47 protein-coding genes and 1 tRNA gene (1 of these 48 running past the window's edge) are annotated in these 57671 nt (G+C 62.9%); 32 read left to right on the top strand and 16 right to left on the bottom strand.

Going from position 1 to position 57671, the window contains the following annotated elements; translation table 11 throughout:
* Positions 1 to 1975, top strand: partial view of a tetratricopeptide repeat protein gene (locus OCK01_RS06375; protein WP_263823400.1) — the 3' portion only. It extends 3041 nt beyond the left edge of the window; the window shows 1975 of its 5016 coding nt (coding positions 3042-5016); its start codon lies off the left edge, out of view; the stop codon is at positions 1973 to 1975.
* Positions 1976 to 1985: 10 nt separating this feature from the next.
* Positions 1986 to 3512: a tetratricopeptide repeat-containing glycosyltransferase family protein gene (locus OCK01_RS06370; protein WP_263823399.1), complete on the top strand. Its 1527-nt coding sequence runs from the start codon at positions 1986 to 1988 to the stop codon at positions 3510 to 3512.
* Here OCK01_RS06370 and OCK01_RS06365 read toward each other — a convergent pair.
* From OCK01_RS06365 to OCK01_RS06355, 3 genes are all read right to left on the bottom strand, one after another.
* Positions 3499 to 3936, bottom strand: coding sequence for a YqaA family protein (locus OCK01_RS06365; protein ID WP_263823398.1), 438 nt, complete (start codon positions 3934 to 3936; stop codon positions 3499 to 3501). The genes OCK01_RS06370 and OCK01_RS06365 overlap by 14 nt on opposite strands.
* A 9-nt stretch (positions 3937 to 3945) precedes the next feature.
* The gene (locus tag OCK01_RS06360; RefSeq protein ID WP_263823397.1) at positions 3946 to 5139 is read right to left on the bottom strand and encodes a glycosyltransferase family 4 protein; all 1194 of its coding nucleotides are present in this window, start codon (positions 5137 to 5139) and stop codon (positions 3946 to 3948) included.
* A gap of 75 nt (positions 5140 to 5214) precedes the next feature.
* Positions 5215 to 6297 carry a DUF2865 domain-containing protein gene (locus OCK01_RS06355; RefSeq protein WP_263823396.1) on the bottom strand — a complete coding sequence of 361 codons (1083 nt, stop codon included), beginning with the start codon at positions 6295 to 6297 and terminating at the stop codon, positions 5215 to 5217.
* Positions 6298 to 6462: 165 nt separating this feature from the next.
* Here OCK01_RS06355 and OCK01_RS06350 point away from each other — a divergent pair, with 165 nt between their 5' ends.
* The 4 genes from OCK01_RS06350 to OCK01_RS06335 all read left to right on the top strand — a co-directional run bounded on the left by OCK01_RS06350 (position 6463) and on the right by OCK01_RS06335 (position 8761).
* Positions 6463 to 7317: a UDP-2,3-diacylglucosamine diphosphatase gene (locus OCK01_RS06350; protein WP_263823395.1), complete on the top strand. Its 855-nt coding sequence runs from the start codon at positions 6463 to 6465 to the stop codon at positions 7315 to 7317.
* A 179-nt stretch (positions 7318 to 7496) separates the two neighbouring features.
* Entirely contained in the window at positions 7497 to 8135 is a 639-nt protein-coding gene (locus OCK01_RS06345) for a TetR/AcrR family transcriptional regulator (protein ID WP_263823394.1), read from the top strand.
* 120 nt (positions 8136 to 8255) lie between these two features.
* A complete protein-coding gene (locus OCK01_RS06340) occupies positions 8256 to 8429 on the top strand; it encodes a hypothetical protein (RefSeq protein ID WP_263823393.1) in 174 nt (57 codons plus the stop codon).
* The gene (locus tag OCK01_RS06335) at positions 8426 to 8761 is read left to right on the top strand and encodes a DUF6105 family protein (protein ID WP_263823392.1); all 336 of its coding nucleotides are present in this window, start codon (positions 8426 to 8428) and stop codon (positions 8759 to 8761) included. The genes OCK01_RS06340 and OCK01_RS06335 overlap by 4 nt, the downstream gene beginning before the upstream one ends.
* Here OCK01_RS06335 and ruvX read toward each other — a convergent pair.
* Positions 8707 to 9192 (bottom strand): Holliday junction resolvase RuvX, encoded by a 486-nt coding sequence (ruvX, locus tag OCK01_RS06330; protein WP_263823391.1) that lies wholly within the window; start codon positions 9190 to 9192, stop codon positions 8707 to 8709. The genes OCK01_RS06335 and ruvX overlap by 55 nt on opposite strands.
* 112 nt (positions 9193 to 9304) lie before the next feature.
* Here ruvX and OCK01_RS06325 point away from each other — a divergent pair, with 112 nt between their 5' ends.
* The 5 genes from OCK01_RS06325 to OCK01_RS06305 all read left to right on the top strand — a co-directional run bounded on the left by OCK01_RS06325 (position 9305) and on the right by OCK01_RS06305 (position 13039).
* Complete coding sequence (locus OCK01_RS06325) at positions 9305 to 10009, top strand: metal-dependent hydrolase (RefSeq protein WP_263823390.1); 705 nt, start codon at positions 9305 to 9307, stop codon at positions 10007 to 10009.
* Positions 10010 to 10103: 94 nt separating this feature from the next.
* The gene (gene gatC, locus OCK01_RS06320) at positions 10104 to 10391 is read left to right on the top strand and encodes an Asp-tRNA(Asn)/Glu-tRNA(Gln) amidotransferase subunit GatC (protein ID WP_263823389.1); all 288 of its coding nucleotides are present in this window, start codon (positions 10104 to 10106) and stop codon (positions 10389 to 10391) included.
* 82 nt (positions 10392 to 10473) lie between these two features.
* The gene (gatA, locus tag OCK01_RS06315; RefSeq protein WP_263823388.1) at positions 10474 to 11955 is read left to right on the top strand and encodes an Asp-tRNA(Asn)/Glu-tRNA(Gln) amidotransferase subunit GatA; all 1482 of its coding nucleotides are present in this window, start codon (positions 10474 to 10476) and stop codon (positions 11953 to 11955) included.
* A gap of 293 nt (positions 11956 to 12248) precedes the next feature.
* Complete coding sequence (locus tag OCK01_RS06310) at positions 12249 to 12461, top strand: hypothetical protein (RefSeq protein ID WP_263823387.1); 213 nt, start codon at positions 12249 to 12251, stop codon at positions 12459 to 12461.
* The gene (locus tag OCK01_RS06305; protein ID WP_263823386.1) at positions 12461 to 13039 is read left to right on the top strand and encodes a Fic/DOC family protein; all 579 of its coding nucleotides are present in this window, start codon (positions 12461 to 12463) and stop codon (positions 13037 to 13039) included. The genes OCK01_RS06310 and OCK01_RS06305 overlap by 1 nt, the downstream gene beginning before the upstream one ends.
* Before the next feature lie 181 nt (positions 13040 to 13220).
* Here the strand turns inward: OCK01_RS06305 and OCK01_RS06300 are convergent, their stop codons facing one another.
* Positions 13221 to 13475 carry a YjhX family toxin gene (locus OCK01_RS06300; protein WP_263823528.1) on the bottom strand — a complete coding sequence of 85 codons (255 nt, stop codon included), beginning with the start codon at positions 13473 to 13475 and terminating at the stop codon, positions 13221 to 13223.
* Positions 13476 to 13745: 270 nt separating this feature from the next.
* On the opposite strand from OCK01_RS06300, the gene OCK01_RS06295 reads away from it, so the two are divergent.
* On the top strand, positions 13746 to 14255 hold the full coding sequence (locus OCK01_RS06295; protein ID WP_263823385.1) for a GNAT family N-acetyltransferase: 510 nt from the start codon (positions 13746 to 13748) through the stop codon (positions 14253 to 14255).
* A gap of 3 nt (positions 14256 to 14258) precedes the next feature.
* On the opposite strand, the gene OCK01_RS06290 is transcribed toward OCK01_RS06295, so the two are convergent.
* Entirely contained in the window at positions 14259 to 19958 is a 5700-nt protein-coding gene (locus OCK01_RS06290) for a translocation/assembly module TamB domain-containing protein (protein ID WP_263823527.1), read from the bottom strand.
* Positions 19959 to 19977: 19 nt separating this feature from the next.
* Complete coding sequence (locus OCK01_RS06285) at positions 19978 to 21864, bottom strand: autotransporter assembly complex protein TamA (protein ID WP_263823384.1); 1887 nt, start codon at positions 21862 to 21864, stop codon at positions 19978 to 19980.
* A gap of 220 nt (positions 21865 to 22084) precedes the next feature.
* Here OCK01_RS06285 and gatB point away from each other — a divergent pair, with 220 nt between their 5' ends.
* Both gatB and OCK01_RS06275 read left to right on the top strand, forming a co-directional pair.
* Positions 22085 to 23587 carry an Asp-tRNA(Asn)/Glu-tRNA(Gln) amidotransferase subunit GatB gene (gatB, locus tag OCK01_RS06280; protein ID WP_182826494.1) on the top strand — a complete coding sequence of 501 codons (1503 nt, stop codon included), beginning with the start codon at positions 22085 to 22087 and terminating at the stop codon, positions 23585 to 23587.
* 6 nt (positions 23588 to 23593) lie between these two features.
* Complete coding sequence (locus OCK01_RS06275; protein WP_263823383.1) at positions 23594 to 24094, top strand: GNAT family N-acetyltransferase; 501 nt, start codon at positions 23594 to 23596, stop codon at positions 24092 to 24094.
* Here the strand turns inward: OCK01_RS06275 and OCK01_RS06270 are convergent, their stop codons facing one another.
* Together OCK01_RS06270 and OCK01_RS06265 are read right to left on the bottom strand one after the other, a co-directional pair.
* Positions 24095 to 24655 carry an SIS domain-containing protein gene (locus OCK01_RS06270; RefSeq protein WP_182826492.1) on the bottom strand — a complete coding sequence of 187 codons (561 nt, stop codon included), beginning with the start codon at positions 24653 to 24655 and terminating at the stop codon, positions 24095 to 24097.
* A gap of 2 nt (positions 24656 to 24657) precedes the next feature.
* Entirely contained in the window at positions 24658 to 25080 is a 423-nt protein-coding gene (locus OCK01_RS06265) for a hypothetical protein (RefSeq protein ID WP_263823382.1), read from the bottom strand.
* Between the two features lie 185 nt (positions 25081 to 25265).
* On the opposite strand from OCK01_RS06265, the gene OCK01_RS06260 reads away from it, so the two are divergent.
* Positions 25266 to 25661, top strand: a complete 396-nt coding sequence (locus OCK01_RS06260) for an NADH:ubiquinone oxidoreductase subunit NDUFA12 (RefSeq protein ID WP_263823381.1) — start codon at positions 25266 to 25268, stop codon at positions 25659 to 25661.
* A gap of 130 nt (positions 25662 to 25791) precedes the next feature.
* Positions 25792 to 26361, top strand: coding sequence for a DUF2155 domain-containing protein (locus OCK01_RS06255; RefSeq protein ID WP_263823380.1), 570 nt, complete (start codon positions 25792 to 25794; stop codon positions 26359 to 26361).
* A 15-nt stretch (positions 26362 to 26376) separates the two neighbouring features.
* Here OCK01_RS06255 and aat read toward each other — a convergent pair whose 3' ends face one another.
* The 6 genes from aat to OCK01_RS06225 all read right to left on the bottom strand — a co-directional run bounded on the left by aat (position 26377) and on the right by OCK01_RS06225 (position 33344).
* The gene (gene aat / locus OCK01_RS06250; RefSeq protein ID WP_263823379.1) at positions 26377 to 26988 is read right to left on the bottom strand and encodes a leucyl/phenylalanyl-tRNA--protein transferase; all 612 of its coding nucleotides are present in this window, start codon (positions 26986 to 26988) and stop codon (positions 26377 to 26379) included.
* Between the two features lie 12 nt (positions 26989 to 27000).
* On the bottom strand, positions 27001 to 28341 hold the full coding sequence (gene accC, locus OCK01_RS06245; RefSeq protein WP_182826488.1) for an acetyl-CoA carboxylase biotin carboxylase subunit: 1341 nt from the start codon (positions 28339 to 28341) through the stop codon (positions 27001 to 27003).
* 10 nt (positions 28342 to 28351) lie between these two features.
* On the bottom strand, positions 28352 to 28834 hold the full coding sequence (gene accB, locus OCK01_RS06240) for an acetyl-CoA carboxylase biotin carboxyl carrier protein (protein ID WP_263823378.1): 483 nt from the start codon (positions 28832 to 28834) through the stop codon (positions 28352 to 28354).
* A gap of 20 nt (positions 28835 to 28854) precedes the next feature.
* Positions 28855 to 29292, bottom strand: a complete 438-nt coding sequence (gene aroQ / locus OCK01_RS06235; RefSeq protein WP_263823377.1) for a type II 3-dehydroquinate dehydratase — start codon at positions 29290 to 29292, stop codon at positions 28855 to 28857.
* A gap of 141 nt (positions 29293 to 29433) precedes the next feature.
* Positions 29434 to 30189 (bottom strand): DsbA family protein, encoded by a 756-nt coding sequence (locus OCK01_RS06230; RefSeq protein ID WP_182826485.1) that lies wholly within the window; start codon positions 30187 to 30189, stop codon positions 29434 to 29436.
* Positions 30190 to 30383: 194 nt separating this feature from the next.
* Complete coding sequence (locus tag OCK01_RS06225; RefSeq protein ID WP_263823376.1) at positions 30384 to 33344, bottom strand: Rne/Rng family ribonuclease; 2961 nt, start codon at positions 33342 to 33344, stop codon at positions 30384 to 30386.
* 665 nt (positions 33345 to 34009) lie between these two features.
* Here OCK01_RS06225 and OCK01_RS06220 point away from each other — a divergent pair.
* The 13 genes from OCK01_RS06220 (at position 34010) to OCK01_RS06160 (ending at position 53579) form a co-directional block, all read left to right on the top strand.
* Entirely contained in the window at positions 34010 to 35233 is a 1224-nt protein-coding gene (locus tag OCK01_RS06220; RefSeq protein ID WP_412178984.1) for an N-acetylmuramoyl-L-alanine amidase, read from the top strand.
* A gap of 183 nt (positions 35234 to 35416) precedes the next feature.
* Positions 35417 to 37870: a penicillin-binding protein 1A gene (locus OCK01_RS06215; RefSeq protein WP_263823375.1), complete on the top strand. Its 2454-nt coding sequence runs from the start codon at positions 35417 to 35419 to the stop codon at positions 37868 to 37870.
* Positions 37871 to 37969: 99 nt separating this feature from the next.
* Positions 37970 to 39101 (top strand): peptide chain release factor 2 gene (gene prfB / locus OCK01_RS06210; RefSeq protein WP_182826483.1). Its coding sequence is split into 2 segments (ribosomal slippage): positions 37970 to 38038 and positions 38040 to 39101, totalling 1131 coding nucleotides; the frame shifts between segments, so codons are not numbered across the junction.
* A 220-nt stretch (positions 39102 to 39321) separates the two neighbouring features.
* Positions 39322 to 39397, top strand: a tRNA-Trp gene (locus tag OCK01_RS06205).
* A gap of 164 nt (positions 39398 to 39561) precedes the next feature.
* Positions 39562 to 39753, top strand: coding sequence for a preprotein translocase subunit SecE (secE, locus tag OCK01_RS06200; protein ID WP_182829253.1), 192 nt, complete (start codon positions 39562 to 39564; stop codon positions 39751 to 39753).
* A gap of 19 nt (positions 39754 to 39772) precedes the next feature.
* Positions 39773 to 40303, top strand: a complete 531-nt coding sequence (gene nusG, locus OCK01_RS06195) for a transcription termination/antitermination protein NusG (RefSeq protein WP_182826482.1) — start codon at positions 39773 to 39775, stop codon at positions 40301 to 40303.
* Between the two features lie 184 nt (positions 40304 to 40487).
* Complete coding sequence (gene rplK / locus OCK01_RS06190) at positions 40488 to 40916, top strand: 50S ribosomal protein L11 (protein ID WP_182826481.1); 429 nt, start codon at positions 40488 to 40490, stop codon at positions 40914 to 40916.
* Between the two features lie 3 nt (positions 40917 to 40919).
* Complete coding sequence (gene rplA / locus OCK01_RS06185) at positions 40920 to 41615, top strand: 50S ribosomal protein L1 (protein WP_182826480.1); 696 nt, start codon at positions 40920 to 40922, stop codon at positions 41613 to 41615.
* A 326-nt stretch (positions 41616 to 41941) separates the two neighbouring features.
* Entirely contained in the window at positions 41942 to 42460 is a 519-nt protein-coding gene (gene rplJ / locus OCK01_RS06180; protein ID WP_137153694.1) for a 50S ribosomal protein L10, read from the top strand.
* A gap of 59 nt (positions 42461 to 42519) precedes the next feature.
* Positions 42520 to 42891: a 50S ribosomal protein L7/L12 gene (gene rplL / locus OCK01_RS06175; protein WP_182826479.1), complete on the top strand. Its 372-nt coding sequence runs from the start codon at positions 42520 to 42522 to the stop codon at positions 42889 to 42891.
* A 194-nt stretch (positions 42892 to 43085) separates the two neighbouring features.
* Positions 43086 to 47222 (top strand): DNA-directed RNA polymerase subunit beta, encoded by a 4137-nt coding sequence (gene rpoB / locus OCK01_RS06170; protein ID WP_182826478.1) that lies wholly within the window; start codon positions 43086 to 43088, stop codon positions 47220 to 47222.
* A gap of 198 nt (positions 47223 to 47420) precedes the next feature.
* Complete coding sequence (rpoC, locus tag OCK01_RS06165) at positions 47421 to 51629, top strand: DNA-directed RNA polymerase subunit beta' (RefSeq protein WP_263823374.1); 4209 nt, start codon at positions 47421 to 47423, stop codon at positions 51627 to 51629.
* Between the two features lie 471 nt (positions 51630 to 52100).
* On the top strand, positions 52101 to 53579 hold the full coding sequence (locus tag OCK01_RS06160) for a calcium-binding protein (RefSeq protein ID WP_263823373.1): 1479 nt from the start codon (positions 52101 to 52103) through the stop codon (positions 53577 to 53579).
* A 59-nt stretch (positions 53580 to 53638) separates the two neighbouring features.
* Here the strand turns inward: OCK01_RS06160 and OCK01_RS06155 are convergent, their stop codons facing one another.
* The gene (locus OCK01_RS06155; RefSeq protein WP_182826475.1) at positions 53639 to 53929 is read right to left on the bottom strand and encodes a transcriptional regulator; all 291 of its coding nucleotides are present in this window, start codon (positions 53927 to 53929) and stop codon (positions 53639 to 53641) included.
* A 577-nt stretch (positions 53930 to 54506) separates the two neighbouring features.
* Between OCK01_RS06155 and rpsL the strand changes: the two genes are divergently transcribed.
* The 3 genes from rpsL (at position 54507) to fusA (ending at position 57534) form a co-directional block, all read left to right on the top strand.
* A complete protein-coding gene (gene rpsL, locus OCK01_RS06150) occupies positions 54507 to 54878 on the top strand; it encodes a 30S ribosomal protein S12 (RefSeq protein ID WP_137153564.1) in 372 nt (123 codons plus the stop codon).
* Positions 54879 to 54939: 61 nt separating this feature from the next.
* Positions 54940 to 55410 carry a 30S ribosomal protein S7 gene (rpsG, locus tag OCK01_RS06145; RefSeq protein ID WP_137153565.1) on the top strand — a complete coding sequence of 157 codons (471 nt, stop codon included), beginning with the start codon at positions 54940 to 54942 and terminating at the stop codon, positions 55408 to 55410.
* 24 nt (positions 55411 to 55434) lie between these two features.
* The gene (gene fusA / locus OCK01_RS06140; protein WP_263823372.1) at positions 55435 to 57534 is read left to right on the top strand and encodes an elongation factor G; all 2100 of its coding nucleotides are present in this window, start codon (positions 55435 to 55437) and stop codon (positions 57532 to 57534) included.
* Positions 57535 to 57671: the final 137 nt, after the last annotated feature.

The following is a 57671-nucleotide window of genomic DNA, read 5'->3' as shown; positions in this document are numbered from 1 at the left end:
CGGCATCGTCTGGCAGGGCAATCCCGATCCCAAGGTGGACAAGGGTCGATCCTATCCGCTCACCGCGCTCGAACCGCTGGCGCAAGTGCCGGGCGTGCGGCTGATCGCTCTCCAGAAGGGCAAGGGCGAGGAGCAGATCGATGCGCTCGACGGCCTGTTCGAGGTGGAGCGCCCCGGCCCTGACTACGATGCGGGCAAGCAGGCTTTCGCCGACACCGCCGCGATGATGATGAATCTCGATCTCATCGTCACCTCCGACACCGCCGTCGCCCATCTCGCGGGCGCGCTCGGCCGTCCTTGCTGGGTCGTGCTGAAGGCGCATCCGGAATGGCGCTGGCTGCGGGACCGTTCCGACAGCCCCTGGTATCCCGAAACGCGGCTGTTCCGCCGCTTCGCGGGAGAGGTGGAGCTCAAGCCTTTCGCCGCCGTGATGGGACGCATCGCGGCCGCGCTGCAGAAACTGGTCGACGGCGACCTGTCGCAGCATCGTGTCGCCGCGCCGTCGACGCCGGGAGAGATCAAGCCCTTCGATCCCTTAGCGGCCTACAACGCCGCGCATGAAGCCCAGCGCAGAAACGACTTCGCAGCCGCCCAGCAGGGTTTCTCCAGCGTGCTCGGCTACAAGAAACTGCGCCCGAGCGCGCTGCATATGCTGGGGGTCAGCGCTCTGCATCTCGACCGCAACGCCCAGGCCGCCATGCTCTTCCGCGAGGCCGAGCGTGAAGGCGAAAACTCGCCGGAATTTCTGACCAACTATTCCATCGCGCTCCGGCGCCTGAACCGGCAGCAGCAGGCGATGAGCCTGTTGTCGCGCGCCATCGCCATCAAGCCGACGGCCGAGGCGCATCTGTCCTACGGCAACATCCTTCGGGACGCGACCCGCTTCGAGGAGGCGGTGGAGCAATACCGCGCCGCAATCCGGCTGAAGCCGAAACTGTCCAAGGCCCATCGCGGCCTGGGCAACGCCATGCGCGATCTCCATCGTCCGGCCGAATCGCTCGCGGCCTTCGACATCGCCCGGTCGCTCGACGGCGAGGATCTCGATCTGATCCTCGATCACGCCCACGCCAAATTGTTCGCCGGCGATTTTCCCGGCGGCTTCCTGGATTACGAAGCGCGCTGGGGCAGCAAGGAAATGCGCAAGCGCGACTTCAGCGTGCCGCGCTGGGATGGCTCGCCGGCGCCCGGTCGGGTCTTGCTGGTTCACGGCGAACAGGGCTTCGGCGACAATATCCAGTTCATCCGGTTCGTCTCGGAAGCGGCGCGCCGCGTGGGCAAGGTCTTGCTGGAAATGCGCGGACCTCTGCTCAACCTGTTCGGCTCCATCGATTTCGGGCCGAACGTGGTGTTGATCGAGCAGGGCCGCAATCGCCCGCAGATGGACCTCGAAGTGCCTATCCTCAGCCTGCCACTGGTTTTCGGCGTCACGGTCGACACGGTGCCGCCGCCGCCGATCTTCAACATCGATCCCGCCCGCGTGGCTGCCTGGAAGAGCCGTTTCGCCGGCGACGCCTTGAATGTCGGCCTGATCTGGCAGGGCAATCCCAAGGCTCGCGCCGACGCCGGCCGGTCGCCGCCGCTGTCGGCGCTGGAGCCGCTGTTTGCTGTTCCAGGCGTCCGTTTCGTCAGTCTGCAGAAGACGGACGGGCTCGAACAGATCGCCGCCTGCGACTTCGCCCGCTCCATGCTGGTTCCGGGCGAGGACCTCGGCGATTTCGCCGAGACGGCCGCCGCCATCCTGGCGCTCGACCTCGTCGTGTCGTCCTGCACCGCGACCCTTCATTTGGCGGCCAGCCTGGGCGTGCCGACTTTCGGCCTGTTGAAATATCACGCCGACTGGCGCTGGCTCAACGAGCGGTCGGACAGCCCCTGGTATCCCGCGCTGACGCTGTTCCGGCAGACTTCCGTCGGAGACTGGGCGGGGGCGGTCGCGCCGGCCGCCGAACGCCTGGCGGCGATCGTGGCGGCCCGGTGAGGAGGCTGTGATGACGGCGCAACCGCGGCAAACCATGAACGAACAGGACGTGCAGGCGCGGCTCGCCCGCGCCGTGGACCTCCACAAGCGCAAGGATTATGCCGGAGCCATCGCCATCTATCGCGAAGTCCTCGCCTCAAATCGCGGTCATTTCGACGCTCAGTCGCTGATGGCTTCGGCCCTGAGGCAATCGGGTCGCCTCGACCAGGCCTTGCAGATCTTCGACGATCTCGCCGCGATGCAGCCGGCGCGTCCGGAGTTCTGGTTCAATCGCGGCAACGCGCTGACCGACGCCGGACGCTTCGAGGAGGCGATCTCTTCCTATCGCAATGCGATGCGGCTTGCGCCGCCATCCGCGCAGACGCTTTGCAACCTCGCGATCGCCTTGGCCAAGAACGGCGAGCTCGGCGAGGCGGAAGACGTCTATCGTCGGACTCTCGAGCTGGAGCCAGCTCACAAGGTCGCATTGCACAATCTCGGCAATCTCCTCGTCGACAGCGGCCGTTCGCATGAGGGGATCGCGCTTCTGCGCCGCGCGACCGCGCTTTGGCCCGATGCCGCCGAAGGCCACTACAATCTCGGCCTCGCGCTGATGCGGCTGGGCGATTTCGCCAACGGCTTCCGTGAATATGAATGGCGCTGGCAGACCTCCGATTTCAAGGAGCGTCCGAGCTATCGCAACATTCCGGAATGGCAGGGCGAGCCGCTCGCGGGAAAACGCCTCATCGTGCATGGCGAGCAGGGGCTCGGCGACACGATCCAGTTCGCGCGCCTGTTGGGATTGGTTGCGTCACTGGGTGGTGATGTCGTGTTCCACGTGCCGGAAAAGCTGGCCGCGCTGATGTCGTCGCTGCCGTTCCCGGTCAAGGTGACGGGGACCCATGGCGCATCGGACGGCGATTTTCACACGGCGCTGCTCAGCCTGCCGCACCGGCTGAAGCTGACGCTGGGGGCGGTCCCTTCGATGTCCGCCCATCTCACCGCGCCGGTCGAGGCAGTGTCGGCCTGGAAGAGCCGTCTCGGTGACGACGGACGCCGGATGATCGGCCTGGTCTGGAAAGGCAATCCCAATTCGCCGGCCGAGAAGGGCAGGAGCCTTTCGTCGCCCGATGAATTGGCTCCGTTCGCGGCGATCCCCGACGCCAGGCTGATCGCTCTGCAGAAGCTCGATCGCGACGAGCTCGAGCCGACCGATTTCGGAACCGGCTGGCGCGTCAGGAGCGTGAGTTATCTTCTGGAGCATCCCGGTCCCGATGCGGATTCGGGTCCGGACGCTTTTGTCGATACGGCGGCGATCATGACCAATCTCGACCTCGTCGTCTCGGTCTGCACCGCGCCGCTGCATCTCGCCGGCGCGCTCGGCCGACCCACGATCGCGCTGTTGCGCGCCGTCCCGGACTGGCGCTGGCAGACCTCGGGCGATGCGACGCCCTGGTATCCGACGATGCGGCTCGAGCGTCAGTCGGCGGGCGAGACCTATCAGCCGGTGATCGCCCGGGCCGCAGCCCGCGCTGAAGCGATGCTCAGGCCCAATTGAGCGCCACCGCCGCCACCACCAGATAGCGGCCGATCTTGGCGATCGACACCAGGATCACGAAGGGCAGGAGAGGTTCGCGCAGCACGCCGGCGATCAGCGTGATCGGGTCGCCGATGATCGGCGCCCAGCTCAGCAGCAGGCTGTAGCGCCCGTATTTCTGATACCAGCGTGAGGCGCGGTCGAGTTGCGCCGGACTGGCCGGAAACCAGCGGCGGCCTCCAAAGCGTTCGATGCTGCGGCCGAGCGCCCAATTGATGACGGATCCGATGATATTGCCGAGGCTGGCCGCCGCGATCAGCAGCGGAATGGAATGGTCCCCGGCGATCAGCAGGCCGGCGAGCAGGGCTTCCGATTGCATGGGAAGGATCGACGCGGCGCCGAAGGCGGCGAAGAACAGGCCGCCATAGACCGCGATGTCCATCACGCTTGCGCCTCAGGCCCGGTTGGCGAGCACGATCTTGCGCATCTGCTCTGCCGTACGCGACCAGGAATAGCCGCCGAGCTTGGCCGCGCCGCGCTCGCCGCGGCGACGCGCGTCGTTGCGGTCGCGCCAGGCGCGCTCCAGCGTATCCTCGATTTCGTCGACGCTGCTTTCGCCCCAGCCGGAGACCGAGCCGACGCCCGCGCCTTCGCCCGAAACGCCTGCTTGCGTTTCCAGCGCATAGCAGTTCTTGCCGTCGATCAGGTCGAGATGACCTGTATTGGCCGACAGGATGGTCGGCACGCCGCAGGCCATCGCTTCCATCGCCACGAGATTGGTGCCGCCTTCGGAGCGGTTGGGGAACAGCGCCACATCCATTTCGCGCAGGATCGGCGGCATCAAAGCGTTGGGGACGGCGCCGAGATCGAGGAACTGCGTTTCCGCAAGTCCGTTGGCGCGGGCCCAGGCGGCGAGGTCGGGCTTGTTGTCGGCGCCGAAGGGCAGGGGCGCGGCCTTGCCGGAGCGATCAAGCGTGCGGGCGAATTGCGGCCAGGGGCTATGCCAGGCGCTGACCAGTAGGGCTTCGGGATGGCGCTTGGCGAAACGGGCAAATCCCGCCATCACCAGATCCTGGCCCTTGCGCAGTTCCAGCTTGCCGCCGGAGAACACCATGAAGCGATCCGACAGCACGCCCTGGCGCTGGGCCGGATGGAAGAGCGTGGGGTCGATGCCCTGGATCACCGTGGTGACATTGGTCAGCCCGTAGGCCCGCAGGATGTCTTCGTTCCAGGTCGAGCCACAGACGATCAGCGGAAAGCGCTGGGCCCGGGCAAGCGTCTCGGCGGACAGTTGCGGGATCTCGAAGAACACCACGCCGATGGTCGGCTTGCCGTGAATCTCGGTGTTGTGCGGCCCTTTGCTCATCGAGAAGTCGTTGCCGAGCGCCGAGAGCAGCGTCGCCTCGACATTCGCCGCCTTGCCTTCGAAAGGCTTCAACTGCGACACGAACTGGCGGGAGTTATATTCAAAACCCCGCAGCGCCAGCCGGCGCAGCGGATCGACCACCACCTGATCGGGATTGTAGGGGAAGGACGTGCGGGCTTCGATGCCGGAATCCCCCGCCCAATTCAGCGCGAGGTTGAGGCCGTAGACGCCCCAGCCGAAAAAGCTCGAAATTCCCCAATGAATGATGACCTGATGATTCATGCCCGTTCCGCCCCAGCGATTCTCTGTCGCGACTGTAGTGGAGGAGCAAGCTGGATAGAACCTTGACCGACGGCGTTATCCGGCGTCTTTTTCGCTCGCGACGGGCTTGCGGAAATCGATCGCATGGTCGTCCGGCAGGAATATCGGCCCGATGACGCGGATCTTCGGATCGGGCTGATAGGGCCTTTCGGCCACGGCGGCGTTCTCGGTCGCGGTCTCGGGCAGTCCGCCCCGCAATTGCGGCTTGACCCAGACGATCGACCCCGCCGGCTTCTTCGGCTGCGCCTTGCCGGACACCACAGCCTCACGCCGCAGCATTTCACTGTAGTAGAGCGAAAAATTGCAGCCGCATTGCGCGTCTTTCCCCTGGGTGCGAAAGCGCCAGGCATAGGATTGCGCCGCATAGGCCTGCCCCGATGTCGACGAGCGCATCTCCGTGCTTTCGCTCATGATGCTGTGATAGAACAGCTCCGTCTCATGGCCCGGACACATCATCGAACAGACCTGGGCGTCGCGGCGAAAATTGAAGCTGGAGGCGCGCGACGAAATCGGGAAGTAGGCGCCGTCGCAGGTGCGCACGCACATCGTCACCAGGCCGCCATTGGCGCCTGCGCCGCCGAGATCGACGAAACCGTGGCTGGCGGGCCCGTCTTCCATCTCGGGCGCGCGGATGATTTCCATGCCGCCGGGCGCATCCCGCACCAAGGGCGTTTCGGTCACGCCCGGCGCGCTGACGAGTTGCGGCGCGGCCGTGCAGGCCTGCGCGTCGAGCGCCTGTTGGAGCCGACGCCGTTGCCGCGCCTGATCGTCCGCAGTCGACAGCAACGAGAGGCGCTTTCGTTCCAGAATGGAGAGATTGCGCCGCATGCGCGCCTGCTTGTCCTCGAGGTCGGAACAGGCCGCGTCGGTGTCGGCGCCGACGGCGAGGATGCTTCCCGATGAGCAGCCCTTTTCCTTCAGGGCGACATTCAGTTCGCGCAGCGATGATTTCTGGTCGTTGATCGCGCGGGCGTATTTCAGGCCTTGTGCGATCGGGCTTTCGCGCGTCGTCAGCGTGGCGAGATCGAAGCGCAGCCGGTCGCAAATCTCCGAGGCCGCGGCCACGCCGGGGAGCGTGAGGCCGGCCAGCATGACAGGCAGGATCAGGCGATTTGTCATGACCGCGCGTGGAGCCTTCTTTTGTGGATTTCATGTCCCAAAATCGGATCATTCCTAGAAAAACATGAATCCGCGCTTAACGGCGCGGCCCGTCATGCCGCTTGTCACATTGGTGAAACAGGAGTCTGCTTTTCCAAGGACACGTAAAAATCGTGAGGCGATGTCATGTCCCAAGATGTAGATAGTTTGAATACCCGCCGGGTGCGCACCCTGTTCGTCTCCGATATCCATCTCGGCTCCAAGGCCGCCAAGGCGGATTTTCTTCTCGACTTCCTGCGTGTCCACGACGCCCAGACCATCGTGCTCGTCGGCGACATCGTCGATGGCTGGCGTCTGAAGCGCAACTGGCACTGGCCGCAGAATTGCAACGACGTCGTCCAGAAACTACTGCGCAAGGCCCGCAAGGGAACCCGCATCGTCTACATCCCCGGCAATCACGACTCCTTCATGCGCGATTATCCCGGCATCCATTTCGGCGGCATCGAGGTGGAGAAGAGCATTATCCACGAAGCCGCCGACGGCAAGCGCTATCTCGTTCTGCATGGCGACGAATTCGACGTGGTGGTGCGCAACGCCAAATTCATCGCCCATCTCGGCGACTGGGCCTATGACATGGCGATCGCGCTCAATGTGTTGATCGCCAAGGTGCGCCGGCGCCTGGGCCTGCCTTACTGGTCCTTTTCCGCCTGGGCCAAGCTGCAGGTCAAGCGCGCCGTCAATTTCATCGGCGAGTTCCAGAATGTCGTCGCCGAAGAGGCTCGCCGCAATCAGGTCGACGGCGTCATCTGCGGCCATATCCACCACGCGGTGATCGAGAATATCGGCGGCGTCAAATACATCAACACCGGCGATTGGGTCGAAAGCTGCACGGCCATCATCGAGAATTTCGACGGTTCGATGGAGCTGGTGCGCTGGAACAAGGTGGAAATGCCGAATTCCGAGGCGAGCCCGCTCGTGCCGATCAAGCTCCTGACCGCGCCCAAGCCCAAGATGGAAGTCGCGGCGCGGGCGGCTGTATGAGCCGACGCAAGCAAAATCCGCTCTCGCCGCATGGCGACGCGGCCAGGTGGGCGCGCAGGCGCACCCCAAATCCCGCCATCACCACCGGGTGACTTATCCCCTGAAACTTTCGTTAACCAATTTGCCTCCGTCACGGCGCCTCGCTATCACCGGAAGACCAACGCGTTTTCGGGGGCGTCATGCTGGATAGGACGGAAATGATGGGTGGCGGCGAGCTTCCCATGCGGGACAGGGCGGCGACGACTGCGCGGATCCTGAAAGCCGCCTCCGAACTGCTCGCCGAGGGCGGCTTCCAGAAATTCGGCGTCAACGCGGTGGCCCGCCGGGCCGGCTGCGACAAGCAGCTGATCTATCGCTATTACGGCGGCATGGACGGGCTGGTGGAGGCGATCGGCCGCGAGCTCGCAGGCTGGGTCGAGGAGAAGATGCCCGACAATGGCGGCGGCGGATTTCTGCTGACCTATGGCGACCTCGTCGAACGGTTGCTGCTGCTGTTCATGGAGGCCCTGCGCAGCGACCCGCTGATGAAGAGGATCATCGCCTGGGAAATGTCGGAAAACAGCCCGCAGGTGCGCAAGCTGGCCGACGCCCGGGCCCGCGCGCTCGGCGACTGGATCGCCCGGGTGAGGGCGGGCATGGCCCCGCCCAAGGGCGTCGACACCGGCCTGATGAACGTGATTCTGCTCGGCGCGGTGCAGCAGATCGTATTGTCCGCCGAAGCCGGCGGGCGCCTCGGCTCGACGGTTCTGAAAACCGAGAAGGACTGGAAGAAGGTGGAGCAGGCGGTGCAGAAGCTGGTGCGCGGCGTCTATCCGTGACCCCGGATCGGGGCGTCGTCCACAGGCGGACGGGCCGAAATTAACCTTAACAAATGGTTTACGTTGCGCCTCAAATGTTAACCTGTGACAGTCGGGACAGGGTTAACAGGCGTGAGTGTCATGCGTAGACGCGCTCGAAACATCGGAACGGCCATCGCCATCGGAGGCGTGCTGTGCTTGATCGCGCAGGATCTGACCGCGCCGTTGATCGGTATCTGCGTGATGGGGCTGTTCGATCGGCTTTTCGGCTCCATGCTGTCGACCCGCTTTCCGGGACTGGAGGCGGCGCGATGAAATGGATCCTGATCCTCTGGGCCCTGCCGCTGACGCTGCTCGGCTCCTGGTACTGGCTGTCCTATTACGACATCAATTTCGGCTATCTGATCCTGACGCGGCAGCTTCATGATCTCGTTTTCGAGATCTACGGCAACGTGCTCGGCATACCGCCGCAGGATATTCCGCCGCTGGTTCTGAAGGCTGTCATCATCGACAGCCTGGCGCTCTTCTCCATCCTGGCCTTCCGCCGCCGCAAGAAGATCGCCGCCGCCTATCGGCGCTGGAAGGGCAGGGATCAGTCGGCCGAGGCCGCTCTTTCGATCGACGACAATCTGTCGAGAGCGCCCTGAAGAATGAAGGTCGCGGCGGCGGAATCGATCCGCTCCGCCCGCTTCTTGCGCGACACGTCCATTTCCAGCAAAGCCCGTTCGGCGGCCACCGTCGACAGCCGTTCGTCCCAGAAGGTGAAGGGAATGTCGGTCTTCTCCCCCATGGTGCGCACGAAGGCGCGCGTCGCCTGGGCGCGCGGGCCGGAGCTGCCGTCCATATTGATCGGCAGGCCGATCACGAAGGCCTTCACCTGTTCCTTATCGGCGAAAGCCAAGAGCACCTGCGCGTCGAGGGTGAATTTCTTGCGATTGATCACCGGCCGGGGATTGGCGAAGCTGCGGCCCTTGTCGGAGACCGACAGGCCGATGGTCGTGGTGCCGAGATCGAGCCCCGCGACGATGTCGCCGGGCGCGAGGAACGTGGACAGGTCTTCGATGCTCAAAATGCTCATCTTGCCGGACTAGCGCCATCCACATAAAAAAGCCATAGCTTCACACGGCTGACGAACCTTTGCGCTTGTGTTGCGTAACAGTTTGCGAGTCATTTTTCAGAAAGGTCGACATATGAAACTCACCTGGCTTGGCCATGCCGCCTTCCGCCTCGAAACGGCGTCCGCCACGATCCTGATCGATCCGTTCCTCAGCCACAATCCCGCTTTTGCCGGCCAGGATCTCAAGGATGTCACCAAGGGCGTCACCCATATCCTGCTCACCCATGGCCATATGGACCATGTCGGCGATACGATCGCGCTGGCCGGCGAACTCGACGCGACAGTGCTGGCCAACGCCGATCTCGCCGCCTGGCTCGGCCATCGCGGCGTCAAGAAGGTCGAGCAGGGCAATACCGGCGGCACGATCGCCTTCAACGGTTTCTCCGCCACCTTCACCAATGCGCTGCACTCGTCGGCCCATGTCACCGAAGACGGCGTGTCGCATGCGCTCGGCAACGCCAACGGCCTGATGCTGCATTTCGACGATGCGCCGTCCGTCCTCGCCATGGGCGACACCGACATCTTCTCCGACATGGCGCTGATCAATGAGTTGCACCAGCCACAGATCGGTCTCGTGCCGATCGGCGACCGCTTCACCATGGGTGGGGCGGTGGCCGCGCTCGCCTGCCAGCGTTTCTTCTCCTTCGAAACCGCCGTTCCCTGCCACTACGCCACCTTCGGTCTGCTCGATCCGACGGCGGAGAAATTCGTGGCCGGCATGGAGGGTCACAAGACGAAAGTCGCGGCGCCCAAGGTTGGCGAAGTCCTGACCTTCTGATCTGTCGATCGCCTCGTCCGTCGGGGAAAAAGCCGTTGCGCGCCGTGGCGGGCGGCTTTATAGCGGGCGAGGCGAATGATATTTGGAGTAGGACATGTCTGTTGATGTGGCGACGGTGAAGCGTGTGGCGCGGCTTGCGCGTCTGGCTGTGACCGAGGAAGAAGCCGAGAAGACCACCGGCGAACTCAACGCCATTCTGGGCTTTGTCGAACAGCTGTCGGAAGTCGATGTTGACGGCGTCGAGCCGATGACATCTGTGACGCCGATGGCGATGAAGAAGCGCGCCGATGTGGTGACCGACGGCAATATCGCCGAGCGTGTCGTGGCCAATGCGCCGCTGACCGACAGCAATTTCTTCCAGGTTCCGAAAGTGGTCGAATAAGGTCGAGGCGGCCCGCCGCCTCCCGCTTTCGACATTTCCCTTTTGACGCGCGGTGACCCGCCAGACATGAAGTGACCGACCGATGAGCGACTTGACACGCCTCACCATTGCCGAAGCCCGCGGAAAACTTGCCGCCAAGGAAATTTCCGCCGTCGAACTGACCGACGCCTATATCAGCGCCATCGAAGCGGCAAATCCCGCCATCAACGCCTATGTGACGGTGACGCCCGAACTGGCCCGCACACAGGCCAAGGCGTCGGACGCCCGCATCGCCGCCGGCAATGCCGGCGCGCTCGAAGGCATTCCGCTGGGCATCAAGGATCTATTCGCCACCAAGGGCGTGCACACCCAGGCCTGCAGCCATATCCTCGACGGCTTCAAGCCGGAATATGAATCGACCGTCACCCAGAACCTCTTCAACGACGGCGCGGTGATGCTGGGCAAGCTCAATATGGACGAGTTCGCCATGGGCTCGTCCAACGAAACCTCCTATTACGGCCCGGTCAAGAACCCCTGGAAGGCGAAGAACTCCAACGCCGAACTCGTGCCCGGCGGCTCCTCGGGCGGCTCTGCGGCCGCCGTCGCCGCTCAGCTCTGCGCCGGCGCGACCGCCACCGACACCGGCGGCTCGATCCGCCAGCCGGCCGCTTTCACCGGCACCGTCGGTATCAAGCCGACCTATGGCCGCTGCTCGCGCTGGGGCATCGTCGCCTTCGCCTCGTCGCTCGACCAGGCCGGCCCGATCGCCCGCGACGTGCGCGACGCCGCGATCCTGCTGAAATCCATGGCCAGCGTCGATCCCAAGGACACGACCTCGGTCGACCTGCCGGTTCCGGATTACGAAGCGGCGCTCGGCCAGTCGATGAAGGGCGTCAAGATCGGCATTCCGCGCGAATATCGCGTCGAGGGCATGCCGGAAGAAATCGATGCGTCCTGGCAGCAGGGCATCGCCTGGCTGAAGGACGCCGGCGCCGAGATCGTCGATATCTCGCTGCCGCACACCAAATATGCTTTGCCGGCTTACTATATCGTGGCGCCGGCTGAAGCCTCGTCGAACCTCGCCCGCTACGACGGCGTGCGCTACGGCTTGCGCGTCGAGGGCAAGGACATTCTCGACATGTATGAGAAGACCCGCGCCGCAGGCTTCGGTAAAGAAGTCAAGCGCCGCATTCTGATCGGCACCTATGTGCTGTCGGCCGGCTATTACGACGCCTATTACATCCGCGCCCAGAAGGTGCGGACGCTGATCAAGCGCGATTTCGAACTGGCCTTCAACGCCGGCGTCGACGCGATTCTCACGCCCGCCACCCCGTCCTCCGCCTTCGGCATCGCCGACGAGGAATTGGCCAACGACCCGGTCAAGATGTATCTCAACGACATTTTCACGGTGACGGTCAACATGGCCGGTCTCCCCGGCATCGCCGTGCCCGCCGGCCTCGACCAGAAGGGTCTGCCGCTCGGCCTGCAGCTGATCGGCAAGCCGTTCGACGAGGAAACCCTGTTTAAGACCGCTCATGTCATCGAACAGGCGGCAGGAAAGTTCGAACCGACCAAGTGGTGGTAAGCCGACGAAATAAGTCTTGAAAAAAGCCCGCCGAGCGCTGCGCCGGCGGGCTTTTTTCTTATGTTTTCCACCTCCGCCGTCCTCCTTGGGCTTGTCCCAAGGATCTGCCGTGGGTCCGGTCAGGATGCGGGTGTCGCGGCGTGCGCAGATGCTCGCCACAAGGGCGAGCATGACGGAGGAGATCCTTCTCGCCGCGTAAACGGGGCCTGAACGCGACAGAGCCAAACTCACTGCCCCATCGTCATTAACGGGTGGAATTGCCGATTTGCTGGCCCTGTGCTAGCCTTGCTCGCATGACCAAGCAGATGACGCGCGACGCCCGAAAAGGCAAAATCACTATGACCGGCGGCAAGCTTACAAGCGAGCGCGGCGAGAAGATCAGCGCCGTCGAGGGGCTGCGCCTTACTCCCCGCATGGAGGCTGTGTTGCTGGAGACGAGAGGTCGCCCCGGTGACGAGCGCCGAGCGGCCATCAAGGCCCACTTCCGGAGCAAGATCGTTTCCTAGTGGTTTACACGGCTGAGCCAGACCCACTGTGTTACACCGGAACGACCGTTCTCAAAAACAAGATGGGGTTGCGTCGGCAGGACGACCTCGACGAATTTGAACTCGCGATGTTCTTGACCCGCGCGGATGAAGATTGGCCGTCCGGGGACCTCGATTACGGGCATTACAAAGCGCTCCATCGCCATCTTTTTCAGGACGTCTACCAATGGGCGGGAAAACCTAGGACGATACGGATCGGCAAGGGTGGTAACTGGTTTTGTTATCCCGAATATATCGATCGCGAAATGCTGCGCATATTTTCAGCCTTGGCCGCGTCCGATCATCTCGTGGGTCTGGCGCCGCAGGAGTTTGCTGAGAAGGCGCCGCATGTGCTTGCGGAGATCAATGCGGTCCACCCGTTCCGAGAAGGCAATGGCCGTACCCAACTGGCGTTTCTATCTCTGTTGGCTGAAAATGCAGGCATGTCCTTCGACGACGATGTCCTTGTTCAGGATCGCGTCATCCAGGCCATGATCGATAGCTTTTCGGGTGATGAGAAGCCTCTCGCCAAGCTCATTCGGGCGATCGTCGGAGGCTGACGTTCGGCCGTTCGGATATTCCGCCGTCTTCAATTGCGTCGTCTTCCTTGGGCTCGTCCCAAGGATCTGCCGTGGGTCCGGTGAGGATGCGGGTGTCGCGACGTGGGCAGATGCTCGCCACAAGGGCGAGCATGACGAATGAGATGGTTACGCCATAGGCAGCGGCGCAACCAACCCAATCCTACTGATTGTCCAACTGCGCCCGCACCAGCATCAACCCGCGTTCGGTGATGCGGTAGGGCTGGCCTGATTTCGACGAGATCGCTCTCAGCCGCTTCAGTTTGCGGAAGAGGTTGATGTCGAGGCCGGGATAGAGCCAGCCGTCGCGGGTGAAGCAGCGGACGGAGGCGATCTTGCTGGCGCGGCGGTCGCGTTCGATGAAGCCGCCCTGGGCGAGCAAGTGGAGGATGCGCTGTTCGGCGCGGGTGATGTCCATGATGGTCGGAACCCTGAAGGCTCGATAGACGAGCAAGAAAAAACGGCCCGAGCCTCCTCTGCGAGGCGGGCAATGATTTCACTCCTGCGCGGACAAAAACCGGGCAGGACGGTTCAGACAAGCTCCGACGAGTTCGACATCCAGTCTCCTATGACCCGGTTTTCATAAAACATGCTTAAAAACGCGTCAACAGGGCAGCCTTCCCAAACGCTTGCTTGACCAAAGCCCGAATCCGTATTTCGATTGCAGGTGAACAGGATAGGAGGACGGATGGCCAGCATCCGGAATGCGCGGGAAGACGAAGCGATGGCTCTGGCCGCGATCGGCATTCGCGCCTGGGAAAGCGCGGTCGCCGGCTGGATCGATATCGGGCTTCTGCGCCGCAACGCCGAACGCGCCTTCCTCGCCTTCACCGTCAACAATTTCCTGACCATCGACGTCGCCGAACAGGGCGGTCAGGCAGCCGCCTGGGCGGCGCGGGAGCGGCTCGACAATCACATCAGCGATCTCTGGGTCGATCCGATCTGGCAGTCCCAAGGCTTCGGCAAACTGCTGCTCGCCCGTCTGGAAAGCGAAATCGAGGGGCAGGGTTATGAGGTCGCCACGATCGAGACGCATTCGCAGAACGAGAAGGCGATCGAATTCCTGCGCCACCACGGCTATGAAATCAGCTGGATGACCGCCTCCTGGTCGCCGCAGCTCGACCGCGACGTCGATACGGTGGGTCTCGTCAAGCGGCTGCAGCCACAGGAGACCCAGCGGGTCTACGGCGAATTCTAATCGTCAATATTCCTTCTCGTAGAACACGCCGGCGCCGGTGGAGCCATCCGCGCCGGCCGAGCCCTTCAGCTTCACGCCCTTGCCGACATCGAGATTGATGATCGCTCGCGTCGAACTCGAATCCGAGCCCTGCTGGAACTGCAGATAGGTGCGCTTGTTGATGTATTTGCCGACAGACAGCGCCGTATTGCCGTTCTCGTCGGTGCCGAGATCGAGGTCGTCGACCCCCAGCCCCTGGCGCAATTTGTCGAACAGCGACGACGACTGGCCGCCGGCCAGCGACGCCACCGCATCCGCCAGCTGCGCGATCTGAACCGCCGAAAGGCTGGAAGCCGACCGGCCGAAGATCAGCTGCGCGAGGATCTCGTCCTGCGGCAGCGAAGGCGACGACGAGAACGTCACTTTGGGATCGCTCGCCGGGCCGGCCACGCTGACGGTCGCCGTCGTCGAACTCAGGGTCGACGTCGCCACCAGATCCAGCGCCGGCATCATGCCGCCGGTAAACGAGATCGAGCCCGACGTGAAATCGAGCCGACGTCCGACGATCGAAAGGCGTCCGCGCCGCATATTGAACGCGCCGATGACGCGGGGATTGGCCGCCGTGCCCGCTACGCGCACGCGGCCGCCGAGTTCGGCGTCGAGGCCGCGGCCGCGCACGAAGATCTGGCGCGGGGCCGAAATCGTCAGGTTCAGCTTGAAGCCGGCGTCGTCGGCGCCCGTGTCGCCCTGATCGGCGCTCGCCTTCTTGGAGCCGATCGCCTTGGCTTGCGCCGCGACATCGGCGGGCGGATCGACATGGCGGATGTTCAGTTTGCCGAGCGAGCCCGGCAGACTCTGCGGCACGGTGATGTCGGCGCGGGCGATGCGGATTTCGCCGCCGAGCTGGGGACCGGCGACCAGCGGGCCGGTCAGCGTCAGCTTGCCGCTCAATTTCGCCGCCACGATGCGCCCGTCCGTATAGACGGCGCGGTTGAGATCGATGGTGAGATTGGCGGGATAATTGGAGCCCGGCGCAATGCCGATGGTCCCGCCCACCGCCAGGGAGCCGCCCGAAGCAAAATTGCCGGTGAGCCTGGAGATCCGCGCCTGCTTGCCGTCGAGATCGATCGTGGCGGCGATTTTGTTGATCACCAAGTTCTGGCGGATGACGGTGACTTCGGCGCCGCTGGTCGAGATGCGGCCGGTGATGTTGGGGTTGGTCGCGGCGCCGGAGATCGACAGCTGGAAGTCCGCAGCGCCCTTCAGCGCAAGCCCTTGCGGCGCCGTGAGGCTGCCGAGCGCCGCGAAGGGCAGCTTGCCCTGGGCCTTCAAAGCCAGGCTGGGGGCGCCGGTCAGTCCCACCGAGCCGGTGACGCGGCCGTTCAATCCGCCGCCGCCATTGGCCGTCACATCAAGGCTGAGCGCGTCGCCCTTGGTGGCGCCTTTGGCGGTGATGGCGAAGGCGCCGAGGCCGGCGGCGCGGGTCTGGGCGGTTTCGGCCCCCTTCCAGGCGAGGTCGAAGCCGATCCTCGGCTGCGACGGCGATCCGGCGACGGATGCGGTCCCGCTGATCGCCCCGCTCGCGCCGAGACCCGGCGAGAAGCTGTTGGCCAGCTGAGCGGGAAGAGCGGAGATGCGCGCGTCGAGCGCCAGTTTTTCGCCGCCCGCCGCGCCCTTGACGGTGACGGAGCCGCCGCCCAGCGCCAGTTTGATCTCGCCGAGATCGACAGCGCCGCCGGCGATGACGAGCGAGGCGGGCGCCGTAAGCTTGACCGGCACGCCGCGCGGGGCGGCCGACAGCGTCTGGAGATCGAGCCGCAATCCATCGCCTTCGGGCGTCAGCTTGCCCTTGGCGGCGGCCGGCGCGCCATCGAGTTTCGCCGTCAACGCAAATTGCGTCGCGGCGCCCTGGCGGTCGAAGTCGAGCGCCAGCGCGTCCACGGCGTTGGCCCCCTGGGCGATGCGATCGGCCCTCACGGAGCCCGTGACGACGCCGCGCAGCAGATCGGGCGACGACATATCGGCGTTCAGCCCCTTGATTTCGGCGCCGAAGCCCGAGAGGCTTTTGCTGCGGGCCTTGACGGTGGCTTCGATCGCGTCGCCCTTGCTGGCGAACTTGCTTTCGCCTTCCAGCGCGCCGGTGATGGGTTGCCCCGCCAGAGCGCCGATCAGGCCGAGATCGGGCAGCGTGAATCGCACCTGTCCCTCAGGCTTGTACCGGCTGTCGAGTTTGATCGCGCCTTCGATGCGGTTGGGGCCGATCATGGCGTTGAGGGAAGGGATGGAAATCCCGCCCGCAGCCGTTTGGGCGCCCTTGAGATTGATGTCGATCTCCTGGCCGCGCAGCGCGCCCTTGGCGGTGACGTCGGCGGCGAGGCGGCCGTTTTCGGCGCGGATGTCGGCCTGGCCCTTGAGCGCGCCTTCCGCCGTCTGCCCGCCCATGGCGGCGAGCAGCGACAGATCGGGCAGGTCGAAATTGATTTTGCCGGTCGGCAGCAGGTCCGGGTTGAGCGTCAGCGCGCCGTTGGCCTTGTTGGGGCCGAGCGACAGGTCAAAGGCCGGCAGTGCAATCAGGCCCGACTGGCGCGTCAGGTCGAGCGACAGCGACAAAGGCTGCTCGCGCACATCGCCCTTGGCCGTGACATTGACGGACAGACCCTTATCGATCGGAGCAATGCGGACCGAGCCGTCATAGGCGCCCTCTGCCTTTCGGCCGGCCAGCGCCGCCAGTTTGCCTGCGTCCGGTATGTCGAACTGGAACGTCCCTGTCGGCTGGTTCGCCGTGTCCAGCGAGACGCCGCCGTTGATCTTTGCGCCGGCGGCCCGGATGTCGAGGCCGTCGATTTTGATCCCGGGCGTGGAGATGTCGACCCGCGCTTTCAGCGTGACCGGCTCGTTGCGGATCGTGGTCGCGATGGTGGCGTCGACGACTTTGGCGGCGTAGCGGCCGCTGACATCGGCGTCGAGCGGCGGCAGGCCATTGGTCGCCAACGCGTTTGCGCTGAGCGCCGTGGCTTTGAGATCGAAATCCGCTTTGGGATCGGCGGCCTTGCCGGTGATCCTGACCTTGCCCGACACGAAGCCGCCGATCGCCTGATCGGCGACGAAGCGGTTGGCGATATCGAGCGGCAGGTCCTTGATGTCCAGGGTCAGATCCAGTTCCGCCCCCGCGGATCCGCTGACGGTGACGGCGCCGGAGCCCATCGCGATATTCAGCGCGTCGAGCGTGACGCTGCCGCCTTCCGTCAGCGACAAGGTCTTGCCGGCGCCGAATTTCAAGGGGACCCCGCGCGGGGCGGCTTCCAGCCGGTCCATCGTCACACGCGGCGACGGGGTGGAGAGGTCCACGGTTCCGGTCGCCGCGAGGGGCGCCTTGTCGAGTTCCGCAGCGAGATCGAAGCGAAGCTTCTGCTCCGCAAAGGCCAGATCGAGCTTGGGCGCAACGACCGTCGCGCCCTGCGCCGTCAAGGACTTGGCGGCGACGTCTCCCGTGACGGCTTGCGCCAGCAGATCGTCCGAACGCAGCGTTAGTTCCGGTGAGGCGAGGTCCGCGCCTTGGGCGGCGATCCTGTCGCCCGAGGCCTGGAGATCGAGGCCGATCTTGCCGTTGTTGTCGAAAAGTTTGGCCGTTCCCGCCAGCGCGCCTTGAGCCGTCTGGCCGGCGAGACCGGCGAGTTGGTCGAGATCCTCCAGCTTGAAGGCGATTTGTCCTTCGGGAACGCCGCGGGCGTTGAGGGTGAGATCGCCCGCCGCCGAGGATTTGCCGAGCGAGGCGGTGAGGTTCCTTGCGACGACGGCGCCGTCGGCCGTGCTCACGCCGCTCGTGAGCGAGAGCGGCAGACCGCGATACTCGGCCGCAAGGTCGACCGTCGCCTCCAGAGCGCCGTCTTTCAATCCAGCCGACACGGTCGCCGCGGGTTTCGCGAGCGTCTGTCCGGCATAAGCCAGTTGATCCGACGACAGCACGATCTCGGCTTTCGGCGCGTTCAGTGAACCCGAGAGCGTCACCGTCGCCTTGGCGGCGCCGGAGGCGTTGGGGTCGAAGAGTCTGGCGTCGGAGAGCGCCAGATCCAAAGCGCCGGTCAAGCTCTGATCCGCGCCCAATGTCGCCTTGCCGGTCGCATCGAGCGCCTTGGCGTCGAGCTTGAGATTGTCCAGCGCCACGCCGGCTTGCGCGGAATAGACGACGGAGCCCGCGAGTTTGGTTTGTCCAGCCAGCGCGGCGCTACCTTGTGGGGGGGCGACCGCGGCGAGATCGGCGTCGATGGCGAAATCCGCCTCGGCCGATCCCTGTGTTCTGTCAAAGCGGCCGGCGAGGTCGACCGACGCCTTTGCGGCTTCCAGCCTGAATTTCTCGATTGTTATGGCGCCGGCGTCCACCACGGCTGCGCCCGACAAGCGCGCCGGGCCGTTCAAGAGCTTGGCGGCGGTAGCGTCGCTCATCGTCAGCGCGCCGATGTCGCCCGTAAATTCGATGCGTCCCGACGCCGTGGCGAGATCGAGGCTGTCGCTTCGAGCCGTCACCTTCGCATCGGCCAAACCGGCCTGCGGCGTCTTGATCTCCGCTGCGTCGATTTCCGCCGACAGTTTCGCCGCGCCATAGGGGCCGGACAGGGCGAGCTTTGCGCTCCGCACGGTCGCCGAGACGGCGTCGTCGCCCGGCATTTGCAGCGCCAAGCCGTCGCCTGCCGGGACAAGCGTCAGCGCGAGATCGGCCTCGCCCTTGGGATCGAGCTTGCCTTGCGCGTCGATGCGAAAGCGGTCATTGGCGATTGCGCCCTTGGAAATGGTGATCGCCCCGTCGACCGACCGCGACGCGTCGAGATCGAGGCGCGTGTCGCCGGTCAAAAAAGGCCGGATCTCCGGCGGAAGAAGTTCGGCGAACTGGCCGCCGCCCGTTACCGACACGGTGACCGCGCCGTCGGATGCGCGTCCGCCGCCGCCTTCGATGCGCAGCACGTTCTGGCCGCTCACCATGCCTGTGGCGGCGCCGCGCCAATTGTCGAGCGTGCCGTCGCCCTTCAGCGACAGCGCCACATCCGGGCGGCCAGGCAGTTGCAGGAGATTGGCGATCAGACCACCGGCGGGCTCGACGACGTCGATATCCGCTTTCAGCGCGCCGCTGTCCAGTCGGTAGTCGACGACCGCCCGGGCGCGGGCTTCGGGACGGGCGCGCTCCGAGGCGTTGAGCGTCGCAGCGACGGCGTTGGCCAGGAGTTTCGCCGAGCCTTCGGCCGACAAGGACGCGTCGCGGCCGATCAACGCCGCCCCGAGATCGATGCGCGGCAGTGCGAGCCTGTCGAGCGCGATCTCCACAGGCAGGCCGGAAGACGCGCCGTCGTCAACCGTCTCCACTGTGGTCACGGGCGGTCGCGACACGGCGACCTCGCCTGCACGCAACGCATCGATCTGCACCCGGGCCTTCAGAAGGTCGAGAGGACGCCAGGTAAGATCGACATCCCGAACTGTCGCATAGACGCCGCGGCTGTCGGCGACGGTCAGCCCGTCGATATGCACGGAGCCGTCGAGCAGACCGCTGAGCCCGTCGATATCGAGCTTGAGATCGGGGCTTTCGAGGAACGCCGCCGCCTGGTCGGCGAGAAACTGGTTGCCGCGCGCGGTGAAGCCGAGCGCGCCGATAAGCACGGCTATCAGCGCGATCAGGCTCAGCAGCGTGATCAGTCCATAGCGGAGGCTGCGAAACAGGAAGGCGGTGAAACTCATATGGGCCACGAACGCCTCCTCAGAATGACTGGCCGATGCCGGCATAGATGCCGAAGGACGACCCGCCATCATATTTCTTGCTGGGCAGGGCGACATCGACGCGGATCGGGCCGAGGCCGGTGGCGTAGCGGAAGCCCACGCCATAGCCGGCGCGGAAATCGCTGAAATCGGGATAGAGCGCCTTGTTGACCGAGGCGATGTCGATGAAAGGCACGACGGAGATCTTTTCCGTGACCTTCACCCGCGCTTCCATCGAGGTGATCGCATAGGAACGACCGCCCGTCGCGTCGCCGTCGCCATTGCGCGGGCTGATCTCCTGATAACCGTAGCCGCGCACCGAGCCGCCGCCGCCGGCGTAAAAACGTCTGATGGCCGGCACATCCTTCAACTGGTCGACGCCGACCAGCGTGCCCAGCGACAGCTTGCCGGCCAGCACCACGCCGTTCTCTTCGCCGAGACCCCAATAGCCTGACACCGATCCCTCGAAGGAAGAAAAAGGAGTTCCTTCAAGCGCTTCGTAGCTCGGGATGGCGGAGAGGTCGAGCTTGTAGCCTTCCGTGGCGTCGAGCGGATTGTCGGTGGCGTCGCGAGTCCAGCTCAAGGGCACGGAGGCGATCAGATAGTCGTTCTTGCCGAACACGTCCTTGGTTCGGTTGGCGGTGAGGTCCACGCCCGCCGTCGCCACATCCTTGCTGGTCACGTCGAAACTGGTGTTGGCGAAAATCGAGATGGTCGAGGCCCGATAGGCGTCCGGATTTTCGTTCTTGGCGATCACTCCGGCATTGAAGGTGGTGATCTGGTTGAAGGCGGCGGGTTTTGAAAACAGGATCGAGAAGTCGTAGCCGAGTTCTTTCCAGTCCAGCGTGCTGCCGAGGCGCGACACCGCGCCGCTGATCTTCAGCGATTCGGCGCCGCCGAACAGGTTGCGGTGGCCCCAATAGGCGGAGAGACCGATGCCGTCGATGGTCGAGAATTCGGCGCCCGCGCCGAAATAGCGCTGCTTGCCGTCCGCAACCGTAATCGCCATCGGAATGCGGCCGCTCTGGTCGAGACGGCGCGACTTGGTGATGGCGATGGAGGAGAAGACGCCGAGCTTTCGCAACCGCTCCGTCGCTTCCTTCACTTTTTCGGGGTCGTAACGCTCGCCGGTGTTCAGGCGCGCCCATTGCCGGATGAATTCCGGGTCGACGGTCCGCGAGCCCTTGATGGAGACGTTGCCGTAATCCGCCACCGGGCCGCCCTCGGCATTGATGGTCACCGTCGTCTCACTGGTCTTGTGGTCGGCGGCCAGTTCGCGGCCGGTCAGCTTGGCGAGCGGTCGGCCCTCCTTTTCGAGATTCTCCACCACGCGACCGGCGGCGGTGATCACTTGTCCTGCGCCCACGGCGTCGCCGGTCTTCAGTCCGAGATCGCCTGGATCGAACTGTGCGGCGTCGGCGCCCAATTTCGTCTCGGCAAGCTTGAAGACAGGTCCGGGCGCTACCTTCACGGACACAGGCACGGGTCTGTCACGCGGGAAATCCGGAACCGGCGGCAAGTCGTCGACCGGCACGCCGTTGACGCTGATATCGATGACGGCGCCGTATCGCGCTTGTTCGTAAAGAGCGGCAAGCAGACGGTCGCGATCGTCGCGGGCTTTGATGACCACGCCGAGATCGCCGGACACGGGCTTTTCCTGCTCCTGGAACAGCAGCGACGCGCCTTCGAGATCCTTGCGCAGATCGTCCTCGCCCGGATCGAAATTCAGCGCATAGCGCACCGGGTCGGACACGGCCGCCGCATCGTCTTCGTCTTCGAAGAACTTCATCCCGAAGATCTCGAAGGCCATTGCCGGCTTTTCATAAACCGGAAGGACCAGAAGTGCGATCAAGGACGAGGCCCGTATATGCGCCTTTAAACTCAACATGGCCTCTATATACCTGCTTTCCGCGAAAACGGTATCAGAAAGAAAACTCTGATAGAAGCCTCGGCGCCTCGGCGGCTTTTGCGCCGCACACTGTTGTCCCGCATTTTTTCCCGCCCGTTGCAAGCCTGCGTCAGTCCGGTGAGGACTCCACGCTTGCCTCCCAAACGCATTTGCTCTACCGGAAAGTTCCACGCTTTATGCATGCAAGAAGGCTTCAAGAATGAGCATAGTCGATGTCCGCACCCCCGATCCGAAACGCTTCATCGCCGGCGCCACCGGCGATTGGGAAGTGGTGATCGGGATGGAAGTCCATGCCCAGGTCACCAGCCAGTCCAAGCTCTTCTCGGGAGCTTCGACCGAGTTCGGCCGGCCGCAGAACGCCAATGTGTCGCTCGTCGACGCCGCCATGCCGGGCATGCTCCCCGTCATCAACGAGGAATGCGTCAAGCAGGCCGTGCGCACCGGTCTCGGCCTGAAGGCTCAGATCAATCACCGCTCGGTGTTCGACCGCAAGAATTACTTCTATCCCGACCTGCCGCAGGGCTACCAGATCTCGCAGTTCAAGGATCCGATCGTCGGCGAGGGCAAGATCGTCATTTCGCTCGGTCCGGATCGGCAGGGCCAGTTCGAGGATATCGAAATCGGCATCGAGCGCCTGCATCTCGAGCAGGACGCCGGCAAGTCGCTGCATGACCAGCATCCGACCATGTCCTATGTCGATCTCAACCGCTCCGGCGTGGCGCTGATGGAAATCGTCTCCAAGCCCGACATGCGCTCGTCCGACGAAGCCAAGGCCTATCTCACCAAGCTGCGCACCATCCTGCGCTATCTCGGCACCTGCGACGGCAATATGGACGAGGGCTCGATGCGCGCCGACGTCAACGTTTCCGTGCGCAAGCCGGGCGGCGCGTTCGGCACACGTTGCGAGATCAAGAACGTCAATTCGATCCGTTTCGTCGGCCAGGCCATCGAATATGAAGCGCGCCGCCAGATCGCCATTCTGGAGGAGGGCGGCGCGATTGATCAGGAAACCCGGCTGTTCGACGCCGGCAAGGGCGAGACCCGGTCGATGCGCTCCAAGGAAGACGCGCATGACTATCGTTACTTCCCCGATCCTGACCTGCTGCCGCTCGAATTCGACAACGCCTTCGTCGCCTCGCTCCTGGCCGACCTGCCGGAACTGCCCGACGACAAGAAGGAGCGGTTCGTTCGCGATCTCGGCCTGACCGTCTATGACGCCTCGGTTCTGGTGTCTGAAAAGGCGATCGCCGATTACTATGAAAAGCTCGCCGAGGGCCGAGACGCCAAGATCGCCGCCAACTGGGTGATCAACGATCTGCTCGGCGCGCTCAACAAGGCGGGCAAGGGCATCGAGGACAGCCCGGTCAGCCCGGCGCAGCTCGGCTCCATCCTGGATCTCATCAAGGACGGCGTCATCTCCGGCAAGCTCGCCAAGGATCTGTTCGAAATCGTCTTCACCGAAGGCGGCGATCCCGCAGAGATCGTCGAAGCCCGCGGCATGAAGCAGGTCACCGACACCGGCGCGATCGAAAAGGCCGTCGACGAAATCATCGCCGCCAATCCCGATCAGGTCGAGAAGGTCAAGGCCAAGCCGACGCTGGCCGGCTGGTTCGTCGGCCAGGTGATGAAGTCGACCGGCGGCAAGGCCAATCCGCAGGCGGTGCAGGCGCTGGTCAAAGCCAAGCTCGGTCTCGAAGACTGATCGCGGATGTTCTTCGTCCGCACAGCCTCCGAGGGCGATCTCAAAGCCGTCTCCGCCCTTCTCGGGCGGAGCTGGCATGCGACCTATGACACGCTCTATGGCGCCGACAAGGTCGATGAGATCACCGCAGCCTGGCATTCCGTCGAGGCCCTGAAGACGCGGCTCAAGCGCCCCGATTCGGAATTCGTGGTGGCCGACGACGGCAAGGTCATCGGCGGCATGGCCTATGCGGCGATGGCCGAAGACGAGGTCGACGTCGCCGTTCTGCACATGATTTATGTCGAGCCGGGGCTCACGGGGCAGGGCATCGGCCGCGACCTGTTCGCCGAAGTCGAGACCTGTTTTCCCTCGGCCAAGCGCATGCGGCTCGAGGTCGAGCCGAAGAACGAGCGCGCCGTCGCCTTCTACACGGGGCTCGGCTTCGCGGAAGTTGGCTGGACCAAGAATTGCGGGACTCAGAATTCCGGCATCCCCGCGCTCATTCTCGAGAAGACGCTCAGCTTCTGATCATTCCAGATTGGTGTGGCGGGCGCGCATGGTCTCGGCCGTCTCGCCCATCCGGTCACGCAGCCGGATCACCAGAATCTCGAACAGCATGAATTGCGCCGCTTCGAACAGACTGCCCATCGGCAGGAAGGATGTCGGCTGATCCTCGTCGCGCGCCATGGTCTGGGCGGGAATGGTCAGCACGGCGTCGCAAAGCCTGATCGTCGCTCCGTCTGGTTCGGCGGTGATCACCGCGATCGCCGCGCCGGCGGCTTTGGCCGTCCGCGCCAGAGAATCGACGGTCGCGAGATAGCCGGGGCCGCAACTCGCCAAAAACAGATCGCCTTCGCCGAGCGGCGGCGTGGTCATGTCGCCGACCATGTGGACATCGAGGCCGAGGTGATGGAGCCGCATGCACAATGCGCGCATCATCAACCCTTCGCGGCCGCAGCCGTAGATCGCGATGCGGCGAGGAATGATCAGATGCGAGATCAACGCCTCCAGTTCCGCTTCATCGGTCTTGTAGAGGCAGGCGCTGACTTCTCCCAGCGCGCGGGCGGCGAGGTCGCCGAGATCAGTCATTTTCAATTCTCCATCATCGCCTTGCCGTCGGGATCGTAGATCTGGACGGCGGCGCATTCCATCAACTGCGTCTTGCGTTCGGGATTGCAGGCGAGCGAGCCCGCAGCTTCGGCTTCCGCGCGGCTCGACCAGCCGCAATGATATTCGTGCCAATGCGGGCCTTCGGTGGATTGCATGAACACGTCGACGGTCCAGCCGCTCTGGCACCAGGTCATTTCCAGGCAGTCCTCGCGCGCTGCGGCACCGGCGGCGACGCATTTGTCCTTGGCGCATTCGAAGGCTTCGGCCGCCGTGGCGCCATTGCACACCCCGGTCGCCTGTTCGACCGCCTGCACGATGGCGATGCCGTCGGCGCGCGCGCCGTTCGCCGCCGCAGCCGCCAGAGCCAGGGCGACCGTCACCCGCATGATCATTCGCATCATCATCTTCCGCGCTCCCCTCGCGTCTCGTTCCCCGGTGCGGACATTGGCGTCGCCGACGTCGATTTGCAAGCCGGCGCAGGTCCATTTTGCGTGAGAGGGCGCTGGACTTTCTTGCTGCGCAGCGGCATAAGCAGAGCATTCTTTCGGGCGCGGGGAGTCTCGCGCCGCATATTCAGGGTTCCGGACTCATGAAGCTTCTCCTGCAGATTTTCACCTGGTGGAACGGTCAGACCATCGGCACGCGGTTTCACACCTGGCGCTTCGGCAAGAAGGTGGGACAGGACGAGTTCGGCAACACCTATTACACCGGCGGCAAGGACAGCGAAGGCCGTACGCGTCGTTGGGTGGTCTATAACGGCTATGCCGACGCCAGCGCCATTCCGCCCGGCTGGCACGGCTGGATGCATTACCGCACCGACGTTCCGCCGACCGAGCAGACCTATGCGGCGCGCGAATGGGAAAAGGCGCATCGCGCTAATCCGACCGGTTCGGCCGCCGCCTACCGTCCCAAGGGCTCGCTCGCCACGGGTGGCGAACGCGATCGCGTGACCGGCGATTACGACGCCTGGACGCCGCGCGGCTAAGGCCTCCCTTCATCCGGCCATAATTGCCGTCTAACGCACACCGCATGGCCGGAGACTGCGATACGTGAACGGGATGACTTCGATTAGGATGCGATCGACGACGCTGCGGACTGTTTTGTCCGGAGCCTTTTTGATTGGCGCAAGCCTCGCCGCCACGCCTGCTGATGCGGCGAAGATCAAGAATGCGGTGGCCGAGTTCGCGGGCCTCGACAAGATCACCGGCCGCACCACCACATTCGACGTCTATATCGACGAAACGGTGCAGTTCGGCGCGCTTCAGGTGACGCCGCGCGTCTGCTTCAGCCGCGACGAAACCGAAGCGCAGAAGCAGTCGACTTTCGTGGAAGTCGACGAGATCACGCTCGACCGCAAGATCCGCCGGATCTTCAGCGGCTGGATGTTCGCCGCTTCTCCGGGCCTCAACGCCGTCGATCACCCGATCTACGACATCTGGTTGACCGGCTGCAAGCAATCCTCGGACGTGCCGCGTCCAGACGGCTTCAAGATCGATACGACCCCTATCCCCGATCCGAAGACCGAAACGCCGACCGAGAATGCGCCGGATACGGAAGCTCCGACGATGCAACCCGCGCCGCCCGCCGATGGCGAATTGCTGGATCCGGACGCGCCCGTGGAAATGCAGAATTTGCCGGACCTGACGGCTCCAGAGCAGAATTTCGACGAGCCGAACTTCAACTAAGCCTGCCGGAAAGACTCAGAAATCGAGATCCGGCGATTGCATCGCCTGGTCGAGTAGTTTCTCGTAATCGCGTTTGGGCACGTCGATCGCGCCGAAACTCTTCAGATGCTCAGTGGTGAACTGCGTGTCGAGCAGGGTAAAGCCCTTTTCGCGCAGCCGCTCGACCAGATGCACCAGACAGATCTTCGAAGCGTCGGTGCGGCGGGAAAACATGCTCTCGCCGAAAAAGGCCGAGCCGAGCGATACGCCGTAGAGGCCGCCCACAAGCTCGCCTCCCTCCCATGCCTCCACCGAATGGGCGTAGCCGAGTTTATGGAGCTCCTTGTAGAGCATCAGGATCAACGGGTTGATCCAGGTCGAGGGACGGTCAGGCGCAGGCTCGCCGCATCTGACGATCACCTGGTCGAAATCCGTATTGAAGCGGATGTCGAACGGGCGCTTGCGAATGGTCTTGGCGAGGCTCTTGGAAACGTGGAAGCCGTCGAGCGGGATGACGCCGCGCATCTCGGGCTGGACCCAGAAGATATCCGGGTCGTCGGCCGATTCGGCCATCGGAAAAAGCCCCGCGGCATAGGCGCGGAGCAGGATCTCGGGCGTGATGGCGGCGGTATGCGATAAACGCGCCATCACGCAATCCCGTCAGTCATTGGCCAGGTAATGCTCGAGCCAATGGATATCGTAATCCCCATTGGCGATGTCCGCATTGGACACGAGATCCTGGAACAGCGGCAGCGTCGTCTTGATGCCGTCGATGACGAATTCGTCGAGCACGCGGCGCAGGCGCATCATGCATTCCACACGGGTGCGGCCATGCACGATCAGCTTGCCGATCAGGCTGTCGTAATAGGGCGGGATCTTGTAGCCCGCATAGGCTCCGGAATCGACACGCACGCCCAGGCCGCCTGGGGCGTGGAAATGCGTGATCGTGCCGGGCGAGGGGACGAAGGTCCGGGGATCCTCGGCATTGATGCGGCATTCGATCGCGTGGCCCTGGAAGACGATCTCGTCCTGGGTCACGGACAGGCCGTTGCCGGAAGCGACGCGTATCTGCTCATGCACGAGGTCGATGCCGGTGATGGCTTCGGTGACCGGATGCTCCACCTGCAGACGCGTGTTCATTTCGATGAAATAGAACTCGCCGTTTTCATAGAGGAACTCGATCGTGCCGGCGCCGCGATATTTCAGCTTCTTCATCGCGTCGGCGCAGATCTGGCCGATCTTCATCCGCTGCTCGACGTTGAGCGCCGGAGAATTGGCTTCTTCCCAGATCTTCTGGTGGCGGCGCTGCAGCGAGCAGTCGCGTTCGCCGAGATGGATGGCGTTGCCGGCGCCGTCGCCGAACACCTGGATCTCGATATGCCGGGGCTTGCCGAGATATTTCTCCATATAGACGGAATCGTTGCCGAAGGCGTTGGCCGCTTCCGAACGCGCCGTGTTGAAGGCTTCGAGCAGATCTTCCTCGGTCTTGGCGACCTTCATGCCGCGTCCGCCGCCGCCGGCGGTTGCCTTGATCAGCACGGGATAGCCGATTTCACGCGCCGTCTTGAGGGCGTCCTCGTCCGACAGCACTTCGCCGGCCGAGCCCGGCACCACGGGAATGCCGAGATCCTGCGCCGTCTGCTTGGCGGTGATCTTGTCGCCCATGATGCGGATATGATCGGCGGTCGGCCCGATGAAGGTGATGCCGTGCGCGTCGAGTATGTCGGCGAACTTGGCGTTTTCCGACAGGAAGCCGTAGCCGGGATGCACGGCGTCTGCGCCGGTGATTTCGCAGGCGGCGACGATCTGATGGATGTTCAGATAGCTGTCGCGCGACGGCGGCGGGCCGATGCAGACGCTTTCGTCGGCGAGACGCACATGCATCGCGTCCGAATCGGCGGTCGAATGCACCGCGACCGTCGCGATGCCGAGCTCTTTACAGGCGCGCAGCACGCGGAGGGCGATTTCGCCGCGATTGGCAATGAGGATCTTGGAGATCATGGGATCCGCCTTATTCGATCACAAGCAGGGGCTCGCCGAATTCGACGGGCGCGGCGTCGCCGACCATGATCGCGGCGATCTTGCCGGAACGCGGCGCCGGAATCTGATTCATGGTCTTCATGGCTTCGATGATCAGCACGGTCTGGCCTTCCTTGACCTGCTGGCCCACGGTCACGAAGGGCGCGGAGCCGGGGGCCGGCGAGTGGTAGCAGGTGCCGACCATCGGCGACGTCAACTTGAAGCCGGCCGGCGCGGCAGGCGCGGCTTCGGCCGCAACGGCGGCGGGAGCGGCGGCCACGGGCGCAGCCATCGGCGCCGCTTGCATCGCGTAAGCCGGCATGGAAGCCTGGGCGAACACCTGCTGGGTGTTGCGCGAAACGCGGATGCGCATATCCGCCTGTTCGACCTCGATCTCGGTGAGATCCGTGTCCTTGAGGATGTTGGCCAGATCGCGGATCAGCGCCTGATCAATGCCCGTCTTCTTCTCAGCCATTTTTCAATGTCCTATTATCGTTATGTGACGATCGTCCTGGCGGCCTGCATGGCCAGTGTGTACGAATGCGCCCCGAAACCGCAGATCACACCCTTCACCGCCGGCGCAGTCCATGTCTTGTGGCGGAATTCTTCCCGCGCATGGATGTTCGACAGGTGCAGTTCGATCACCGGGATGGAAATGGCGCGGATCGCGTCGTGCAGCGCGATCGAAGTATGACCGTAGGCGCCGGGATTGATCAGCGCGGCGACAGCCTTGTCATTGGCCTCGTGCAGCCAGTCGATCAGCACGCCCTCGTGATTGGATTGGCGAAAGTCCACCGAAAAACCCAGTTCCGCGCCCGTCTTGCGGCAATCCTCCGCGATCGTGTCGAGCGTGGCGGCTCCATAAATTCCCGGCTCCCGCTTGCCGAGCATATTGAGATTGGGGCCGTTCAAAATATAGACAGTCTGGGTCATCCATTCTTCCTGCATGCACGCATCCCCTCCTATAGACCGGGGAGGGTGACAGGGAAAGGGCCGCGTGGCGCCGGAGGGGTTGTACACAGGCGGGGCGGCCGGGAAAGCCATGTATTCGCTTTTCCCGGCTTTTGCAACAAATCAGCAGACTGTCTTGCCGCACTGGCCGACATTGGCGATTTTCTGGTTGAGCGCGTCGGCCCCGACCGCGCCGAAAATCGTCTCGTTGCCGATGACGTAGGACGGCGTACCGGAAATTCCGAGTTCGGTCGCCAGCTTGTAGGCGTCCTGGACGCGCGCGTCGAAACCCGGCTTGTCCATCTCGGCGCGGATCGCCTCCTCACTCACGCCGAGCGTCTTGGCGATGTCGAGGGCGCGCGCTTCGTCGGCATGGTCGCCACTGAGCAGTTCGCGGTGGAAGTCGCCATATTTTTCCGGAGCCAGCGCGCGGAATGCGTCCGACACTTTGTGGGCCGCGACCGAGTCGGGTCCGAGAATCGGGAATTCCTTCAGCACGAAACGGACATCGGGATTGGACTTCACGATCGTGTCCATGTCCTTCATCGCGCGACGGCAATAGCCGCAATTGTAGTCGAAGAACTCGACCACGGTGACCTTGCCCTGCGGATTGCCGACGGAGAGGTCGTAGGGCGCGTTGAAGATCAGGTCCTTGTTGGCGTCGACGGCGACCTTGGCCTGAGCCATGCGCGCTTCGTTCTGCTTCTTCTCGAGCGCCTGCTGCATCTCCATCAAGACGTCGGGGTGAGCGAGCAGATAGTCCCGCACGATCGCGCCGATCTCGTCCTTCTGCTGACTGGAGAAGCTGTCGGCGGCGATCGCGGGTTGGAACGCCGCCATCAGCGAAACGAGCGCGGCCGCCCAGGTCATTGTCTTCATCGTCGAATTTCCTCTCGTGCGGCCGGTGTGGCGGGCCGTTTATAGTCGTCGCTCTCGGGCGTGGAAATAGAAAAAGGCGGTTCTGGGGCCGCTCTCGCGGGATCGTGAAAAATCGCCCCTCACAAATGCGAAGATCCGCCTCGATGTCGAGACGGACCTCCTGAACTCAGCCTTTGATCAGGCGGATGAGGGCATCAAAGAAACCCCCTTTTTTGCCACCATCCACCCTTCTTCGGCTTGCCGTCGTCCTCGGTCTTTTCGGGACCGGACGACGAGACGACCACCGGCTGCGAGGCCTGCAGCGCTGCCTCGCCGCGATTGGATCGAACCTTCTTGTCGTCGGCCGACGCATCGTCCTCGGGTTCGGTCGCGGGGGCCGGCTCGGATTCCGTCGTCGTTTCGGCGACCGTCGAAGCCGCAGGCTCCGAAGGGACATCGGGTTCGGAGGCGACGACTGGCTCGGCTGCCTCTTCCGCCGCGGCCTCGACCACGACGGCCTCGACGGCTTGCGGGGCGGCTGCGGCTTCGGCCCGGTTGGCGCGAGCCCGTCGCGGACGCGGAGCGGGCGCTTCTGTCGCCGATGGTTCGGCCGCGTTCTCCGGAGCCGCGTCTTGCGTCTCCGACCCGTCGGCGGCTTCACCGTCGGCGTCGTTGGTTTCGGACGAGCCGTTCACGTCGCCTTCGCGCATCCGGCGTCCGCCACGCTTGCCGCGGCGGCGGCGCTTGCGGCTGTCGCTTTCCGAAGCGGCGTCGGCAGACGACGCGTCGGCGCCCTCGACCTCTTCCGCCGAGCCGTTGGCGTCGTCGGCTTCACTGGCGTCGTCATCGTCGTCGCCACTTTCGTCGCCATTGTCGTCCGAGCCGTTCGCGCCGTTGTTGTCGGCGCCGTCACGCTTGCCGCCGCGACGACGACGACGACGCTTCTTCTTCTTGTTCGACTGGTCGTCGGAGCGCGCCTGCTGCGGGGCTGCCGGCGCAGCGCTCTCCTCGATGTCGTCTTCTTCGTCCTCGATCTCGACGATCTCTTCGTCTTCCTCTTCCTCGACGGGGAAGTGGATGAGCTGCTCGATCTTGACCGGATTCTCGACGGCTTCGCCGCGCTCGATCATGAAGTGCTGCGCGCCGCCTTCATCGCCGGCCATGACCGTGATGGAGACGCCGAAGCGGTTTTCATAATCGACGATCGTGCCGCGCTTCTGGTTGAGCAGGTAAAGCGCGGTGTCTGCCGGCGTCTTGACGATGATGTCGTGCGTCGTGCTCTTGAGCAGGAACTCCTCGATGCCGCGCAGAACATGCAGCGCCACCGACGACTGCGAGCGCACCAGACCCGCTCCGTTGCAATGCGGGCAGACCTGCATTGTGCTTTCGAGCACCGAGGCGCGAATGCGCTGGCGCGACATTTCGAGCAGGCCGAAATGCGAGATGCGGCCGACCTGGATGCGGGCGCGGTCGTTCTTGAGGTGGTCCTTGAGGCGCTTTTCCACCAGGCGATTGTTGCGCTTCTCCTCCATGTCGATGAAGTCGATCACGACGAGACCGGCGAGGTCGCGCAGGCGCAGCTGGCGGGCGACTTCTTCCGCCGCTTCCAGATTGGTCTGGAGCGCGGTGTCCTCGATGGAATGTTCGCGTGTGGACCGGCCGGAATTGACATCGATGGCGACGAGCGCCTCGGTCTGGTTGATGATGATATAACCACCCGACTTCAGCGTCACCTGCGGCTGCAGCATGCGGTCGAGCTGCGCTTCGATGCCGGCGCGCGAGAAGATCGGATGAATGTCGCGATAGGGCTGAACCACCTTGGCGTGGCTCGGCATCAGCATCTTCATGAAGTCCTTGGCTTCGCGATAGCCTTCCTCGCCGGAGACAATGACTTCCGAAATGTCCTTGTTGTAGAGGTCACGGATCGACCGCTTGATCAGCGATCCCTCTTCATACACCAGGCACGGCGCGGTCGACTCCAGCGTCTTGGTGCGCACGTTTTCCCACAGCCGCATCAGATATTCGAAGTCGCGCTTGACTTCGGCCTTGGTGCGGTTGGCGCCGGCGGTGCGCAGGATGACGCCCATGCCCTGCGGCACTTCGAGTTCGCGGGCGATCTCCTTGAGACGCTTGCGGTCCTGCGGGCTGGTGATCTTGCGCGAAATTCCGCCGCCGCGCGCCGTGTTCGGCATCAGCACGGAATAGCGGCCGGCGAGCGACAGGTAGGTGGTCAGCGCCGCGCCCTTGTTGCCGCGCTCTTCCTTGGCGACCTGCACGAGCAGGATCTGCCGGCGCTTGATCACTTCCTGGATGCGGTACTGCTTGCGCGGCTTGCGCACGACGCGATCGGGAACCTCCTCCATGGCGTCTTCGGCGCCGACGGATTCGATCACTTCCTTTTCGTCGATGTCGTCATCATCGTCGTCGTCCTCGTCATCGCCGCCGCGACGGCGGGCGTCTTCGGAGATCGAATCGACGTCTGCGACCATGGGCATGGCGGGGGGCGTCGAGCCCTTGTCGTCGTCGGACGGTTCGGACGCGTCCGCGGGCGGCTGTTCGCCTTCGGTCGCGGCTTCGACGGGCGCTTCCTCGACCTTCACCTTCTTGGCGCGCGGCTTGCGGACGCGCTTGGGCTTTTCGGCAGGCGCTTCGACGGCCTCCGCCTCCAAGGCGGGAGCGGCCTCTTCCGCAGGCGCGGCGTCGACGGCTTCGACGGCGACCTCGGCGGGCGCCTCTTCGGCGGCGGGGGCGGCCTGTGTTTCGAAACTGCGGCCCTGCCAGGATTCGATGTCGGGCTGGGGAGCTTCTTCGAGGCCCGCGGCCGGCTCATGCGCGGACGAGGTGGGCTCGGCGCGGCCGACAGGCTCGAAATCGTCGTCGCGACGATGTTCTTCGGCCTCGGCTCTCAGAAGAGCCTGACGATCGGCGAGGGGTATCTGGTAATAATCTGGGTGGATTTCCGCGAAAGCGAGGAAACCGTGTCGATTGCCGCCGTAATCCACGAAAGCGGCCTGAAGCGAAGGTTCGACCCGGGTAACCTTGGCGAGGTAGATATTGCCTCGCAACTGCTTCTTATGCTGCGACTCGAAGTCGAATTCTTCAATGCGGTTGCCGCGTACGACTACAACGCGCGTCTCCTCAGCGTGAGACGCGTCGATAAGCATCTTGTCTGCCATGTATCTGTAACTCCTCGGCAATCGAGGCTTTGGCGCAAAGGTCCGCCAGGAAGGGGGAGTGCCGGGCGCGAGACGCGCCGATTGCCGGATGATGTTTCCCGTCGGTTGGGGCGTGACGCGATCCTGAGGGCGCGGCGGAGACGCGGCGGAGCCGCATGATCTGTCGTTGCCGTCGAGAATAAGATCGCTTGCGTCAATGTCTTACCGAGCGAGAATGTCTATGCCCAAGACCTTGCGGTCCAATGAATGTGCCCGAACTTCACGAGCGTGTGGCGGCCAACCGCCTGAAATTCCATGCGGAAACGTCGCATGACCGGATAGAGCCTCGGTGAATGCGCATCAGCGTCGGATATTACCCCTGGCGTGGCGCCATCCTCCTGGCAGCCTCCCGGGCAATGCGATCCAGCTTTCACTATTCACTCCCATACCTTCTATGGTTTATCCATGCGAATATCAAGGGGTGACGCAAATCCGTCACATTATTGACCCATCGAATTCACTCTTTGGCGGAAATCATTGAATTTTCTTGCGAGCCAATTTCTGGGTGTTGGCGCCGAGGGTCGCGAAAATCTATGTTTCGGCCGGCCGAATCAGGGTTTCGCTAAGAAATCAGGCCTATTTTGCGACAGGTGGCGCGCGGCGCCGAAGGCGGGACGGCACAAAGCATGCATAAAATTTTGATGGCATGGCTGGCGGCGATCGGCCTGATGATCGGATGCGAAACGGCGCGCGGCGCCGAAGATCCGTCGCGGCAGCAGCCGCTCATCGCCTACGCCGCGCGGATCGCCGGCGACGATTCCCGCGCCCGCATCGTCATCGATTTCGACCGAGAGCCCGCCTTCCGTCTGCATTACACCGCGTCGCCTGCGCGCCTGATCGTCGATCTCGACGAAACCGCGTTCGGTTTCGGGGAAGGCGATCTCGCGCCGAAAGGGCTGTTCACCGACATCCGCTACGGGCGAATGGGGCAGGGGTCCTCGCGTCTCGTCCTGACGGCGAAGCGCCCGTTCAAGGCAGTTCTGGCCGAAGCGCGGGAAAACGAAGCCGGCAAGGGCTATCGCCTCGTCCTCGATTGCGAAATGACCAGCGCCGAGGAGTTTTCGGCGCTCGTCAAGAATCAGAGTTGGGATCGCGAAAAGATCGCCGGCGGCAAGACCCTGCGCGTCGCGCCGGCGACCCCTCAGGAAAGCAGCGACATCATCATCGCCATCGACGCCGGCCACGGCGGCATCGACACCGGCGCTCTCGGCGCCTCCGGCAAGACGCTGGAAAAGGACGTGACCCTGTCCTTCGCCAAGACGTTGGCCGACAAGCTCAACGCCAAGCCCGGCTTCCGCGCCTTCCTCACCCGCAGCGACGACACATTCGTATCGCTGCCCGAACGCGTGACCATCGCCCGTCAGGGCAAGGCGCGGCTGTTCATTTCGTTGCATGCCGACACGCTGCGCCAGAAGGGGATTCGCGGCGCGACCGTCTACACGATTTCCGACCGCGCCTCCGACAAGCTCGCCGAGAGCCTCGCGGTGCGCGAAAACCTGTCGGACGACATCGCCGGGATCGAGGTGAAGGACGAGCCGGAGGAAGTCGCCGACATCCTCATCGACCTGACGCGGCGTGAGACGCAGGCCTTTTCGATCCAGCTCGCCGAACATGTGGTGAAGTCCTTCGAGGGCCAGATCGAGCTCATCAACAATCCGCTCCGGCATGCCGGCTTCCGGGTGCTGCAGGCGCCGGACGTTCCCTCCGTTCTGCTGGAGCTCGGTTTCCTGTCCAACGCCGAGGACGAAAAACTGCTGACCAGCAAGGCCTGGCGGGACAAGGTCGCGGGCCTCATCGCGGACGGCGCCGTCACCTATTTCAAGGCGAACGGCGTTTTGCGTGGCGGATAGGGCGCAGTCGGCCGTAAAAATCTGTGTGTGGGCGAGCCTTGCGCCCCTGAAAGCGGGCGGAGCCCTATTTTCCTCACATTCGCGACTGTATGAGCCGATGCTGGCGTCGAGGCCGCGCATCGGGTAAAACATGTCCCGGCGCGTCGCGCGTTCGGCGGTCGATCAATGCGCGGAAAGAATTCCATGATCAGACTTATCGGCTATTTCTTCGGCTTGGGAACGATGCTGTTCCTCGCAGCGGCGATGGTGGTGTCTCTCTATCTCGACGAAGTGACCCGGGATCTGCCCGACTACGAAGTGCTCGCCAATTACCAGCCGCCGGTGACCACCCGCGTGCATGCCGACAATGGCGCGCTGATCGCCGAATATGCGCATGAACGCCGTCTGTTCCTGCCGATCCAAGCCATTCCCGACCGCGTCAAGGCCGCGTTCCTCTCCGCCGAAGACAAGAATTTCTACCAGCACGCCGGCGTCGATTTTCAAGGTCTCCTGCGCGCGCTCGCGGTCAACATCCAGAATGTCGGCTCCGGCCGCCGGCCGATGGGCGCCTCCACCATCACCCAGCAGGTGGCCAAGAACTTCCTGTTGACCGCAGACCAGACGATCGACCGCAAGGTCAAGGAAGCGATTCTCGCTTTCCGCATCGAGCAGGCCTATTCCAAGGACAAGATCCTCGAACTCTATCTCAACGAGATCTTCTTCGGGCTGAATTCCTATGGTCTGGCCAGCGCCGCGCTGACCTATTTCGACAAGCCGGTCACCGAACTGACCATCGCCCAGGCCGCCTATCTCGCCGCGCTGCCGAAAGGCCCGGCCAATTATCATCCGTTCCGCAAGCGCGACGCCGCAATCGAGCGCCGCAACTGGGTGATCGACCGCATGGTCGAGAACGGTTATGTCTCCCGTGACGACGGCGAGGCGGCCAAAAAGGAAGACCTCGGCGTCAGCGCCACGAAGAACAACAGCTATCTGTTCGCTTCCGACTATTTCGCCAGCGAAGTGCGCCGCCAGCTGATCGAGAAATACGGCAAGGACGCGCTTTATGAAGGCGGCCTGTCGGTGCGCACCTCTCTCGATCCGGCGATGCAGCTCTACGCCCGCAAGGCGTTGCAGGACGGCCTGATCAGCTACGATCAGGTCCGCGGATTCCACGGCCTCGTCGACAAGATCGAGATCGGTTCCGACTGGGGCGTTCCGTTGTCGAAGATCACGCCGCTTCGCGATGTTCCCGAATGGCGGCTCGCCGTGGTGCTCGCCGCCGACAAGTCCGGCGTCGATATCGGCATCCGGCCCGAGGTCGACGCGGCCGGCCGCATCGAGGAGGCCCGCACCACCGGTCGCATCGCCGCCGAGGACATGCGTTGGGCTTACCGTTCGGCTGCCGGCGACCGGGCGACGGCGAAAAACCCCACGGGCGTGTTGAATACGGGCGACGTGGTCTATGTCCAGCCCCTCGACGGCAAGGAGGGCGCCTACCGTCTGCGGCAGACGCCGAGAGTGCAGGGCGGTTTCGTCGCGATGGACCCCAATACCGGCCGCGTGCTCGCCATGGCCGGCGGCTTCTCCTTCGCCCAGTCCGAATTCAATCGCGCCACCCAGGCGATGCGCCAGCCGGGGTCGTCGTTCAAGCCCTTCGTCTATGCGGCGGCGCTCGACAACGGCTATACGCCCGCCTCGGTCATTCTCGATGCGCCGATCGAAATCGTCTCCGGCGGCCAGGTCTGGCGGCCGCAGAACTACGGCGGCGGATCGGCCGGCCCGTCGACGCTGCGCCTCGGCATCGAAAAGTCGCGCAACTTGATGACCGTCCGTCTGGCCAACGACATGGGCATGGGCATCGTCGCCGAATATGCCGAGCGTTTCGGCATCTACGACAAGATGAACCCGGTGCTCGCAATGTCGCTGGGTTCCGGGGAAACCACGGTGCTGCGCATGGTGTCGGCCTATTCCGTGCTGGCCAACGGCGGCAAGCAGATCAAGCCGACCTTGATCGACCGCGTGCAGGACCGTTACGGCAAGACGATCTTCAAGCATGAGGAGCGGGTCTGCCAGACCTGCAATGCGCGCGAATGGGACAGCCAGAACGAACCCGACGTGCTCGACAATCGCGAGCAGGTTCTCGATCCCATGACCGCCTATCAGATCACCTCGATCATGCAGGGCGTGATCCTGCGCGGCACCGCCGCGGGCAAGATCAAGCTCGACAGCGACGTCGCTGGCAAAACCGGCACCACCAATGACGAAAAGGACGCCTGGTTCGTCGGCTATACGCCCAATCTGGTCGCCGGCGTCTATATGGGTTTCGACGATCCCAAGCCGATGGGCCGTGGGGGCACGGGCGGCTCTTTGTCGGCGCCCTTGTTCAACGAGTTCATGCAGGCGGCCCTCAAGGGTCACAAGCCGGAGAAATTCATCATGCCCGAAGGCATGAAGCTCATCCCGGTCAACCGCAAGACCGGCATGATGGCGGTGGAAGGCGATCCGGACACCATCGTCGAGGCCTTCAAGCCCGGCACCGGCCCGGCCGACGTCTATTCGGTCATCGGCGCCGAGGGCTATGCCTCGCCCGAGGAAATCCTCAACTCCTCGCAGCAGGCCAAGGACGCGATCGTCAACGGATCCGGCGGCCTGTTCTGACGATCCACGCCCGACGGCGACCGGGAAGGCGGGTTTACAAGGCCCGCCGGGCGCTCTAAAGCACAGCCGCTCAATTCGTGGGAAGGAAGACATCCGCACATGCGCAACGAAACAATCAATGTCATCGACGAAATCAAGCAGGCCATAAGCCTGCTGAGGAGGCATCTTTGACTGGGATCAGGCCGTAAGACGTCTGGATTGGCTGAACAACAAGGCCGAAGATCCCAATCTCTGGAACGACCCCTCCGAAGCCCAGAAACTGATGCGCGAGCGCCAGCAGCTGGACGACAGCATCACCAGCGTTCGCAAATTCGAGGCGAGCCTGCAGGAGAACATCGACCTCATCGAGCTCGGCGAGATGGAGGACGATGACGAGATCGTGCAGGTGGCGGAAGCCTCGCTCAAGGACATGCTCGCGGAAGCCAACCGGCGCCAGGTCGAGGCGATGCTGTCGGGTGAAGCCGACGGCAACGACACCTATCTGGAAGTCCATTCGGGCGCCGGCGGCACCGAGAGCCAGGACTGGGCCAACATGCTTCTGCGCATGTACACCCGCTGGGCGGAGCGCCAGGGCTTCAAGGTCGAAGTGCTGGAAATGCATGACGGCGAAGAAGCCGGCATCAAGTCGGCGACGATTCTGGTCAAGGGCCACAACGCCTATGGCTGGCTGAAAACCGAATCGGGCGTGCACCGGCTCGTGCGAATCTCTCCTTATGATTCGAACGCGCGTCGCCACACCTCGTTCTCGTCCGTCTGGGTCTATCCGGTCGTCGACGACTCGATCAATATCGAGATCAACGAAAGCGACTGCCGCATCGACACCTACCGCGCCTCGGGCTCGGGCGGCCAGCACATCAACACTACCGATTCGGCGGTGCGCATCACCCATATTCCCTCGGGAATCGCGGTGGCGTGCCAGCAGGAGCGCTCACAGCACAAGAACAAGGCCAAGGCCTGGGACATGCTGCGGTCGCGACTCTACGAGGTCGAACTCGAAAAGCGCGAAGCGGCGGCGAATGCCGAGGCGGCGTCCAAGACCGATATCGGCTGGGGCCATCAGATTCGCTCCTATGTGCTGCAACCCTACCAGATGGTGAAGGACCTGCGCACCGGCGTCGAGAGTTCGGCCCCGTCCGACGTGCTCGACGGCGCGATCAGCCCGTTCATGGAAGCCGCCCTTGCCCACCGCATCAGCGGCAAGGGCGACGCCGTGGTCGACGATCTCGGCTGACAGACCGGACCCTTACGACGAACAAAGCCCGGGCCGCGGCGACGCGCCCGGGCTTTTTCATCTGTCGCTCGAAGTCCGCGAGCGCCCGAGCAGGCGAGGGACATATGTGAATTGTGATCCCCGACCTGTAAAAAAGCGCTTGTGTTTTCAGAACGAATTGAATACTTAGCCGCTGTCCGAGACGAAGGGCGCTTCTCAGCGAACGACGTCGAAGGCGAATAGGGGTATAGCTCAGTTGGTAGAGCGACGGTCTCCAAAACCGTAGGCCGGGGGTTCGAGCCCCTCTGCCCCTGCCAGTTCACAGCATTCCTGAAAGCGTAAACGCAAATTAAGAATGCGGAAGACGCCGTATTTTCCCTCTTGTGAAAAAGGGAATCGGCGGTTATGTAGGGTTCAAACAGACACGCGGCGCGTGGGGCTGGAAAACCGGCTTTACGCGCCGAAATGGCGTGAGCAGTCAATGGCATCGAAAACCAATCCATTCACGTTTCTGCAGCAGGTCCGCTCCGAGACGTCGAAAGTTACTTGGCCTACGCGGCGCGAGACGATGATCTCGACCATGATGGTGTTCGTCATGGCCGGCGTTGCCGCGGTGTTCTTCTTTGCCGCCGATTGGGTGATGGGTTATGCCATCTCCCTTATCCTCGGTTGATCGGTTCGGAGAATTTCTGATGGCTGCGCGCTGGTATATTGTTCACGCTTATTCGAATTTCGAGAAGAAGGTCGCTGAATCGATCGAGGACAAGGCTCGCCAGAAGGGCTTGAGCCATCTGTTCGAAAAGATCGTGGTTCCGACCGAGAAGGTGGTTGAAGTGCGCCGCGGCCGGAAGGTCGATTCCGAGCGCAAGTTCTTCCCGGGCTATGTGATGGTTCGCGCGAACCTCACCGACGAGGCCTACCATCTCATCAAGAATACGCCGAAGGTCACCGGCTTCCTTGGCTCCGAGTCCAAGCCGGTTCCGATCCCCGACTCCGAAGCCGACCGCATCCTCAACCAGGTGCAGGACGGCGTCGAGCATCCCAAGCCGACGGTCTCGTTCGAGATCGGCGAACAGGTTCGCGTCGCGGACGGTCCCTTCGCCTCCTTCAACGGCATCGTTCAGGATGTCGACGAGGAGCGCTCCCGCCTCAAGGTGGAAGTATCGATTTTCGGGCGCGCCACTCCGGTCGAGCTCGAATACGGTCAGGTCGAAAAGGTCTGATCTCCGGACGCCGGCTTGCCGGCGTCTCGCGTGGAAGGCGCGGATCTCTAGCCGGATCCTTCTGAGCGCCGCACCACGCAACCGCAGCCGCCGGTTCTGACGAATCGGCAAACAGGCCGGGCAACCGGTCCAGTCGGTTCATGGTCGCATGTCGATCTGAACCTTGTGTGAAAAAGGCAGAGAAATGGCTAAGAAAGTTGCAGGCCAGCTCAAGCTGCAGGTCAAGGCCGGCTCGGCGAACCCGTCGCCGCCGATTGGTCCTGCGCTCGGTCAGCGCGGCATCAACATCATGGAATTCTGCAAGTCGTTCAACGCGGCTACGCAGGAAATGGAAAAGGGTATGCCGATCCCGGTCGTCATCACCTATTACCAGGACAAGTCCTTCACCTACGCGATGAAGCAGCCGCCGGTGTCTTACTTCCTCAAGAAGGAAGCCAAGATCACCTCCGGCTCCAAGACGCCGGGCAAGGCCAAGGCCGGTTCGATCACCGCCGACCAGGTGCGCAAGATCGCCGAAGCCAAGATGAAGGATCTGAACGCCGCCGATATCGACGGCGCGATGCGCATGATCGAGGGCTCCGCCCGCGCCATGGGCCTGGTAGTGGAGGGCTGATAGATGGCGAAGCTTGCAAAGCGTCTGCAGAAGATTACCGAAGGCATCGACCCGAACAAGGCCTATGTCGTTTCCGACGCCATTTCGATGGTCAAGGAACGCGCTGTCGCCAAGTTCGACGAAACCATCGAGATCTCGATGAATCTCGGCGTCGATCCGCGCCATGCCGACCAGATGGTCCGCGGCGTGGTCAACCTGCCGAACGGCACGGGCAAGAATGTCCGCGTCGCCGTCTTCGCACGCGGCGCCAAGGCTGACGAAGCCAAGGCCGCCGGCGCCGACATCGTCGGCGCGGAAGACCTGCTCGAAACCGTCATGGGCGGCAAGATCGACTTCGATCGCTGCATCGCGACCCCCGACATGATGCCGCTCGTCGGCCGTCTCGGCAAGGTTCTCGGCCCGCGCGGCATGATGCCGAACCCGAAGGTCGGCACCGTGACCGTCGACGTCGCCGGCGCCGTCAAGGCGTCCAAGGGCGGCGCGGTCGAATTCCGCGTTGAAAAGGCCGGCATCGTGCATGCCGGCGTTGGCAAGGCTTCCTTCGACGCCAAGGCGCTCGAAGAAAACATCAAGGCGTTCGCCGACGCGGTGGTAAAGGCCAAGCCGGCCGGCGCCAAGGGCAACTATGTCAAGAAGATCGCGATCTCCTCGACCCAGGGCGCTGGCGTCAAGGTCGATCCGTCGTCGCTGACCGCCTGATGGAATTCCGGCGCCCGAGCGATCGGGCGCCGAGCATGGTTTCCAGCCTTCGGGCTGGAAATTGCCGGTTCGCCGGCAAAGTTCCTGTCCGAGATTGCAGGTGGGCCTACCTTAATCAATTGGCCTGCATGAGACGGGTAAGATCCGGTTTCCGCGGATGAATGTCCGCAAAGAACGGTTCGAACCTTGGATGCCTTGTGCTGTATCCCCGAGGGGATGCGCGCGAGGGGACAGGATCCTCAAGCGTCGCTTGGGATCGCTCCCATGCGGCAAAAGGCAACCCGGTGACTCTGCATTCTCGCAGCGTCACCTACTGGAGTGAGACAGTGGATAGAGCGGAAAAACGCGAATTCGTCTCCGAACTGAACGGAGTCTTCAAGGCTTCGGGCTCAGTCGTCGTGGCGAGCTATTCCGGCGTCACGGTCGCGCAGATGAACGATCTTCGTTCGAAAATGCGCGCTGCCGGCGGCACCGTAAAGGTCGCGAAGAACCGCCTGGCCAAGATCGCTCTTCAAGGCACTGAGTCCGAACAGATCGGTGATCTGTTCAAGGGTCAAACGCTGATTTGCTTCAGCGAAGACCCGATCGTGGCTCCGAAGATCGCGTCCGAATTCGCCAAGACCAACGACAAGCTGGTCATCATTGGCGGTGCGATGGGCGCGACTGCGCTGAACGCTGAAGGCGTCAAGGCGCTTGCGACCCTGCCGTCGCTTGATGAACTGCGTGCGAAGCTTGTGGGTATGATTCAGACCCCGGCCACCCGCATTGCTGGCGTTCTTCAGGCCCCGGCTGGCCAGCTGGCCCGCGTTTTCAACGCATATGCCGAGAAGAGCGAAGCCGCATAAGGCGGTACTTCGCTGTCACTTGAACCAACCAAGATCGAACCTAAATAAGGAATACAAAAATGGCTGATCTCGCAAAGATCGTTGAAGACCTCTCGGCCCTGACCGTCCTGGAAGCCGCCGAACTCTCCAAGATGCTCGAAGAAAAGTGGGGCGTTTCCGCCGCTGCTCCGGTGGCTGTCGCCGCCGCTGCTGCTGCTCCGGCCGCCGCTGTCGAAGAGAAGACCGAGTTCGACGTGATCCTCGCCGACGCCGGCGCGAACAAGATCAACGTCATCAAGGAAGTCCGCGCCATCACCGGCCTGGGCCTCAAGGAAGCCAAGGACCTGGTCGACGGCGCTCCGAAGCCCGTCAAGGAAGCCGTGTCCAAGGCCGAAGCCGAAGACATGAAGAAGAAGCTCGAAGCGGCTGGCGCCAAGATCGAGCTGAAGTAATTCAGACGGTGGAGAGCGGCTCGGTTCGGGCCGCTCTTCTTTCCGTTGCTGTGAACCTGTTACCCAAAAGCCTGGACCAGGCTTTTGGGTATTGGGTTCTAAAGATAAGAGTTCCCCGATATATGACGGAGCCGTGTGGCCAGCGGCCCTCCGTCTGTTGCAGGCCCGAATGCTATAAGCGATAAGGAGCGACGATGGCTCAGACCCTGTCTTTCAATGGTCGTAGGCGCGTACGCAAGTTTTTCGGAAAGATCCCGGAAGTGGCGGAGATGCCGAACCTCATCGAGGTTCAGAAGGCGTCCTACGACCAGTTCCTGATGGTGGAAGAACCTGAAGGCGGACGTCCCGACGAGGGACTAAACGCCGTATTCAAGTCCGTGTTCCCGATCACCGATTTTTCCGGCGCGGCTATGCTCGAATTCGTGTCCTACGAATTCGAGCCGCCGAAGTTTGACGTGGATGAATGCCGTCAGCGCGATCTGACCTACGCAGCGCCGCTCAAGGTGACGCTGCGCCTGATCGTGTTCGATATCGACGAGGACACCGGGTCCAAGTCGATTAAGGACATCAAGGAACAGTCCGTCTACATGGGCGACATGCCGCTCATGACCAACAACGGCACCTTCATCGTCAATGGCACCGAGCGCGTCATCGTCTCCCAGATGCACCGTTCGCCGGGCGTGTTCTTCGACCATGACAAGGGCAAGAGCCATTCTTCGGGCAAGCTGCTGTTCGCCGCCCGCGTCATCCCCTATCGCGGTTCCTGGCTCGACATCGAGTTCGACGCCAAGGACATCGTCTATGCGCGCATCGACCGTCGCCGCAAGATCCCCGTGTCGTCGCTGCTCATGGCGCTCGGCATGGATGGCGAAGACATCCTGTCGACCTTCTACACCCAGTCGCTCTACCAGCGCGACGGCAAGGGATGGCGCGTGCCGTTCCAGCCCGACACGCTGAAGGGTCAGAAGGTCATCGCCGACCTCATCGACGCCGACACCGGCGAAGTCGTGGTGGAAGCCGGCAAGAAGCTCACGCCGCGCCTGCTGCGCCAGTTGACCGAAAAGGGCCTCAAGGCCCTCCGCGCCTCCGACGACGATCTCTACGGCAACTTCCTCGCCGAGGACATCGTCAACCCGAACACGGGTGAGATCTATCTCGAAGCCGGCGACGAAATCGACGAGAAGACGCTTCCGGTCATTCTCGACACCGGTTTCGACGAAATCCCGGTTCTCGACATCGACCATATCAACGTGGGCGCCTATATCCGCAACACGCTGCATGTCGACAAGAACCAGAATCGTCAGGACGCCCTGTTCGACATCTACCGCGTCATGCGTCCGGGTGAGCCGCCGACGATGGAATCGGCGGAAGCCATGTTCCAGTCGCTGTTCTTCGACGCCGAGCGCTACGACCTCTCGGCCGTCGGCCGCGTGAAGATGAACATGCGCCTCGACCTCGACGTGGCCGACACCGTGCGCGTGCTGCGCAAGGACGACATCCTCGCCGTGGTGAAGATGCTGGTCGACCTGCGCGACGGCAAGGGCGAAATCGACGACATCGACAACCTCGGCAACCGCCGCGTCCGCTCGGTCGGCGAACTGATGGAGAATCAGTACCGTCTCGGCCTGCTCCGCATGGAGCGCGCGATCAAGGAACGCATGTCCTCGATCGAGATCGACACGGTCATGCCGCAGGATCTGATCAACGCCAAGCCGGCCGCCGCCGCCGTCCGCGAATTCTTCGGCTCGTCGCAGCTGTCGCAGTTCATGGACCAGGTGAACCCGCTGTCGGAAATCACCCACAAGCGCCGTCTGTCGGCGCTCGGCCCGGGTGGTCTGACCCGCGAGCGCGCAGGCTTCGAAGTCCGCGACGTGCATCCGACCCACTATGGCCGCATCTGCCCGATCGAAACGCCGGAAGGTCCGAACATCGGTCTCATCAACTCGCTCGCGACCTTTGCCCGCGTCAACAAATACGGCTTCATCGAAAGCCCGTATCGCAAGATCGTGGACGGCAAGGTCACCAGCGACGTGATCTACCTCTCGGCCATGGAAGAAGCCAAGTACTACATCGCCCAGGCGAATGCCGTGCTCGGCGAAGACCAGTCGTTCTCGGAAGAATTCGTCGTCTGCCGTCACGCCGGCGACGTGATGCTCGCGCCGCGCGACACGATCAACCTGATGGACGTTTCGCCCAAGCAGGTCGTCTCGGTCGCCGCCGCGCTCATTCCGTTCCTTGAAAACGACGACGCCAACCGCGCTCTCATGGGCTCGAACATGCAGCGTCAGGCCGTGCCGCTCTTGCGCGCCGAAGCGCCGTTCGTCGGCACCGGCATGGAGCCGATCGTGGCCCGCGACTCCGGCGCCGCTATCGGCGCCCGCCGCGCCGGCGTGGTCGACCAGGTCGATGCGACGCGTATCGTCATCCGCGCCACGGAAGGCCTCGAAGCCGGCAAGTCCGGCGTTGACATCTACCGCCTGCAGAAGTTCCAGCGTTCGAACCAGAACACCTGCGTCAACCAGCGTCCGCTGGTCACCGTGGGCGACGTGGTCAACCGCGGCGACATCATCGCCGACGGCCCGTCGACGGATCTCGGCGATCTGGCGCTCGGCCGCAACGCGCTCGTCGCGTTCATGCCCTGGAACGGCTACAACTACGAAGACTCGATCCTGCTGTCCGAGCGCATCGTGTCGGACGACGTGTTCACCTCCATCCACATCGAAGAATTCGAAGTGATGGCGCGCGACACCAAGCTTGGTCCGGAAGAAATCACCCGCGACATTCCGAACGTGTCGGAAGAAGCGCTGAAGAATCTCGACGAAGCCGGCATCGTCTATATCGGCGCCGAAGTTCAGCCGGGCGATATCCTGGTCGGCAAGATCACCCCGAAGGGCGAAAGCCCGATGACGCCGGAAGAGAAGCTCCTGCGCGCCATCTTCGGTGAAAAAGCCTCCGACGTTCGCGACACGTCCATGCGCATGCCCCCGGGCACCTACGGCACCGTCGTGGAAGTGCGCGTGTTCAACCGTCACGGCGTCGAAAAGGACGAACGCGCCATGGCGATCGAGCGTGAGGAAATCGAACGCCTCGCCAAGGACCGTGACGACGAGCAGGCCATTCTGGACCGCAACGTCTACGGTCGCCTGATCGAGATGCTCAAGGGCCATGTCGGCATCGCCGGCCCCAAGAGCTTCAAGAAGGGCGCCGAACTGACCCATTCCCTGATCGCGGAATATCCGCGTTCGCAGTGGTGGATGTTCGCCGTCGAAGACGAAAAGGCGCAGAGCGAACTCGAAGCGCTCCGTGGTCAGTATGACGAGTCCAAGTCGCTGCTCGAACAGCGCTTCATGGACAAGGTCGAGAAGGTCCAGCGCGGCGACGAAATGCCCCCGGGCGTCATGAAGATGGTCAAGGTCTTCGTCGCTGTGAAGCGCAAGATCCAGCCGGGCGACAAGATGGCCGGCCGTCACGGCAACAAGGGCGTGGTGTCTCGCATCGTTCCCGTCGAAGACATGCCGTTCCTCGAAGACGGCACGTCCGTCGACGTGGTGCTGAACCCGCTCGGCGTGCCCTCGCGCATGAATGTCGGCCAGATCCTCGAAACCCATCTCGGCTGGGCTTGCGCCGGCATGGGCAAGAAGATCGGCGCGATGATCGAAGCCTATCGCGAAGGCGGCAATATCGAGCCGCTGCGGATCACCATGGATGAGCTGATGGGCCAGGGCCCCAAGGCTGAACCCGTCAAGGATCTCGACGACGAGTCGCTGGTGCGCCTCGCCGAACAGTCCAAGAAGGGCGTCTCCATCGCCACTCCGGTGTTCGACGGCGCGCATGAGGCCGACATCAACGTGATGCTGAAGGAAGCGGGTCTTTCCGAGACCGGCCAGTCTCAGCTATATGATGGTCGTACGGGCGAGCCTTTCGACCGTCCGGTGACCGTCGGCTACATCTACATGCTGAAGCTGAACCACCTCGTGGACGACAAGATCCACGCCCGTTCGATCGGCCCGTACTCGCTCGTGACCCAGCAGCCGCTGGGCGGCAAGGCGCAGTTCGGCGGTCAGCGCTTCGGGGAAATGGAAGTCTGGGCTCTGGAAGCTTACGGCGCCGCCTACACCTTGCAGGAAATGCTGACGGTGAAGTCGGACGACGTGGCCGGCCGCACCAAGGTGTACGAAGCGATCGTGCGCGGCGACGACACGTTCGAAGCGGGCATTCCCGAGAGCTTCAACGTTCTCGTCAAGGAAATGCGGTCGCTCGGCCTGTCGGTGGAGCTCGAAAACTCGGTGGTCGAAGAGACGGCCGGAGAGCTTCCGGACGCGGCGGAATAACATCATAGAGGCGGCGCGCGGTTTTTCCCGCGCGCCGCGTCACGCTTTGGTCCGTTTCGCATGTCATAGCGTTGAGTCGGACGAGGGTGTGGAGCGCGGCGCAGGCCGCGGTTTTCCATTTTTAGGAAGCGACGATTTTCGTCGACAAGAATCGTCAGCGCTTCCATTTCAGGGTTTGGCGCCCCCAAGGAGACAGGCATGAACCAAGAGGTCATGAATCTTTTCAACCCGCAGGCACCGGCACAGGTCTTCGATTCCATCAGGATTTCGATCGCCTCGCCCGAGAAGATTCTTTCCTGGTCCTACGGCGAAATCAAGAAGCCGGAGACCATCAACTACCGCACCTTCAAGCCGGAGCGCGACGGTCTGTTCTGCGCGCGCATCTTCGGGCCGATCAAGGATTACGAATGCTTGTGCGGCAAGTACAAGCGCATGAAGTACAAGGGCATCATCTGCGAGAAGTGCGGCGTGGAAGTCACGCTGTCGCGCGTTCGCCGCGAGCGCATGGGTCATATCGAGCTCGCCGCGCCCGTCGCCCATATCTGGTTCCTGAAGTCGCTTCCCTCGCGCATCTCGACGCTGCTCGACATGACGCTGAAGGATGTCGAGCGCGTTCTCTATTTCGAACATTACATCGTCACCGAGCCGGGCCTGACCGCGCTCAAGGAGCGTCAGCTCCTGACGGAAGAAGAATATATGCTCGCCGTGGACGAATACGGCGAAGACCAGTTCACCGCCATGATCGGCGCGGAAGCCATCTATGAAATGCTCGCGAGCCTCGAGCTTGAGCGCATCGCCGGCGAACTGCGTTCGGAACTGGCCGACACCACCTCGGATCTCAAGCAGAAGAAGCTGATGAAGCGCTTGAAGATCGTCGAGAACTTCATCGAATCCGGCAACCGTCCGGAATGGATGATCATGAAGGTCGTGCCGGTGATCCCGCCGGATCTGCGTCCGCTCGTGCCGCTCGACGGCGGCCGTTTCGCGACGTCGGATCTGAACGATCTGTACCGCCGCGTGATCAACCGTAACAACCGCCTCAAGCGCCTGATCGAACTGCGCGCGCCGGGCATCATCATCCGCAACGAAAAGCGCATGCTGCAGGAAGCTGTGGACGCGCTGTTCGACAACGGCCGTCGCGGCCGCGTCATCACCGGCGCCAACAAGCGTCCGCTGAAGTCGCTCTCCGACATGCTCAAGGGCAAGCAGGGCCGCTTCCGCCAGAACCTGCTCGGCAAGCGCGTCGACTATTCCGGCCGTTCGGTCATCGTGACCGGTCCGGAACTCAAGCTGCACCAATGCGGCCTGCCGAAGAAGATGGCGCTCGAACTGTTCAAGCCGTTCATCTACGCCCGCCTCGACGCCAAGGGTTTCTCCTCGACCGTCAAGCAGGCCAAGAAGCTGGTCGAAAAGGAAAAGCCGGAAGTCTGGGATATCCTCGACGAGGTCATCCGCGAGCATCCGGTGCTGCTCAACCGCGCGCCGACCCTGCACCGTCTGGGCATCCAGGCCTTCGAACCCACGCTGGTCGAAGGCAAGGCGATCCAGCTGCATCCGCTCGTCTGCACCGCCTTCAACGCCGACTTCGACGGCGACCAGATGGCCGTTCACGTGCCGCTGTCGCTCGAAGCCCAGCTCGAAGCCCGCGTGCTGATGATGTCGACCAACAACATCCTGCATCCGGCCAACGGCGCGCCGATCATCGTGCCGTCGCAGGATATGGTTCTCGGTCTCTACTATCTCTCGATCGTGGCTGAGAACGAGCCCGGTCAGGGCATGGTGTTCTCTGACATGGGCGAGCTGCAGCACGCGCTCGAAACCAAGACGGTGACCCTGCACACCAAGATCAAGGGCCGTTTCAAGAGCGTCGACGCCGAAGGCAAGCCGACCTCGAAGATCTATGAGACGACCCCGGGCCGCATGATCGTCGGCGAACTCCTGCCGAAGAACCCGATGGTTCCCTTCGATGTCTGCAACCAGGAACTGACCAAGAAGAACATCTCCAAGATGATCGACACGGTCTACCGCCACTGCGGACAGAAGGACACGGTCATCTTCTGCGACCGCATCATGCAGTTGGGCTTCGCCCATGCCTGCCGCGCCGGCATTTCCTTCGGCAAGGACGACATGGTTATCCCGGCGTCGAAATACACGATCGTCGACGAGACCGAAAACCTCGTCAAGGAATACGAGCAGCAGTACAATGACGGCCTGATCACGCAGGGCGAAAAGTACAACAAGGTCGTCGACGCCTGGGGCAAGGCCACGGAAAAGGTCGCCGACGAGATGATGAAGCGCCTGAAGGCCGTCGAATTCAAGGACGACGGCCGTCAGAAGCAGATGAACTCGATCTATATGATGAGCCATTCGGGGGCCCGCGGTTCGCCCAAGCAGATGTCGCAGCTCGGCGGCATGCGCGGCCTGATGGCCCGTCCGGACGGTTCGATCATCGAAACGCCGATCACGTCGAACTTCAAGGAAGGCCTCACCGTCAACGAGTACTTCAACTCGACCCACGGCGCCCGCAAGGGTCTGGCCGACACCGCGCTGAAGACCGCGAACTCGGGTTACCTGACCCGTCGTCTCGTCGACGTGGCGCAGGACTGCATCGTGACGCATGTCGATTGCGGCACCGATACGGGTCTGACCATGACGGCGATCATCGACGCCGGTCAGGTCGTGGCCTCCATCGGCACGCGCATCCTCGGCCGTACGGCGCTCGACGACATCGACAATCCGTTGACCGGCGAGCGCATCGTCGAGGCGGGTCGCATGATCAACGAGTATGACGTGATCGCGATCGAGAAGTGCGGCATCCAGTCGGTTCGCATCCGCTCGGCCCTGACCTGCGAAATCCGCACCGGCGTCTGCGGCGTCTGCTACGGTCGCGACCTGGCGCGCGGCACGCCCGTCAATATCGGCGAAGCTGTCGGCGTCATCGCCGCGCAGTCGATCGGCGAGCCGGGCACGCAGCTGACGATGCGCACCTTCCACCTTGGCGGCACCGCCACCGTGGTCGACAGCTCGTTCCTCGAAGCGTCCTATGAAGGCACGATCCAGCTCAAGAACCGCAACCTGCTGCGCAACTCCGACGGCAATCTCGTCGCCATGGGCCGCAACATGTCCATCACCATTCTCGACGAGCGTGGCGTGGAGCGGTCGTCGCAGCGCGTCGCCTACGGTTCGAAGATCCTGGTCGACGACGGCGACAAGGTGAAGCGCGGTCAGCGTCTTGCCGAGTGGGACCCCTATACCCGCCCGATGCTCACGGAAGTGGCCGGCCGGATCGAGTTCGAAGACGTGGTCGACGGTCTGTCGGTCACCGAATCGACCGACGAATCCACCGGCATCACCAAGCGTCAGGTCATCGACTGGCGTTCGACCCCGCGTGGTTCGGATCTGAAGCCCGCCATCGTCCTCAAGGACGAAATGGGCAACATTCTGAAGCTCGCGCGCGGCGGCGACGCCCGTTACTTCCTGTCGGTCGAGGCCATTCTGTCGGTCGAGCCGGGCACGAAGGTCAGCCAGGGCGACGTGCTTGCGCGTTCGCCGATGGAAAGCGCCAAGACCAAGGACATCACCGGTGGTCTGCCGCGCGTGGCCGAACTGTTCGAAGCGCGCCGTCCGAAGGATCACGCCATCATCGCCGAGATCGATGGCACGATCCGTCTGGGCCGCGACTACAAGAACAAGCGTCGCGTCATCATCGAGCCTGCGGAAGACGGCGTCGAGCCGGTCGAATACCTGATCCCGAAGGGCAAGCCGTTCCATCTTCAGGACGGCGACTTCATCGAGAAGGGCGACTACATCCTCGACGGCAACCCGGCGCCGCACGACATTCTGGCGATCAAGGGCGTGGAGGCTCTGGCTTCCTACCTCGTGAACGAAATCCAGGAAGTCTATCGTCTGCAGGGCGTGTTGATCAACGACAAGCACATCGAAGTCATCGTGCGTCAGATGCTGCAGAAGGTCGAGATCACCGAGCAGGGCGACTCCAGCTATATCCCGGGCGACAATGTCGACCGGATCGAGCTGGACGAGGTCAACGAGCGTCTCATCGAAGAAGGCAAGAAGCCTGCTTACGGCGAGCCCGTGCTGCTCGGCATCACCAAGGCGTCGCTGCAGACCCCGTCCTTCATCTCGGCCGCGTCCTTCCAGGAAACGACCAAGGTGCTCACGGAAGCTGCGATCGCCGGCAAGCGCGACACGCTGCAGGGCCTCAAGGAAAACGTCATCGTCGGCCGTCTCATCCCGGCCGGCACCGGCGGCACCATGACCCAGATCCGTCGCATCGCCACGGCGCGCGACGAGATGATCCTCGAAGAGCGCAAGCGAAGCTCCGGCGCCGACGCGGCGACCCCGATGCTGCAGGATCTGGCCGGCGAGGCCGCTCCCGCCGCCGAGTGATCGTAACGGTCTGCCATATGCGGGACGCCGGGGGGAAACCTCCGGCGTTTTATTGCCGCCTGGGTCTCCGCTCGGTGACATGGTCCTTTGCCTGTTTGCGCTTGCTGAGCCTTCTGTAGCGTATCTGTCCCCGATTGGTGACATGGCCGTTCTGGCTAAGCGAGATATCGCGTCCGTCTGTGTTGAGGCATGATGATAGACGCTGGCAGTACGGACCGGATCAATCGTGGCGGAAGTCAAACCCGCGTCGGCCGCGGGGGCGTGCGAGCATGAGTATATTCGAGTGTCACGGGCTGGCTTAAAGGCTCCCGTCGGCCGCCGTCGTCTCCACACGCCATATTTCATCATTAAGTTTTGAATTGACGGTTCGCCACTCAATTGGGGGTTGTTCGGGCGGTTGTCTTCGATGATCATTCTTGCCGTTAAGAAATGGCGCAGTTCAACGCGGACCCACGCGACAGGGGGACATCCATGGCGACCATCCGAATTGAAAATGGGATGCCGGACTTCGGCTGGTTCGAGGATTTCTACAACGCGTCCAGCCTCAGCCTGAAGACCAAGTCAACGACCAAGGCAGTCTTCGAGGATAAGAATGGCGCCGAGATCGTGCTGGCGGGAAGCGGTCTCGCCTTCAGGTCCGGAGAGATCGTCGCAGGCGTGGTCACGGGCGTCTACTTGCTTGACGAGAATGGCGCCAGGCTCATCAGCGTGTCGAAGGACTCCTATTCCGGCAAAAGCTTGTCCGGCTACATCAACGACGCAAATCTCTGGGGCCTGATGACCGAACTCACCAAAGGCGACGACAAATTCATTGGTGGAAAGGGTGCCGACAGCCTGAGCTTCGGCGACAACAACGGCAACGACACGATGATCGGTGGGGTCGGGGGCGACTATATCGCCGGCTCGAGGGGGGATGATGTCTTGACCGGCGGGGACGGCAAGGACGAGTTCGACACGCTCAGCTACGAAGAGACCTATTGGCGTAGCGACGACAGGAAGGGCATCGTGCTCAACACGAAGATGGGCATCGTCACCGACAGCTGGGGCGACACCGATAAGATAGAGGGTTTCGAGGAACTGCGCGGCTCCGTTTATGCCGACAAGATGACGGGCAGCGCCGAAGATGAATCCTTCATGGGCATGAAGGGTAATGACGTCATCGATGGCGGCGGCGGAAAGGACACGCTGCGCTATCACCGCGACGATCGATTTGACGGCCAAAAGGGCATCGTCGCCGATCTCTCCAAGGGAACGGTAAAGGACGGCTTCGGCAATGTCGACACCGTGAGGAACTTCGAAGACGTCTATGGCGCCTATCACAACGACACGTTCGTTGGAGACGGCAAGAACAACATGTTCCGGGGAATCTCGGGGACCGACAGTTTCGACGGTAAGGGCGGCATTGACGAGATCAGCTTTCGCTGGTGGGAAGATTTGGAACAGCACGGAGCTATCGTCGATCTATCGAAGTCAAAGGGCCAGATCATCGACGACGGCTTCGGCAATATCGAAACGGTGAAGAATATCGAGGCCGTCGGCGGCTCTCAATTTGCCGATAAGATCTCGCTCGGCGCCAGCAATGGCTGGGCCTGGGGTGACGACGGGAACGACCGCCTGACCGCAGGCGTCGGCCAGCAATGGTTCGGTGGCGGCGCCGGGGCCGACAGGTTCGTTTTCGCCTCGTTCAAGGCGCTCGGCGTCGGCCCGAGCGCCCGCGACTTCATCGACGACTTCTCCCATTCTCAGGGCGATCGTATCGACCTGCAGGGGGTGGGAGACCTGGTCTTCAAAGGGAAGGGCGCCTTTTCCGGCGCGGAAGGCGAGATCCGCTACACAGTATCAAGTGACAACACCCTGCTCTCGACCGATCTTGACGGCGACAGGAAAACCGACGTTCAGATCATGCTCGGCGGGAAGATTGCGCTCGTGGCCAGCGACTTCATCCTCTGAAAGAAAAGCCCGGCCGCGCGGTTTGGGCGGCCGGGCTCCTCATCCGCATCAAAAGAGCGTCAGGAAAACCGGATGATCGAGACGTCGCCTTCGAGCGCGCCCTGATAGGCGGAGGCGTGCGGCTCCTCGTCGGGTTCTCCCATGATCGTGCCGATCTGATCGAGGTCGGCTTCGTGGAAACCTTCTTCCGTCAGCGCGTTCAGCGCCTCGCGGACGGCGGTGTCGTCATCGGGAGCCCGCAGCATGATATGGACATCGACGCCGTCTTCGTCATCTTCGAGATAGGCCTTGCCGATGATGATGAAGACAAAGCCGTCCTTCGGCGCGTTGTCGTTGACGGGATCTTCCATATGTGACGCTTTCTTTTTGTCTGGGAGAGGGCGGGCCGCCCCGGTTGCGGAACCGATTCCTGAGGAATCACCTGTGGATGCGAAGCGCGAGAACGGCGCTGTTGACGCGAATCTATCGACTCCGGCCGGTCGGCACAAATATATTGTAGCGACGCGGCGGGTTTTTACCCTTGATTAAGGTTGTCGAATTCTTGCGCCTGCGTGCGGTTTCGGCTCATATCGGCTCCAAACCCGCGGTTTCCACCCGGTTGCCGTAAAAAAACGGCGCCGCCCCTTGACTGTGAAGGGGAATGCATCTAGTACGCCGACCATCAGAGCCGATGTGGGGCTGGCTGGTTCGGGACGACGCGTCCTGGAGTTCGTCCCAAACAAGGTTCATCATAGCACGTTGTTTTGCGATTGCTGCACGCATGATTCCTCTTTTTGCGGAGGAATCCTCTGTTTCATCGGATCCACACGCTCACTATGGCGGTGCATCCGATTTTTGCGCATGAAACATCGACATGCTTGAGAGCCGGAGACGGCGTAACGAGTGCCCGAAAGGGTCCAGGAAAACAGTTTCTAAAGGGATGGTTACATGCCTACCGTAAACCAGCTGATCCGCAAGCCGCGTCAGGCACAGGTCAAGCGCAACAAGGTTCCTGCTCTGCAGGAAAACCCCCAGAAGCGTGGTGTTTGCACCCGCGTGTACACGACCACGCCGAAGAAGCCGAACTCGGCTCTGCGTAAGGTTGCCAAGATCCGCCTGGTGAACGGCTTCGAAGTCATCGGCTACATCCCGGGTGAAGGCCACAACCTTCAGGAACACTCCGTGGTGATGATCCGCGGCGGCCGCGTCAAGGACTTGCCGGGCGTGCGTTACCACATCATCCGCGGCGTTCTCGACACCCAGGGCGTCAAGAACCGCAAGCAGCGCCGCTCCAAGTACGGCGCCAAGCGTCCGAAGTAATATTGGCCGCCTCCGCGCCTTGCGCGCGGCGGCTCCCTGATCAAGTTGAGAGACGAAAAATATGTCCCGTCGTCATAGTGCAGAAAAGCGCGAGATCAATCCGGATCCGAAGTTCGGCGATCTGGTTGTGACCAAGTTCATGAACGCCATCATGTATGATGGCAAGAAGTCCGTCGCCGAGCGCATCGTTTACGGCGCCTTCGACGCCGCCCAGGCCAAGGCGAAGGCGGAGCCGATCGCTCTGTTCCATCAGGCGCTCGACAACATCGCCCCGCATGTGGAAGTTCGCTCCCGCCGCGTCGGCGGCGCGACCTACCAGGTTCCGGTCGACGTCCGTCCCGAGCGCCGTCAGGCCCTCGCCATCCGCTGGCTGATCACCGCCGCCCGCAAGCGCAACGAAACGACCATGGTCGATCGTTTGTGCGGCGAGCTGCTGGACGCCGCCAACAACCGCGGCTCCGCCGTCAAGAAGCGCGAAGACACGCACAAGATGGCGGAAGCCAACCGCGCGTTCTCGCACTATCGCTGGTAATCATCGAGAGAAAGGCAGTCTCCAATGGCTCGCGAATACAAGATCGAAGACTACCGCAATTTCGGCATCATGGCCCACATCGACGCCGGCAAGACGACGACCACCGAACGTATCCTCTACTACACCGGTAAGTCCCACAAGATCGGCGAAGTCCATGACGGCGCTGCCACGATGGACTGGATGGAGCAGGAGCAGGAACGCGGCATCACCATCACGTCCGCCGCCACCACGACCTTCTGGAAGGGTCGCGACGGCAAGCAGCGCCGCTTCAACATCATCGACACCCCAGGCCACGTCGACTTCACCATCGAAGTCGAGCGTTCGCTGCGCGTGCTCGACGGCGCGGTCGCCCTGCTCGACGCCAACGCCGGCGTTGAGCCGCAGACGGAAACTGTCTGGCGCCAGGCCGACAAGTACAACGTCCCGCGGATGATCTTCTGCAACAAGATGGACAAGACCGGCGCGGACTTCTACCGCTCCGTCGAAATGATCAAGACCCGTCTCGGCGCGACCCCGGTCGTCTGCCAGCTGCCGATCGGCGCCGAAAGCGATTTCAAGGGCGTCGTCGACCTGATCGAGATGAACGCTCTGGTGTGGCGCGACGAATCGCTCGGCGCCCAGTGGGACGTCGTCGAGATTCCGGACGACCTGAAGGAAAAGGCTGAAGAGTTCCGCGAGAAGCTCATCGAGACCGTCGTCGAAATCGACGAAGCCGCGATGGAAGCCTATCTCGAAGGCAACATGCCCGACAACGACCAGATCCGCGCGCTGATCCGCCGCGGCACGATCGACGTCAAGTTCTTCCCGTTCTTCTGCGGTTCGGCCTTCAAGAACAAGGGCGTTCAGCCGCTGCTCGACGCCGTCGTCGACTTCCTGCCGTCGCCGATCGACATTCCGGCGATCAAGGGCATCGACGCCAAGACCGAAGCGGAAATCGAGCGTCACGCCGACGACAGCGAACCGCTCTCGATGCTGGCGTTCAAGATCATGAACGACCCCTTCGTCGGTTCGCTCACCTTCTGCCGCATCTATTCCGGCAAGCTCGAAAAGGGCTCGTCGGTCATGAACACGGTCAAGGACAAGCGCGAGCGCGTCGGCCGCATGCTGCAGATGCACTCCAACAGCCGTGAAGACATCGAAGAAGCCTTTGCGGGCGACATCGTGGCTCTCGCCGGTCTGAAGGACGCGACCACGGGCGACACGCTCTGCGACCCGCTGAAGCCGGTTATCCTGGAACGCATGGAATTCCCCGAGCCGGTCATCCAGATCGCCATCGAGCCGAAGTCCAAGGGCGACCAGGAAAAGATGGGCCTCGCGCTCAACCGTCTGGCGGCCGAAGATCCGTCCTTCCGCGTCAAGACCGACGAAGAATCGGGCCAGACCATCATCGCCGGCATGGGTGAACTCCACCTCGACATCCTCGTCGACCGCATGCGTCGCGAATTCAAGGTCGAAGCCACCGTCGGCGAGCCGCAGGTCGCCTATCGCGAAACCATCACCCGCGAGCACACCGAGGACTACACCCACAAGAAGCAGTCCGGCGGCACCGGTCAGTTCGCCCGCGTCAAGCTGGTGTTCAAGCCGAACCCGGATGGCGAAGAGTTCAAGTTCGAGTCCAAGATCGTCGGCGGCGCGGTTCCGAAGGAATACATCCCCGGCGTTGAAAAGGGCATCCAGAGCGTCATGAGCTCCGGTCCGCTCGCCGGCTTCCCGATGCTCGGCGTTCATGCGACGCTGATCGACGGCGCCTTCCACGACGTCGACTCCTCGGTCCTCGCCTTCGAAATCGCCTCGCGCGCCTGCTTCCGCGAAGCCGCCAAGAAGGCCGGCGCGCAGCTGCTTGAGCCGATGATGAAGGTCGAAGTCGTCACGCCGGAAGACTATGTCGGCGATTGCATCGGCGACCTGAACGCGCGTCGCGGTCAGATCCAGGGTCAGGAAAGCCGCGGCGTGTCCGTGGTGATCAACGCCCATGTGCCGCTCGCCAACATGTTCAAATATGTCGACAAGCTGCGTTCGATGTCTCAGGGCCGCGCTCAGTACTCGATGGTGTTCGACCATTACGCGCCGGTTCCGGCCAACGTCGCCCAGGAAATCCAGGCTAAGTATTCCGGTCAGCGTTGACCGGAATACACCACCCGATTTTGAAGTTACGCCTTCGGGCGAGAGAATGGAGAGCCTACTATGGCAAAAGGTAAGTTTGAGCGGAATAAGCCGCACGTGAACATTGGCACGATCGGTCACGTCGACCACGGCAAGAC

Source organism: Rhizobium sp. TRM95796, assembly GCF_025779995.1.
Lineage (GTDB): Bacteria > Pseudomonadota > Alphaproteobacteria > Rhizobiales > Rhizobiaceae > Rhizobium_E.
This window is presented reverse-complemented; position numbering and strand designations above follow the sequence as displayed.

What these genes read in the sequence shown, in the direction of transcription:
- OCK01_RS06370 (WP_263823399.1), top strand. Translation starts at nt 1,986, where the DNA reads ATGACGGCGCAACCGCGGCAAACCATGAACGAACAGGACGTGCAGGCG.
- OCK01_RS06360 (WP_263823397.1), bottom strand. Translation starts at nt 5,139, where the DNA reads ATGAATCATCAGGTCATCATTCATTGGGGAATTTCGAGCTTTTTCGGC.
- OCK01_RS06355 (WP_263823396.1), bottom strand. Translation starts at nt 6,297, where the DNA reads ATGACAAATCGCCTGATCCTGCCTGTCATGCTGGCCGGCCTCACGCTC.
- OCK01_RS06350 (WP_263823395.1), top strand. Translation starts at nt 6,463, where the DNA reads ATGTCCCAAGATGTAGATAGTTTGAATACCCGCCGGGTGCGCACCCTG.
- OCK01_RS06345 (WP_263823394.1), top strand. Translation starts at nt 7,497, where the DNA reads ATGCTGGATAGGACGGAAATGATGGGTGGCGGCGAGCTTCCCATGCGG.
- OCK01_RS06340 (WP_263823393.1), top strand. Translation starts at nt 8,256, where the DNA reads ATGCGTAGACGCGCTCGAAACATCGGAACGGCCATCGCCATCGGAGGC.
- OCK01_RS06335 (WP_263823392.1), top strand. Translation starts at nt 8,426, where the DNA reads ATGAAATGGATCCTGATCCTCTGGGCCCTGCCGCTGACGCTGCTCGGC.
- ruvX (WP_263823391.1), bottom strand. Translation starts at nt 9,192, where the DNA reads ATGAGCATTTTGAGCATCGAAGACCTGTCCACGTTCCTCGCGCCCGGC.
- OCK01_RS06325 (WP_263823390.1), top strand. Translation starts at nt 9,305, where the DNA reads ATGAAACTCACCTGGCTTGGCCATGCCGCCTTCCGCCTCGAAACGGCG.
- gatC (WP_263823389.1), top strand. Translation starts at nt 10,104, where the DNA reads ATGTCTGTTGATGTGGCGACGGTGAAGCGTGTGGCGCGGCTTGCGCGT.
- gatA (WP_263823388.1), top strand. Translation starts at nt 10,474, where the DNA reads ATGAGCGACTTGACACGCCTCACCATTGCCGAAGCCCGCGGAAAACTT.
- OCK01_RS06310 (WP_263823387.1), top strand. Translation starts at nt 12,249, where the DNA reads ATGACCAAGCAGATGACGCGCGACGCCCGAAAAGGCAAAATCACTATG.
- OCK01_RS06300 (WP_263823528.1), bottom strand. Translation starts at nt 13,475, where the DNA reads ATGGACATCACCCGCGCCGAACAGCGCATCCTCCACTTGCTCGCCCAG.
- OCK01_RS06295 (WP_263823385.1), top strand. Translation starts at nt 13,746, where the DNA reads ATGGCCAGCATCCGGAATGCGCGGGAAGACGAAGCGATGGCTCTGGCC.
- OCK01_RS06290 (WP_263823527.1), bottom strand. Translation starts at nt 19,958, where the DNA reads ATGAGTTTCACCGCCTTCCTGTTTCGCAGCCTCCGCTATGGACTGATC.
- OCK01_RS06285 (WP_263823384.1), bottom strand. Translation starts at nt 21,864, where the DNA reads ATGTTGAGTTTAAAGGCGCATATACGGGCCTCGTCCTTGATCGCACTT.
- gatB (WP_182826494.1), top strand. Translation starts at nt 22,085, where the DNA reads ATGAGCATAGTCGATGTCCGCACCCCCGATCCGAAACGCTTCATCGCC.
- OCK01_RS06275 (WP_263823383.1), top strand. Translation starts at nt 23,594, where the DNA reads ATGTTCTTCGTCCGCACAGCCTCCGAGGGCGATCTCAAAGCCGTCTCC.
- OCK01_RS06270 (WP_182826492.1), bottom strand. Translation starts at nt 24,655, where the DNA reads ATGACTGATCTCGGCGACCTCGCCGCCCGCGCGCTGGGAGAAGTCAGC.
- OCK01_RS06265 (WP_263823382.1), bottom strand. Translation starts at nt 25,080, where the DNA reads ATGATGATGCGAATGATCATGCGGGTGACGGTCGCCCTGGCTCTGGCG.
- OCK01_RS06260 (WP_263823381.1), top strand. Translation starts at nt 25,266, where the DNA reads ATGAAGCTTCTCCTGCAGATTTTCACCTGGTGGAACGGTCAGACCATC.
- aat (WP_263823379.1), bottom strand. Translation starts at nt 26,988, where the DNA reads ATGGCGCGTTTATCGCATACCGCCGCCATCACGCCCGAGATCCTGCTC.
- accC (WP_182826488.1), bottom strand. Translation starts at nt 28,341, where the DNA reads ATGATCTCCAAGATCCTCATTGCCAATCGCGGCGAAATCGCCCTCCGC.
- accB (WP_263823378.1), bottom strand. Translation starts at nt 28,834, where the DNA reads ATGGCTGAGAAGAAGACGGGCATTGATCAGGCGCTGATCCGCGATCTG.
- aroQ (WP_263823377.1), bottom strand. Translation starts at nt 29,292, where the DNA reads ATGACCCAGACTGTCTATATTTTGAACGGCCCCAATCTCAATATGCTC.
- OCK01_RS06230 (WP_182826485.1), bottom strand. Translation starts at nt 30,189, where the DNA reads ATGAAGACAATGACCTGGGCGGCCGCGCTCGTTTCGCTGATGGCGGCG.
- OCK01_RS06225 (WP_263823376.1), bottom strand. Translation starts at nt 33,344, where the DNA reads ATGGCAGACAAGATGCTTATCGACGCGTCTCACGCTGAGGAGACGCGC.
- OCK01_RS06220 (WP_412178984.1), top strand. Translation starts at nt 34,010, where the DNA reads ATGCATAAAATTTTGATGGCATGGCTGGCGGCGATCGGCCTGATGATC.
- OCK01_RS06215 (WP_263823375.1), top strand. Translation starts at nt 35,417, where the DNA reads ATGATCAGACTTATCGGCTATTTCTTCGGCTTGGGAACGATGCTGTTC.
- secE (WP_182829253.1), top strand. Translation starts at nt 39,562, where the DNA reads ATGGCATCGAAAACCAATCCATTCACGTTTCTGCAGCAGGTCCGCTCC.
- nusG (WP_182826482.1), top strand. Translation starts at nt 39,773, where the DNA reads ATGGCTGCGCGCTGGTATATTGTTCACGCTTATTCGAATTTCGAGAAG.
- rplK (WP_182826481.1), top strand. Translation starts at nt 40,488, where the DNA reads ATGGCTAAGAAAGTTGCAGGCCAGCTCAAGCTGCAGGTCAAGGCCGGC.
- rplA (WP_182826480.1), top strand. Translation starts at nt 40,920, where the DNA reads ATGGCGAAGCTTGCAAAGCGTCTGCAGAAGATTACCGAAGGCATCGAC.
- rplL (WP_182826479.1), top strand. Translation starts at nt 42,520, where the DNA reads ATGGCTGATCTCGCAAAGATCGTTGAAGACCTCTCGGCCCTGACCGTC.
- rpoB (WP_182826478.1), top strand. Translation starts at nt 43,086, where the DNA reads ATGGCTCAGACCCTGTCTTTCAATGGTCGTAGGCGCGTACGCAAGTTT.
- rpoC (WP_263823374.1), top strand. Translation starts at nt 47,421, where the DNA reads ATGAACCAAGAGGTCATGAATCTTTTCAACCCGCAGGCACCGGCACAG.
- OCK01_RS06160 (WP_263823373.1), top strand. Translation starts at nt 52,101, where the DNA reads ATGGCGACCATCCGAATTGAAAATGGGATGCCGGACTTCGGCTGGTTC.
- OCK01_RS06155 (WP_182826475.1), bottom strand. Translation starts at nt 53,929, where the DNA reads ATGGAAGATCCCGTCAACGACAACGCGCCGAAGGACGGCTTTGTCTTC.
- rpsL (WP_137153564.1), top strand. Translation starts at nt 54,507, where the DNA reads ATGCCTACCGTAAACCAGCTGATCCGCAAGCCGCGTCAGGCACAGGTC.
- rpsG (WP_137153565.1), top strand. Translation starts at nt 54,940, where the DNA reads ATGTCCCGTCGTCATAGTGCAGAAAAGCGCGAGATCAATCCGGATCCG.
- fusA (WP_263823372.1), top strand. Translation starts at nt 55,435, where the DNA reads ATGGCTCGCGAATACAAGATCGAAGACTACCGCAATTTCGGCATCATG.